This is a genomic window from Streptomyces sp. GMY02, from assembly GCF_019056675.1.
Taxonomy (GTDB): Bacteria; Actinomycetota; Actinomycetes; order Streptomycetales; family Streptomycetaceae; genus Streptomyces; species Streptomyces odonnellii.
Genome location: NZ_CP077658.1, coordinates 344,813 through 402,095 on the forward strand (window position 1 = coordinate 344,813; position 57,283 = coordinate 402,095).

47 protein-coding genes and 3 pseudogenes (2 of these 50 cut by a window edge) are annotated in these 57,283 nt (G+C 70.2%); 25 read left to right on the plus strand and 25 right to left on the minus strand.

The window, feature by feature from the left end:
• Positions 1 to 179, plus strand: the final stretch of a protein-coding gene (locus KQY30_RS01475; protein ID WP_217305184.1) for a DUF1349 domain-containing protein. It extends 418 nt beyond the left edge of the window; 179 of the gene's 597 nt are visible here — the last part of the coding sequence; its start codon lies off the left edge, out of view; its stop codon occupies positions 177 to 179.
• Positions 180 to 279: 100 nt separating this feature from the next.
• Here KQY30_RS01475 and KQY30_RS01480 read toward each other — a convergent pair whose 3' ends face one another.
• Positions 280 to 3,816 (minus strand): phosphodiester glycosidase family protein, encoded by a 3,537-nt coding sequence (locus KQY30_RS01480; protein ID WP_254406868.1) that lies wholly within the window; start codon positions 3,814 to 3,816, stop codon positions 280 to 282.
• A 237-nt stretch (positions 3,817 to 4,053) separates the two neighbouring features.
• A complete protein-coding gene (locus KQY30_RS01485) occupies positions 4,054 to 5,784 on the minus strand; it encodes a SpoIIE family protein phosphatase (RefSeq protein WP_217305186.1) in 1,731 nt (576 codons plus the stop codon).
• A gap of 145 nt (positions 5,785 to 5,929) precedes the next feature.
• Between KQY30_RS01485 and KQY30_RS01490 the strand changes: the two genes are divergently transcribed.
• A complete protein-coding gene (locus tag KQY30_RS01490) occupies positions 5,930 to 7,714 on the plus strand; it encodes an ABC transporter ATP-binding protein (protein ID WP_217305187.1) in 1,785 nt (594 codons plus the stop codon).
• A 7-nt stretch (positions 7,715 to 7,721) separates the two neighbouring features.
• Here the strand turns inward: KQY30_RS01490 and KQY30_RS01495 are convergent, their stop codons facing one another.
• Positions 7,722 to 8,216, minus strand: coding sequence for an Lrp/AsnC family transcriptional regulator (locus tag KQY30_RS01495; protein WP_217305188.1), 495 nt, complete (start codon positions 8,214 to 8,216; stop codon positions 7,722 to 7,724).
• Between the two features lie 94 nt (positions 8,217 to 8,310).
• On the opposite strand from KQY30_RS01495, the gene KQY30_RS01500 reads away from it, so the two are divergent.
• Together KQY30_RS01500 and KQY30_RS01505 are read left to right on the plus strand one after the other, a co-directional pair.
• Complete coding sequence (locus KQY30_RS01500) at positions 8,311 to 8,775, plus strand: DUF2000 domain-containing protein (RefSeq protein WP_217305189.1); 465 nt, start codon at positions 8,311 to 8,313, stop codon at positions 8,773 to 8,775.
• Positions 8,776 to 8,927: 152 nt separating this feature from the next.
• On the plus strand, positions 8,928 to 9,329 hold the full coding sequence (locus tag KQY30_RS01505) for a chaplin (RefSeq protein WP_217305190.1): 402 nt from the start codon (positions 8,928 to 8,930) through the stop codon (positions 9,327 to 9,329).
• Positions 9,330 to 9,490: 161 nt separating this feature from the next.
• On the opposite strand, the pseudogene KQY30_RS01510 reads toward KQY30_RS01505, so the two are convergent.
• The 8 genes and pseudogenes from KQY30_RS01510 to KQY30_RS01545 all read right to left on the minus strand — a co-directional run bounded on the left by KQY30_RS01510 (position 9,491) and on the right by KQY30_RS01545 (position 18,576).
• A pseudogene (locus KQY30_RS01510) lies at positions 9,491 to 10,353 on the minus strand (tyrosinase family protein).
• 19 nt (positions 10,354 to 10,372) lie between these two features.
• On the minus strand, positions 10,373 to 10,870 hold the full coding sequence (locus tag KQY30_RS01515) for a tyrosinase cofactor (RefSeq protein ID WP_217305191.1): 498 nt from the start codon (positions 10,868 to 10,870) through the stop codon (positions 10,373 to 10,375).
• A gap of 185 nt (positions 10,871 to 11,055) precedes the next feature.
• Positions 11,056 to 12,123 carry a glycoside hydrolase family 19 protein gene (locus KQY30_RS01520; protein ID WP_254406869.1) on the minus strand — a complete coding sequence of 356 codons (1,068 nt, stop codon included), beginning with the start codon at positions 12,121 to 12,123 and terminating at the stop codon, positions 11,056 to 11,058.
• A 172-nt stretch (positions 12,124 to 12,295) separates the two neighbouring features.
• Entirely contained in the window at positions 12,296 to 13,720 is a 1,425-nt protein-coding gene (locus KQY30_RS01525; protein WP_217305192.1) for an L-fucose/L-arabinose isomerase family protein, read from the minus strand.
• Between the two features lie 50 nt (positions 13,721 to 13,770).
• Positions 13,771 to 14,856, minus strand: coding sequence for a rhamnose ABC transporter substrate-binding protein (gene rhaS / locus KQY30_RS01530; protein WP_217305193.1), 1,086 nt, complete (start codon positions 14,854 to 14,856; stop codon positions 13,771 to 13,773).
• A 69-nt stretch (positions 14,857 to 14,925) separates the two neighbouring features.
• Positions 14,926 to 16,020 (minus strand): ABC transporter permease, encoded by a 1,095-nt coding sequence (locus KQY30_RS01535; protein ID WP_217305194.1) that lies wholly within the window; start codon positions 16,018 to 16,020, stop codon positions 14,926 to 14,928.
• The gene (locus tag KQY30_RS01540; protein WP_217305195.1) at positions 16,004 to 17,056 is read right to left on the minus strand and encodes an ABC transporter permease; all 1,053 of its coding nucleotides are present in this window, start codon (positions 17,054 to 17,056) and stop codon (positions 16,004 to 16,006) included. Before KQY30_RS01540 ends, KQY30_RS01535 begins: the two co-directional genes overlap by 17 nt.
• A complete protein-coding gene (locus KQY30_RS01545; protein WP_217305196.1) occupies positions 17,053 to 18,576 on the minus strand; it encodes a sugar ABC transporter ATP-binding protein in 1,524 nt (507 codons plus the stop codon). The genes KQY30_RS01540 and KQY30_RS01545 overlap by 4 nt, the downstream gene beginning before the upstream one ends.
• Before the next feature lie 299 nt (positions 18,577 to 18,875).
• Between KQY30_RS01545 and rhaI the strand changes: the two genes are divergently transcribed.
• The 4 genes from rhaI to KQY30_RS01565 all read left to right on the plus strand — a co-directional run bounded on the left by rhaI (position 18,876) and on the right by KQY30_RS01565 (position 24,876).
• Positions 18,876 to 20,045, plus strand: a complete 1,170-nt coding sequence (rhaI, locus tag KQY30_RS01550; protein WP_217305197.1) for an L-rhamnose isomerase — start codon at positions 18,876 to 18,878, stop codon at positions 20,043 to 20,045.
• A 78-nt stretch (positions 20,046 to 20,123) separates the two neighbouring features.
• Entirely contained in the window at positions 20,124 to 22,175 is a 2,052-nt protein-coding gene (locus tag KQY30_RS01555) for a bifunctional aldolase/short-chain dehydrogenase (RefSeq protein ID WP_217305198.1), read from the plus strand.
• 111 nt (positions 22,176 to 22,286) lie between these two features.
• Positions 22,287 to 23,822, plus strand: coding sequence for a rhamnulokinase family protein (locus KQY30_RS01560; protein ID WP_302185290.1), 1,536 nt, complete (start codon positions 22,287 to 22,289; stop codon positions 23,820 to 23,822).
• Between the two features lie 22 nt (positions 23,823 to 23,844).
• Positions 23,845 to 24,876 carry a LacI family DNA-binding transcriptional regulator gene (locus KQY30_RS01565; protein ID WP_217305200.1) on the plus strand — a complete coding sequence of 344 codons (1,032 nt, stop codon included), beginning with the start codon at positions 23,845 to 23,847 and terminating at the stop codon, positions 24,874 to 24,876.
• 180 nt (positions 24,877 to 25,056) lie between these two features.
• Here the strand turns inward: KQY30_RS01565 and KQY30_RS01570 are convergent, their stop codons facing one another.
• The gene (locus tag KQY30_RS01570; RefSeq protein ID WP_217305201.1) at positions 25,057 to 25,584 is read right to left on the minus strand and encodes a GNAT family N-acetyltransferase; all 528 of its coding nucleotides are present in this window, start codon (positions 25,582 to 25,584) and stop codon (positions 25,057 to 25,059) included.
• A gap of 239 nt (positions 25,585 to 25,823) precedes the next feature.
• On the opposite strand from KQY30_RS01570, the gene KQY30_RS01575 reads away from it, so the two are divergent.
• Both KQY30_RS01575 and KQY30_RS01580 read left to right on the plus strand, forming a co-directional pair.
• Positions 25,824 to 26,570, plus strand: coding sequence for a carbonic anhydrase (locus KQY30_RS01575; protein WP_217305202.1), 747 nt, complete (start codon positions 25,824 to 25,826; stop codon positions 26,568 to 26,570).
• Between the two features lie 143 nt (positions 26,571 to 26,713).
• The gene (locus KQY30_RS01580) at positions 26,714 to 27,691 is read left to right on the plus strand and encodes a fibronectin type III domain-containing protein (RefSeq protein WP_217305203.1); all 978 of its coding nucleotides are present in this window, start codon (positions 26,714 to 26,716) and stop codon (positions 27,689 to 27,691) included.
• Here KQY30_RS01580 and KQY30_RS01585 read toward each other — a convergent pair.
• The 3 genes from KQY30_RS01585 to KQY30_RS01595 form a co-directional block, all read right to left on the minus strand.
• Entirely contained in the window at positions 27,669 to 27,989 is a 321-nt protein-coding gene (locus KQY30_RS01585; RefSeq protein WP_254406870.1) for a helix-turn-helix domain-containing protein, read from the minus strand. The two genes, KQY30_RS01580 and KQY30_RS01585, sit on opposite strands and share 23 nt — an antisense overlap.
• Before the next feature lie 31 nt (positions 27,990 to 28,020).
• The gene (locus tag KQY30_RS01590) at positions 28,021 to 29,274 is read right to left on the minus strand and encodes a DUF6397 family protein (protein WP_217305205.1); all 1,254 of its coding nucleotides are present in this window, start codon (positions 29,272 to 29,274) and stop codon (positions 28,021 to 28,023) included.
• Positions 29,275 to 29,384: 110 nt separating this feature from the next.
• Positions 29,385 to 29,798: a roadblock/LC7 domain-containing protein gene (locus KQY30_RS01595; RefSeq protein WP_217305206.1), complete on the minus strand. Its 414-nt coding sequence runs from the start codon at positions 29,796 to 29,798 to the stop codon at positions 29,385 to 29,387.
• Between the two features lie 159 nt (positions 29,799 to 29,957).
• Between KQY30_RS01595 and KQY30_RS01600 the strand changes: the two genes are divergently transcribed.
• Entirely contained in the window at positions 29,958 to 30,386 is a 429-nt protein-coding gene (locus tag KQY30_RS01600) for a PPOX class F420-dependent oxidoreductase (protein ID WP_217305207.1), read from the plus strand.
• A gap of 206 nt (positions 30,387 to 30,592) precedes the next feature.
• On the opposite strand, the gene KQY30_RS01605 is transcribed toward KQY30_RS01600, so the two are convergent.
• The gene (locus KQY30_RS01605) at positions 30,593 to 31,291 is read right to left on the minus strand and encodes an SDR family oxidoreductase (RefSeq protein WP_217305208.1); all 699 of its coding nucleotides are present in this window, start codon (positions 31,289 to 31,291) and stop codon (positions 30,593 to 30,595) included.
• Positions 31,292 to 31,467: 176 nt separating this feature from the next.
• On the opposite strand from KQY30_RS01605, the gene KQY30_RS01610 reads away from it, so the two are divergent.
• On the plus strand, positions 31,468 to 32,085 hold the full coding sequence (locus KQY30_RS01610; RefSeq protein WP_254406871.1) for a CGNR zinc finger domain-containing protein: 618 nt from the start codon (positions 31,468 to 31,470) through the stop codon (positions 32,083 to 32,085).
• 49 nt (positions 32,086 to 32,134) lie between these two features.
• Here the strand turns inward: KQY30_RS01610 and KQY30_RS01615 are convergent, their stop codons facing one another.
• A complete protein-coding gene (locus tag KQY30_RS01615; protein WP_302185357.1) occupies positions 32,135 to 33,358 on the minus strand; it encodes an RNA polymerase sigma factor in 1,224 nt (407 codons plus the stop codon).
• A gap of 90 nt (positions 33,359 to 33,448) precedes the next feature.
• Positions 33,449 to 33,850: a YciI family protein gene (locus KQY30_RS01620; protein WP_217305210.1), complete on the minus strand. Its 402-nt coding sequence runs from the start codon at positions 33,848 to 33,850 to the stop codon at positions 33,449 to 33,451.
• A gap of 182 nt (positions 33,851 to 34,032) precedes the next feature.
• Between KQY30_RS01620 and KQY30_RS01625 the strand changes: the two genes are divergently transcribed.
• The 3 genes from KQY30_RS01625 to KQY30_RS01635 all read left to right on the plus strand — a co-directional run bounded on the left by KQY30_RS01625 (position 34,033) and on the right by KQY30_RS01635 (position 36,113).
• Entirely contained in the window at positions 34,033 to 34,632 is a 600-nt protein-coding gene (locus tag KQY30_RS01625; RefSeq protein ID WP_217305211.1) for a class I SAM-dependent methyltransferase, read from the plus strand.
• A 129-nt stretch (positions 34,633 to 34,761) separates the two neighbouring features.
• Complete coding sequence (locus KQY30_RS01630; RefSeq protein WP_254406873.1) at positions 34,762 to 35,079, plus strand: hypothetical protein; 318 nt, start codon at positions 34,762 to 34,764, stop codon at positions 35,077 to 35,079.
• A gap of 107 nt (positions 35,080 to 35,186) precedes the next feature.
• Positions 35,187 to 36,113, plus strand: coding sequence for a hypothetical protein (locus KQY30_RS01635; protein ID WP_217305212.1), 927 nt, complete (start codon positions 35,187 to 35,189; stop codon positions 36,111 to 36,113).
• Between the two features lie 148 nt (positions 36,114 to 36,261).
• Here KQY30_RS01635 and KQY30_RS01640 read toward each other — a convergent pair whose 3' ends face one another.
• Both KQY30_RS01640 and KQY30_RS01645 read right to left on the minus strand, forming a co-directional pair.
• On the minus strand, positions 36,262 to 36,444 hold the full coding sequence (locus tag KQY30_RS01640; RefSeq protein WP_217305213.1) for a hypothetical protein: 183 nt from the start codon (positions 36,442 to 36,444) through the stop codon (positions 36,262 to 36,264).
• A 65-nt stretch (positions 36,445 to 36,509) separates the two neighbouring features.
• Positions 36,510 to 37,589 (minus strand): acyl-CoA desaturase, encoded by a 1,080-nt coding sequence (locus tag KQY30_RS01645; protein ID WP_217305214.1) that lies wholly within the window; start codon positions 37,587 to 37,589, stop codon positions 36,510 to 36,512.
• Between the two features lie 297 nt (positions 37,590 to 37,886).
• Between KQY30_RS01645 and KQY30_RS01650 the strand changes: the two genes are divergently transcribed.
• The 7 genes and pseudogenes from KQY30_RS01650 (at position 37,887) to KQY30_RS01680 (ending at position 48,835) form a co-directional block, all read left to right on the plus strand.
• Positions 37,887 to 40,919, plus strand: coding sequence for a DEAD/DEAH box helicase (locus KQY30_RS01650; protein WP_217305215.1), 3,033 nt, complete (start codon positions 37,887 to 37,889; stop codon positions 40,917 to 40,919).
• Positions 40,916 to 42,349, plus strand: a complete 1,434-nt coding sequence (locus tag KQY30_RS01655; RefSeq protein ID WP_254406874.1) for an SWF or SNF family helicase — start codon at positions 40,916 to 40,918, stop codon at positions 42,347 to 42,349. Before KQY30_RS01650 ends, KQY30_RS01655 begins: the two co-directional genes overlap by 4 nt.
• A gap of 255 nt (positions 42,350 to 42,604) precedes the next feature.
• Positions 42,605 to 44,146 (plus strand): annotated as a pseudogene (locus KQY30_RS01660) (APC family permease); the annotation flags it as partial.
• A gap of 303 nt (positions 44,147 to 44,449) precedes the next feature.
• Positions 44,450 to 45,973, plus strand: coding sequence for an aldehyde dehydrogenase family protein (locus KQY30_RS01665; RefSeq protein WP_217310669.1), 1,524 nt, complete (start codon positions 44,450 to 44,452; stop codon positions 45,971 to 45,973).
• A gap of 1,205 nt (positions 45,974 to 47,178) precedes the next feature.
• A complete protein-coding gene (locus KQY30_RS01670) occupies positions 47,179 to 47,574 on the plus strand; it encodes a WD40 repeat domain-containing protein (RefSeq protein WP_217305216.1) in 396 nt (131 codons plus the stop codon).
• A gap of 263 nt (positions 47,575 to 47,837) precedes the next feature.
• Entirely contained in the window at positions 47,838 to 48,347 is a 510-nt protein-coding gene (locus KQY30_RS01675; RefSeq protein ID WP_217305217.1) for a hypothetical protein, read from the plus strand.
• Positions 48,335 to 48,835, plus strand: coding sequence for a transposase domain-containing protein (locus KQY30_RS01680; protein WP_217305218.1), 501 nt, complete (start codon positions 48,335 to 48,337; stop codon positions 48,833 to 48,835). The genes KQY30_RS01675 and KQY30_RS01680 overlap by 13 nt, the downstream gene beginning before the upstream one ends.
• Before the next feature lie 3 nt (positions 48,836 to 48,838).
• On the opposite strand, the gene KQY30_RS01685 is transcribed toward KQY30_RS01680, so the two are convergent.
• The 3 genes and pseudogenes from KQY30_RS01685 to KQY30_RS01695 form a co-directional block, all read right to left on the minus strand.
• On the minus strand, positions 48,839 to 49,498 hold the full coding sequence (locus tag KQY30_RS01685; RefSeq protein ID WP_217310670.1) for an NADPH-dependent F420 reductase: 660 nt from the start codon (positions 49,496 to 49,498) through the stop codon (positions 48,839 to 48,841).
• Positions 49,499 to 49,576: 78 nt separating this feature from the next.
• Complete coding sequence (locus tag KQY30_RS01690; RefSeq protein ID WP_217305219.1) at positions 49,577 to 50,515, minus strand: SDR family oxidoreductase; 939 nt, start codon at positions 50,513 to 50,515, stop codon at positions 49,577 to 49,579.
• Positions 50,516 to 50,607: 92 nt separating this feature from the next.
• Positions 50,608 to 51,241, minus strand: a pseudogene (locus tag KQY30_RS01695) (NADPH-dependent F420 reductase).
• Between the two features lie 268 nt (positions 51,242 to 51,509).
• Between KQY30_RS01695 and KQY30_RS01700 the strand changes: the two are divergent.
• A complete protein-coding gene (locus KQY30_RS01700) occupies positions 51,510 to 52,421 on the plus strand; it encodes a LysR family transcriptional regulator (RefSeq protein WP_217305220.1) in 912 nt (303 codons plus the stop codon).
• Positions 52,422 to 52,985: 564 nt separating this feature from the next.
• Here the strand turns inward: KQY30_RS01700 and KQY30_RS01705 are convergent.
• Complete coding sequence (locus KQY30_RS01705) at positions 52,986 to 53,597, minus strand: TetR/AcrR family transcriptional regulator (protein WP_217305221.1); 612 nt, start codon at positions 53,595 to 53,597, stop codon at positions 52,986 to 52,988.
• Between the two features lie 144 nt (positions 53,598 to 53,741).
• On the opposite strand from KQY30_RS01705, the gene KQY30_RS01710 reads away from it, so the two are divergent.
• Together KQY30_RS01710 and KQY30_RS01715 are read left to right on the plus strand one after the other, a co-directional pair.
• Positions 53,742 to 54,476 (plus strand): SDR family NAD(P)-dependent oxidoreductase, encoded by a 735-nt coding sequence (locus KQY30_RS01710; RefSeq protein WP_217305222.1) that lies wholly within the window; start codon positions 53,742 to 53,744, stop codon positions 54,474 to 54,476.
• A 32-nt stretch (positions 54,477 to 54,508) separates the two neighbouring features.
• On the plus strand, positions 54,509 to 55,132 hold the full coding sequence (locus tag KQY30_RS01715; RefSeq protein ID WP_217305223.1) for an NADPH-dependent F420 reductase: 624 nt from the start codon (positions 54,509 to 54,511) through the stop codon (positions 55,130 to 55,132).
• A 575-nt stretch (positions 55,133 to 55,707) separates the two neighbouring features.
• Here the strand turns inward: KQY30_RS01715 and KQY30_RS01720 are convergent.
• Positions 55,708 to 57,283: the 3' portion of a cyclic nucleotide-binding domain-containing thioredoxin-disulfide reductase gene (locus KQY30_RS01720; RefSeq protein ID WP_217305224.1), read on the minus strand. The gene runs 59 nt beyond the window's last position; 1,576 of the gene's 1,635 nt are visible here — the last part of the coding sequence; its start codon lies off the right edge, out of view — the gene reads right to left on this strand; its stop codon occupies positions 55,708 to 55,710.

A 57,283-nucleotide genomic window follows, 5' to 3' on the forward strand; every position in this document is an offset into this window, starting at 1 on the left:
TGCGCGAGGGCGACACCGTCACGGTGCACTACGGCGTCGACGGGAATCCGGAGACCATGCTGCGGCTCGCCTACTTCCCGCCGGAGACGGCCGCACAGGCGGGACCGATGTGTGCCTCTCCCGACGGGAAGGGTTTCACGGCCCGTTTCACCGCGCTGCGTCTCGACGACCTGTCCTGACGGGCCGGGCCCGGCGGCGGTACACACCCCGCAGGACACAGCGGTGGTCCGCGCCCCGTGCTGGCGCGGACCACCCTGGTCGCTCACAACGTTCAGAACATCAGGCCGCGGGAGTGACCTGGGCCGCTCCACCCGCCGAGGACGCGGCGACGCGGATCTCCGCCCGCCGCGTCACCCCGTTCACAGTCACCGCGAGTGTGACCGTGCCCGGCCGCAGCGCGGTCAGTGTGCCCGTCACCGGGTCGAAGACCGCCGTATGGCGCGGGCGTGCGCCGTCCCGGTCCCCGATCCGGAGATTCGGGGATCCGGTCCAGTCGGCGCTCAGCGGGAAGCCGACCGGGATCTGCCGGCTCCCCTGGGTGACGGCGGCCGTGACCCGCGCGCTGTGCCGGGGCGCCAGCACGGCCGGCGCGTCGAGCGTCAGCGCGTCCGTGTGCGCGCGTGTCTGTACGGAGACCCAGTCGGGCCCGCCCTGCCACGGCTTGAGCCGCGCCATCGCCTGCTCGCCGCGCGAGATCCGGTCGACGCCGACCAGCGACCAGCCGGTGAAGCCGCCCTCGGCCGCGGGGGCGGCGGGCGCCTTGCCCGAGTTGCCGTTGATCAGATACGGCACGCCGTCCACGTGCGAGGCGTGGAAGACCCCGACATGGCTGCCGATGAGGCCCGCGCCCTTGCCGGTCGTACGGCGGAACTCCGCGAGCCACTGTTCGATCAGGGCGGCCTCCTTGCGGTCGCTCAGCTCGCTGGCCTTCTGGACCGTCGGGTCGCGCGGCGGTACATGCTCGATCAGCATGACCGAGCGGATCCGGTCGTCCCGCGCCGCCGCGTCCAACCGCTCACGAACGGCTCTGATCTGGGCGAGCCCGCCGCCGCGCAGGGTCAGGCTCGACGTGTCGAGGGTGAGGAAGCGGGTGCCCTCGTGGTCGAAGGTCCGCTGGGCGGGGCCGAACTGGTCGGTGAAGTTCTTGATGGAGCCGCCCATCACCTCATGGTTGCCGGGCACGTAGTACCAGGGCACCGCGTCCCCCAGCTCCTCCGTCAGCACCGTACGGGCGAAGGCGAGATCCGCGGGTGAGCCCTCGTCGACGAGATCCCCGTTGATCACCACGAAGTCCGGCCGCGCGGCCCGGATCTCGCGCAGGGTACGGCGGGCCTGTGCCACCAACGGACTGTCCGGGGTCCGGGCGACGAACTGGGCGTCGGACATCACCGCGAACCGCCAGTCCCTGCCCTCCGTGTCCGCCGCCGAGTCGATCAACGGGTCGGCCGGGCGCGGCTGTTCGGGCAGATTCACGGTCGGCGGCACCTGCGCCGTCAGATCGTCGATCACGATCCCGCCCGTGTACAGCTTGGTGGCGGCGGTCTCGGCGAGATAGAAGCGGTACACACTCAGCGGTGTCGCCGCCCCGGCCGGCACCGCGAAGGTCACCTGCTGCCAGCCGGTCCAGGTGACATACGGTCCGCGCAGCAACTGGTCGGAGCCCGCCGCGTCCTTGAGGTGCAGGGTGGGCCAGGCGCCCTTGCCGTCGCCCTTGATCCAGAGCTTGAAGGACTGCGGCTGTCCCGGCACCGCGATCCGCGCCGGCGGACTGGCGTAGGCGGCGCGGGTGGCGGTGGACTGGGTGAAGTCGTACGAGAGGGTCAGCCCGGTGCCGGTGTGGCCGTCGGGCGTGGGCGAGACCGAGCCGCTCGCACGGGCCTGGCTGAAGGTCCAGGACGCGGCGTCGTCGAAGGCGGAGACCTGCTGCTCCTCCAGTCCGACAACTACGGCGAGTACGGCCGTGGTGCCGCCGGCCTGCGCGGTGATCCGGCCGGCTCCGGTGTCCCCGAGGGACTTCACGGTGAAGGAGCCCCGGCCGTCGTCGGTGACGCCGAACAGCGAGTGGTCGTACTCCAGCCGTACGTCCCGGGGTTCGATGGGCGCGCTGGTGCCCTGGGCGTCGAGGCCGACAAGACCGAAGGTTCCGGTCGCGTCCGCCCCGGCGAGTCCCACGCGCCGGGTGGTCGGCTGGATACGGTCGAGCGGGCCGAGCACGGTCAGTTCCGTACCGCCCGCCGCGTGTCCGCGCTCGGCGCGTACCTCGGTGGTGCCACTGGCGCGCGCCGTGAACACCCCCTGGCTGTCGACCCGGCCGACCGAGGACCGTACGGCCCGCCAGCGCGGTGTGCCGGCCGCGGGGCCGTACGTCTCGTCGTATCCGGCGGCGGTGAGGCGGCGGGTCAGTCCGGGGAAGACCCGCTCGGGGTGGCCGCCCCTGACCGGGTCGGTGGTCGGTGCCGCGCCCGCGGGGGTACGGGTCTCGACCCAGAAGCCGGTGAGCCGGCCGGTGCCGTCCGGCGCGGTGAGGGCGAGACCGTTGGGCACGGTGCGCTCGCTGCCGTCGGAGGGACTGTTCTCCACACGCAGGGCGTCGCTGCCGGGGGCGCGGGCGACCAGAGTGGAGGAGCCGCCGCCGTCGAGGTTGAGGGCGTTGTACGCCCCGGCGTCACGCATCATCAGGCCCAGCTCGGTGAGGGTGACTCCGCCGCTGTCGGCCTGCCGGCCGTCGACGGTGATCACCTGCATGGTGCTGCCGTCCTGGGAGAAGCCGACGGCGGTACGGGGGGCCGCGGTGTTGTTGCCCGCCCCCTCGTGGCTCCGTGCCACGCCGTCCACCACGAGCAGTTCCCTGCCGCCGACCGCGGTGCGCGGCACGGGGCCGCTGTCGGTGCGCGGCCGGAATTCCAGCGACACCGGGTCGCCGGGCCGCAGCGCGGCCAGCGCCACGGCGCCCGCCTCCCGGCCGACGAGGACGGTCGTACCCTCGGCGATCGGGCCCGTTCCCGGCGCGGCCGACACCGAGACGACCTTGCCGTCGCGGACGGCCGCCTCCGCGACGGGAGTGGCCCGGTCCACGGTGAGCCGGCGGTCGGCCTCACCCCAGCCCGCGGTGTACGCGCCGATACCGCCGACGGGCACATTGGCCGCGTTGTACGCCTCCAGCGCCCGCGGTCCCGAGGGAAGGGTGACGGTGCCGTCGAAGTAGAGCTTCAGGATCCGGCCCGCGCTGCCGGGTCCGATACCGACGGCCTGGTTGGCGCCGGTCGCCGGGGAGTGGACGGGCTGCCCGTTCGCGACACCGGGGCCCTGGGGCGCGCCCGTCTCGTTGATGTCGAAGAAGTCGGCGTTGATGGCGGCGACGGTGCGGCGGCCCGGTCCGGCGTCATGGGCCGCGGCGAGCTGGGAGACCGTACGGCGCTCGGAGACCTTGCCCGAGAAGAGGTAGTCCGCCTCGGCACCCGTGCCGTCGAGGTCGACGGAGAGCGCGTCGACCCGCAGCCACTTGTCGGATTCGAGCCGGTCGTACGAGGTGAGCCGGATGCCGGGGGCGATCGGGCGCGACGCGCGCGCGGTCTCGATGCCGTCGCCGTCGGCGATGGCTCTGGTGCTGCTGGCGGATCCGGCGCTCCCGGCGGACTGCGGAACGGCGGTGGCCGCGCTCGCGGGCGGCGGGGCGACCGGCCGCAGGATCTCGGCGGCGGTACGGGGACGGGGGTCGGGGACGGAATCGGCGAAGGACGGGGCTGCCGCCCCCGCCGTCAGAGCGGTGACCGCCGCGAACAGCACGGCGGACCGCCGGGCAAAGCCTGGGCCCACAACTTCTCCTGGAAGACGGTGGATGCGCGGTTGGTAAGCGCTGTCGGCCGCCAGCATTGCCGTGCACACACCAATGAACCAGGGGTCCGTGGGAACACAGGGGAGAACACGCGGTGACACGGTGAAGCGGAGGGGAGCACACCCGGAGGGGGCACACCGGTCTCCGAGGGACCGTCAGGATGGGCCGGGCGCACACCGGTTGTACAGAAGTGCCTGAAGTGCCTCAGTGGCGCCGGGTCACGCCCGGTGCGCCCCATCCGCGGAGCGGCGCCCGGTCACCGGGGAGCGCACGGGTCCCGCCGCGTCCCGGCGCAGCAGCAACAGCGCCATGTCGTCCTCGCCGCTCTCCTGCCCCAGCTCGTCGAACAGCAGGTCCGCCAGCTCCGTCGGATCCGCCGGGCCCGTCCGTACCTTCTCCTTCAGTACGTCGAGCCGCTCGCCCAGATCGGTTCCTGGCTGCTCCACCAGGCCGTCGGTGAAGAGCAGCAGGGTCTCGCCGGGCCCGAGCACGCCGGTGGTGAGGGGGTAGCCGATCTCGTCCGGCCGGGTGAACTCCGTGGAGAGCCCGAGCGGCAGCCCGCCCGCCGCCGGGATCCAGTGGCAGGTCCCGTCCGTGTGCCGCAGCAGCGGATCGAGATGCCCGGCTCGCACGATCCGCAGTGCCCCGCTCACCAGGTTCACCTCCGCGTACGTACAGGTCGCGAAGCGGTCGGTGCCCAGCTCGTGCAGCAGCGCCGAGGCCCGGGCCAGCGCGGTCGGCGGCGGATGCCCCTCGGCCGCGTACGCCCAGAGCGCCATGCGCAGTTGCCCCATGACCACCGCCGCGTCGGTGTCATGGCCCTGGACATCGCCGATGGTCAGCCCCACCCGGTCGCCCGGCAGCGGAAGCACGTCGTACCAGTCGCCGCCGACACTGCGGCCCATGCGCGCCGAGCGGTAGCGCACGGCGGTACGCGCGCCGGGCACCTCGGGGATACGGCGCGGAAGCATCGCCTGCTGGAGACCCTCGGCGAGGTCGTGCTCCTGTTCGTACAGCATGGCGCGCTGCAAGCTCTGCGCGATGCTGCTGCTGAGGGCGATCAGCAGATTGCGTTCGTCGTCGCTGAACTCGCCGTGCCGGGGGTAGAGCAGGCCGAGCGCGCCGATCGGCCGTGCCTGGGCGGTCAGCGGCAGATAGGCGGCGGAGCCGACCGACAGCCGTTCGATGTGCGGCCAGAGGAGGGGGTAGCCGGAGCGGAACTCCTCCCAGGAGGTGATGAAGATCGGCCGCTGGGTGCGGACCACGTCGCTCATCGGGAACCGCTCGTCGATCCGGGTGTAGCGCAACTCCGGGACGTACGCGCCGAGGCGCCCCTCGCAGACCAGCCGGATCCGGCCGCCCTCGATCACCCCGAGCATCACACTGACGGCCTTGAGCTGTCCGAGCGCCTGCTCGTCCTTCAGTACGGCGATGACATCGTCCATCGAGGAGGCGCGGGCGAGCAGATCGGTGGTCCGGCCCACCACTCCGGTCAGCCGGCGCCGCCCCTCGTCGACATCGCTTCTGAGGGCGGCCTCGGCCAGTTCCTCCTCGGCGCTCCGTACGATGCCGATGATCCGGCGGGGCCGCCCGGCCTCGTGCCTGATATGGGCCTGGGTGTGGGTCCAGCGGAGTGATCCGTCGGGATGACGGATGCGGAAGTACGCGCCGTAGGAGGGTGCGCCCTCCTTCAACGCCTGGGCGATCAGGGCCTTGAGCCGGGCCGCCTCGCCGTTCGGGACCAGATCGAGCAGGGTGCCGGGATCGCCGTCGAACTCCTCGGGGCGCAGGCCGAAGATCTCGAGCGCGGGCCCGTCGAGATGGACCAGCCCGCTGTCGAGATTCCAGTCGAAACCGCCCATGCGGTTCAGCGCGAGGCTCAGATCCGGATGGGCGGGCCAGTCGTCCGGCAGCGACACGGCAGCCGGAGGGTGACCCCGATCAGCCATGGAGCCACCATCTCATCGATCGGTCCGCCCCACGCGCCGAGAAGCCGCCCCGGAAAGCGCTTCCGGCGGTGGCCGGGTGGGAGGAGACTGCTTGTCTGCACACCGAGGGCTTATATGATCATCACGAAAGAGGACTCCGCTCTCCATGCAGAATCCCGAATCTCCCCGTTCGAGTCCGCTGGACCACCACTACTCGGGGGAGCACCCGCTCCGCACGCTCGCCTATCTCTTCCGTCCCGACCGCTACCGGCTGGTGCTGGCCGTCCTCGTCTTCGCCGTCAAGCACATCCCGGTCTGGCTGCTGCCACTGATCACGGCCAACATCATCGACGTGGTGGTGGACCACAGGCCCATCGCCCATCTCTGGTTCAACACGGGGGCCGTGGTGCTGGTCCTCGTCCTCAATTTCCCGCTGCATCTGCTGTACGCGCGCCTGATGAGCACCAGCATCCGCCGGATGGGCCGTGAGCTGCGCTCGGCCCTCTGCCGCCGGATGCAGCATCTCTCCATCGGCTACCACTCCCGGGTCAGCGCGGGCGTGCTCCAGACCAAGGTCGTACGGGATGTCGAGGCCGTGGAGACGATGACCCAGCAGAGCGCCGACATGGGGCTCGGCGCCATCATGACGCTGCTGGGCGGTCTCGCGGTGATCGGCTACCGCACCCCGGTCGTGCTGCCGGTGTTCCTGGTCGTCGTCCCGCTGGCGGCGCTGCTGGTACGCCGGCTCCGCTCCCGGATCCGCAGCAACAACGAGGAATTCCGGCTGGAGGTCGAGCGGCTCTCCTCCCGGGTCGGCGAGATGACCACCCTGATCCCGATCACCCGCGCCCACGGACTGGAGCGCGCGGCCCTGCACCGGGTCGACAACACACTGGAGCGGGTGGTCACCGCCGGATTCCGGCTCGATCTGCTCAACGGCCGCTTCGGATCGCTCTCCTGGATCCTGCTCAACACCATGGCGGTCGGCTGTCTCTCGGGCTCGGCGGCCGTCGCGTACTACGGCTGGATGGGGCTCACCGCGGGCGATGTCGTGATGATCAGCACCTTCTTCACCGCGCTGACGGCCTCGCTGACGACCTTGATGAATCTGACCCCGATCATCTCCAAGGGCCTGGAGTCGGTACGGTCGGTCGGCGAGGTCCTCCAGGCGCCCGATCTGGAGAGCAACGAGGGCAAGACGTCCGTCGACCGGGTCGAGGGACGGATCGACTTCCAGGGCACGGGCTTCCGCTATCCCGGCGCGACCGAGCACTCGGTGAGCGGCTTCGACCTGTCAGTGCGGCCCGGCGAGACCGTCGCGCTGGTGGGGGCGTCGGGCGCGGGCAAGTCCACGATCCTCAATCTGCTGATCGGTTTCATCAGGCCCACGGAGGGCCGGATCCTGCTCGACGGCTCGGACATGGCGTCCCTGGACCTGCGCACCTACCGGCGCTTCCTGTCCGTCGTACCGCAGGAGTCCATCCTGTTCGAGGGGACCATCCGGGAGAACGTCACCTACGGTCTGGAAGGCGGTGCGGACGAGAACGCGCTGCGGGAGGCGCTGCTCGCGGCCCACGCCATGGAGTTCGTGGAGCGGCTGCCCGACGGTCTCGACACGGTCGTGGGGCAGCGCGGCGCCCGGCTGTCGGGCGGCCAGAAGCAGCGGCTCGCGATCGCCCGGGCGCTGATCAGGGATCCACGGGTGCTGGTGCTGGACGAGGCGACCTCGGCGCTGGACAACCGGTCGGAGGGGCTGATCCAGGACGCGCTGTCCCATCTCGTCCGGGGCAGAACGGTGTTCGTCGTCGCACACCGGCTCTCCACCATCAGGAACGCCGACCGCATCATCGTGATGGAGCACGGCCGGATCGTCGAGGCGGGCAGCCATCACGAACTGCTGGCCCGGGGCGGCCCGTACGCCACCACCCTCCAGCCCCGCCGCTCCGGCTGAACCGGGGTCAGGGACGGGGGCGGGCCCGGCCGGGACGGTCGTCCCCGGCCGGGTCGATACGGCGGGCCCTGACATGTTCGTACGCGAGTGTCGTCTGTACGTCGGCGACCTCGCGGCGTTCGGTGAGGCGGTCGATGACAAAAGCGTAGACGCCGTCGACATCCGGAACGGCGACATGGAGCAGGAAGTCATGGGCGCCGGAGGTGACGAACAGACCGATCACCTCCGGCAGCCGTGCGGCCCATTCGCGGAACCCCTCGATGACCGGCCGGGCCGGGGGCCGGATACGGACCGAGATCAGAGCCTGTACGGGCCGTCCGATCGCCCCGAGATCGACCGCCGCGTGGTAGCCGGTGATGACACCGCGCTCGCGCAGCAGCCGTACCCGCTCCAGCGAGGTGGAGGGGGAGACCCCGGTCTTGGCTGCCAGCTCGCGGTTGGTCTGCCGTGCATCGTTCTGCAGCTCCCGCAGCAGAGCTTGATCGACCGCATCAAATTTCATCGGACACCTCGGAAGCCGTACCAAATACGGCGGGCAGAGACAGAGCCGGGACGTCTGCCTAGCGTATCGGCATATCCGCACACGAAGGAGCGTCATGTCCCTCCCCCGGCTGACCAGCGAGGACGTCACCACCGACCGGTCCACCCGGCAGGCACAGCTGAAATGGGTGATCGTCGTGGACGAGACCCTGCCGGCCGGCCGGGCGGCGAACGCCGCCGCCTGTATGGCCGCCGCGGTCGGCAAGGCACTGCCCCATCTCCTCGGCCCGGACGGCAAAGACGCCTCCGGCGCCGTCCATCCGGGGCTGCCCTGGGCGGGATGCACGGTGCTGGCCGCGGACGCGGAGACGCTGCGCGAGGTGCGGGCCAAGGCCGCCGCCAAGGACGAGATCCTGATCGTGGACATGCCCGAGTCGGCGCAGACCTCACGGGTGTACGACGAGTATCTCGACGCCCTGGCCGCCACCGGCGAGGACGGGCTGAACCCCTGCGGCATCAGTGTGGTCGGCCCTCGCAACCGGATCGACCGGCTGGTGGGCCGACTGGGACTGCTCCATTGAGCTGAACTGGGATTTCATACGGTATGCCACCAATAGGCAAGATTGGTCACCGAATGGCCGCTTGTCCGTTACCGAGCGTGAGTCACGGCGTTGAAGTGCGTGAAGGCCGCACATCGTGCGGCCGCACTCCACACGTCCAAGGAGAAAACTTGATGTCGCGTATCGCGAAGGCAACCGCTGTGCTCATCGGCACGGGCGCCATGCTGGCCGCTGGCGCCGGTGTGGCCACCGCCGACGCCGACGCCGAGGCGGCCGTTGTCGGCTCGCCCGGTGTCCTGTCCGGAAACGCAATCCAGGTGCCCGTGAGCATCCCGGTCAATGTCTGTGGCAACACCGTCGACCTGGTCGGAATCCTCAACCCGGCGTTCGGCAACCACTGCGCCAACGTCTCGATCGAGAAGAAGCACCACGGCAAGAAGCACCACGGCAAGATGCACGAAGAGAAGCACCACGGCAAGATGCACCACGAAGAGAAGCGCCACGAAGAGAAGCACCATGGCGGTGAGCACCACGGTGGTGAGCACCACGAGGAGCACGGTGGTTACGGCGGCTGACCACCGTCTGACACGGCGCGGCCCCCGAGACCGCGCCTAGGCCAGTGAGAGACGGCCTCCCGTGCCTCTGCGCGGGGGGCCGTCGCACTTCCCGGCGGCCAGGACGGCGAGGGCTGCGAGCACACCGGGCCGCGTCGGGGCCCGGGTTCACATCCCGGATCTCACGGCTCGTAGCGGTACAGACGGCTGTGGTCCAGCAGCTCGGACGGCCTGACGTCCCACGGCGGCATGGGCTCGTCCAGGCTGATGACCCGGCCGTGCTGCGGATCGTCCGGATGCAGCCTGTTCCTCGGTTGGTACACCGCCTTCGGATGCTGGCGCCGCCAGCGGTCCCAGAGCAGGTCGATGAACGAGTGATGGAGCCAGAAGACGGGGTCGTTGGGCGAGGAGGCGCCCAGCATGTGCCCGCCGACCCAGCGGTGCACCCTGTTGTGATTGCGCCAGCGCTCGGCCCCCTCGGACAGCCAGCCCTCCAGCCTGTTGCGGAAACCGGACGTGACGGTGGAGTTCCAGGGAGCCGTGTCGTACACCGGCTCGTTCATCGCCCAGGCCAGCTCGTCCCTGGTGGGCAGGGCGATCGGCGCGGACGGCCGGCCGAAGTTCCGGGTGAGGTACTCACGGTCCGTCACCCCGCTGTTGATCCTCCAGTGTCCGGACTCATAGGCGAAGGGACCGGTCATGACCTGCTGGTCGCGGCCGTGGCCGTTGCCGCCGAGGAAGTCGTCGGACCAGAGCGCGGCGTCGGGGCTGTTGTCGGCCGTCCAGTCCCAGTACGGGACGGTCACCGTCGGATCGACCCGCTGGAGAGCACGCTCGAACTCCAGCAGAAAGCGACGGTGCCAGGGGAAGAAGGACGGGGTCATATGGGCGGCGCGGAGTCCGTCCTGCCCGTCGGTGACATAGAACTCGATGTGCATCCGTACGAAGTCGTCGTACTCCCCCTCCGCTTCAGCTCCAGCACCGCGCCGACGAATCTCTGTCTCTCCTCGCCGGTCAGATTCCGCGAGTTCTTTCTGGTGTACACCGCGAAGGCCCTCCGGGAGTCAGGAATGGTGGATCGGTCCGGCGAACGAGAGCTGGGCGCCCGCCAGTTCGTCGACCGCCGCACGGGCCGCCGCGAGCGGGGTCGGGAAGGAGTCGTAGTGGTTGACGATGCTCATATAGCTGCCGTCCGCGCGGCGCATGAGCTGGAGGGGACGGCCGTCGATACGAACCTCGGGCGCGGTGGAAGCGGACTGCGCGCCGTGCGCGCCGGACACGCCGGGGGCCGTCGCCGTGGCCCCGATACGGATGTGCCGTCCACGGTAGATCTCCTCGACCGTCCCGGCGGCCGCTCCCTCGGATGCCTGGCCCGCACTGACGACGGGGGTGAGCGCGGCCGAGGTGCCCGCGACCATGCCGAGGGTGAACATCGCGCGCAGCAGCCCGCGCCGGCCTGTCGGGGCGCGGCCGGGCGCCGGGGGCTCTTCCGTACGGTCGGGCTCCGCCTCGGGACGCCGTACCTGCACGGATCTCGGCTCCGTCTGGGTTCCGCTCGGCATCGAAGGACCTCCGCTCGTCATGTCCGGGGCGATCGCCCGCCCGGGACAACGACGCGATGGACAAACGGTTATCCCGGTTACGGCAGGCGCACGCAGGCGGGTGCACGCGGGCGGTGCACGCACAAGGGCCGGTACGGCGACCCGGGGGTCTCCGTACCGGCCCTCGCGTCCGGCGGCAGAGTGGATCAGCAGCTCAGATTGGACCCAGGAGTGGTTCCGAGGATCTGCACGAAGCGCTGGTAGTTGTTGATCCGGCTCTGTACCTGACCGGGGTTGCCGCCATTGCATTCGAGGCTGCCGTTGATGCTCCGGATGGTCTCTCCGAAGCCCCGGCCGTTGACCATGGCGTTGTGCGGGGTCATGGTGCCCGGGCCGGTCTGGGTGTTCCAGTACCAGAGGCCGGTCTTCCAGGCGACGGCCGACTCGCGCTCGACGCGCCACGGGTCGGCGAGCAGGTTGATGCCCAGGGCGTCACCGGCGGCCTTGTAGTTGAAGTTCCAGCTCAACTGGATCGGACCACGGCCGTAGTACGCCGCCTGACCGGCCGGGCAGCCGTACGGCTGGCCGGCGTCGCAGTAGTGCGGGTAGTTCGCGGTGTTCTGTTCAACGATGTGGACCAGGCCGCCGGTCTCGTGGCTGACGTTGGCGAGGAAGGCAGCGGCCTCCTGGCGCTTGACCGTGTCGCTTCCGGTGTTGGCGAAGCCCGGGTAGGCGCTGAGCGCGGCGGTCAGGCCGCTGTACGTGTAGAAGGGATTCCGGCTCGGGAACATCTGGTTGAACTGGGACTCGCTGACCACGAAGCCGCCGGCCGGCGGCGGGTCGGTCGGCGGGGTGCCACCGCAGGTGTACGGCTCCCAGTACCAGGTGCTGATGACGGGGTCGTAGCCCGGGTTGTCGTGCTCGGCGATGTAGAACTTGCCGTCGGTGTACTTGACGATGTTTCCGGTGACGTACGCCCGGCCCGCGACCCAGGCCGGGTAGTCACACGCACCGGAGCCGCCGCCGGGGCTGGAGCCGTCACAGCTTCCCTGGTCGGCCCAGACATCGGTGGTGCCGGGGGTCTCCCCCTGGGTCCACCACTTCGCCGACCAGTTGTGACCGTTGTACGAAGCGGTGGTGCCGCCGGTGTACACGGTGGACGCGCTCCACCCCGCCGCGCAGGTGGCGGCGGAGGCGGTGGACGCGGGCAGGAAGACCGCGAGGGCGATGGCCGAAACCATCGCCGCGAACAGGGCAAGGACACGCTGTCTCAAACGACTCACTCCTTCGCGCGGGCAGCCGGAGGTCCGGCCGCTCGCCATGGGGGGTGAGGGAACCAAACCGGAATCGCGTGAACCTGTCAAGGTCTAGACCAAGTGGCGCAGCCGGCGGCCCGTCACATCCGGCCGATCCGGTCACGCACGACCGCGAGCCCCCCGGCCCGTATCAGCCCGGCACCTCCACCAGGTCCAGACCCGTCAGTCCGGCGAGCGCTCGCAGGTCGGGCAGGAGCCGGCCGGTGGCGAGCGCCCAGTGGTGGCCGACACCGCTGGCGCTCCAGTCGTCGGTCCACTCGCCGGGGTCGCGGCCGAAGTCGACCCTGGACGTGGTGTTGCCGATCTCCAGATGCGGCCCGGGGACCACCTCGCCCTCGGCGGCCACCAGCCGGTACCGGCCCTCGCGGCTCTGTCCCACCCCGACCAGGGTGACCGGGCCGTGCCGTACGTCGAACTCGACCGAGACACCCCAGCCGCGCTTGCCGTGGTAGACGCCGAGCCCGCGCAGCAGGGGTTTGCGCGCGCTGATGGCGAGATGTCCGGGACCGTCGTGGCCCATCTCGACCACGCCCGCGGTGAAGTCCAGTGCCTGGAGTTCGGTGAACGAGCCGCCCGCGCCGAGGCGGTCCGCGATCAGCATGGCGAGCGAGGTGCGCAGCTCGTACTCCCCGCAGGACGGAATGCCACGGGCGGTCAGCAGCGAGGAGCCGAGGATCATGCCCGCGCCGAGCCGTTCATGGATCTCGGCGTCGAGGCCCCGGTGGTAGTACGCGAGCGAGTCCAGGTCGAAGTCGGCGACGAGCCGGTCCAGTCCGGCGGAGACCCGCGCCGCCCAGCGCAGATCGTCCTCGGCGACGGAGTCGGCGAGTTCGAACACCTCCCGGGTCTCGTGGAGTTTCGCGGCGAGTTCACCGTCGTCGACCTGCTCGACCCGGACCCGCAGATCGTCGAATTCGAGGACCTCGACATGGCCGCCGAGACTCGCCGGGACCATGGTCAGGTCGGTGGAGACGTCGTACATGCCCGGATAGAGATGCCCCATCAGACCGTGCCTGCCGTTGCGCAGGACGGAGCGGACCCCGGCGGCGCGGATCCAGCGTCCGATACGCGCCCAGGCGCGCTCGTCCTCCAGATGTCCCGAGACGGAGCGGAAGGGGATGCCGACGCGTTCGAAGGCGTTGGCCATCTCCGGCAGCGGGCAGGCGCCGCAGTACGCCAGCCACTGGCCGGTGTCGAAGGAGGCGTGGTCCATGGACGGGGTGGGCTGGAGGTTGATCAGCAGGACCGGCGCGCCCGCGCGCTGTGCCACCGGGACGAGCATCGTCGCCGTCATATAGGTGGTGAGGAAGCCGACGATCAGATCGCAGCCGGCGGCGCGCAGCTTCTCGGCGGCCTCCGCTCCTTCCTGCGCGTCGGAGATGAAGCCCACGTCGACGACCTCGGCGTCGAACTCCCGCATCCGTTCGGTGACCCGGGCGGCGGAGCGTCTGAGCTGCGGAAGCAGTTCGGGGAACTGAGGCCAGTAGGCGCCGAGGCCGCCCGCGACCAGCCCGATCCTGGGCGTGCGGGCGACGGCTGGGATACGGACGGTCATGGCGGCTCCGTAGTGGTGCGGGGGCCTCCGGCCGGGTGCCGGGGCCCGGGTCAGAAGTCGAACTTGTCGATGTTGTTCTTGTCGAAGACGGTCGGCTCGCCGAGGATGACCTCGCCGTCCTTGCCGATGGTGTATTCGCCGAGTTTGCCCGCCTTGAACTTCTCGCCCTCGGCCCCGGTGATCTGGCCGGACGCCAGGGCGGCGGCCGCGTACGACCCGAGATAGCCCAGCTCCTCGGGGTTCCAGAGCGAGAACTGCTCGACGGTGCCGTCCTTGACGTATGCCCGCATCTGGTTCGGTGTGCCGAGCCCGTTGAGGACGACCTTGCCCTTGTACGAGGAGTCGCTGAGGTAGCGGGCGGCGGCCGCGATCCCGACGGTGGTGGGCGAGATGATGCCCTTGAGGTCGGGGTACGCCTGGAGCAGTCCCTGTGTCTGCTGGAAGGACTTCTGGTCCGCGTCGTCGCCGTACGCGACCTTGACCAGCTCCATGTTCCGGTACTTGGGAAGCTTCAGCTCGTCCTTCATGAACTCGATCCAGGTGTTCTGGTTCGTGGCGTTCTGGGTGGCCGAGAGTATGGCGAACTTCCCCCGGTGACCGAGCTGTTCGCCGAGGTGCTGAACGAGGCTGCGGCCGATCTCCTCGGAGCTGGCCTGGTTGATGAAGAGCTGGCGGCAGTCCTTGGCGGTGTCGGAGTCGTACGCGACGACCTTGATGTCCTTCTGCATGGCCTGCTTGAGCGGGCCGCACACCGCGTTCGGATCGTTGGCCGCGATCAGGATGGCGTCCTGGCGCTGCTGGATGAGGGTGTTGATGTACGAGACCTGTGAGGAGGCACTGGCGTCGGAGGGGCCGACCTCCTTGCCGGTACCGCCGTACTCGGCCGCGGCGGCGATCCCTGCCTCGTCCACGATCTTCTCGTACGGGTTGTTGATCTGCTTGGGCAGGAAAGCGAGTTCGAGCCCCTTCTTCAGAGGCGCGTCCGGGTCCGCCTCGGCGGTGGCGGCCGCCTTTCCGGTGTCCTTCTCCGTGCTGTTCTTGGTGGTGCCGGAGCAGGCGGTCAGTACGACAGCGAGGGTGCAGGCGAGGGCGGCGGTGGCCGCCGCACGGCGCCTGGCGGCGGTACGGATGGTCATGGCGGGCGGGACCTTTCGGGCGCAGGGGCGAAACTCGGGGCTCGGGGCTCGGGGGCTGAGGAGCCGGGCTCAGGGCCCGGTCGAAACACCGGCCGCGCGCCGATGGCGGCGCTCGGTCAGGGCCGTGACGATCCGTGGGGTGAGGACGGAGGCGACGAGCAGCAGGCCGGTCACGATGACCTGGACCTCGTTCGGCACGTCGTTCAGCGTGAGCAGGTTCTTGAGGACCCCGATCAGCAGCACACCGGCGACCGCGCCGAAGAGCGTGCCCTTGCCGCCGTCGAAGTCGACCCCGCCGAGCAGGACGGCGGCGATGACGAGCATCTCGAAGCCGAGGCCGTTGTCGGCGCGGGCGCTGCCGTACCGGAGGGTGAAGACGATCCCGGCGAAGGCCGAGAACACCCCGGTGAGCACGAAGAGGACCAGCTTGAACCGTCTGACCCTGATCCCGGCGAACCGGGCGGCCTCCTCCTGCGCGCCGATGGCGAACAGGGACCGTCCGAAGGCCGTGGAGTGCAGCAGTACGGCGGTGGCGGCGGCCAGGACCAGGAACAGGACGACGGGATAGGTCAGAAAGGTGCCGGGGACGGTCGTCGTGTCCACGGCCCAGTCGGCGTACACCTGGGGGAAGTCGGTGACGGCGTCACTGCCCAGGACGACGGAGGCGAGGCCGCGGTAGAGGGCGAGGGTGCCGATGGTGACGGCGAGCGAGGGCAGCCCGACACGGGTGACCAGCCAGCCGTTGAGGAGGCCGCCCGCGATTCCGGCCAGCAGCACCACGGGCACGATCAGTTCGAAGGCCCAGCCCGCGTTCCACAGCGCCCCGGTGAGCGCGCTGCCGAGGCCCAGCATGGACGCGACGGAGAGATCGACCTGACCGGCGACCACCAGCAGGGTCATGGGCAGGGCGATCAGGGCGACTTCGGCGATGTCGTTGAAGGCGAAGGCGAGATTCCCGCCGGAAGCGAAGCCGTCGGTGGTGAAGAGGCCCACGATGAAGACCGCCACGAGCAGCGCGCCGACCGCGGTGTCCCAGCGCGGCCCGACAGCCCTGAGGAACGCTCCGGCACTCGCCGGGCGCCCGTGTTCGGGCACCCTCGCCGACGGCCCGGCCCCGGGCGCCCCCGGCTGTGCGGTGGTCTCTGTCTCAGGCGCCGTTCCCATGGCGGGCGCTCCTCTTCCTCAGTGCGGCGGTCATACGCAGGGACACGACCCGGTCGACACCGATGGCCGCGAGAAGGAGCGCGCCGGTGATGGCGCCCTGCCAGAACGCGTCGACCTTCAGGGCGACCAGCGCGCTGCCGATGGTGGTGAGCAGCAGCGCGCCGAGTGCCGCGCCCCACACCGTTCCCGTACCGCCGGTGATGGCGACGCCGCCGACAACCACGGCGCTGACGACGGTGAGTTCCCAGCCGTGCGCGTTGTCGGCGACGACGGTGCCGAAGCGGGCGAGCCAGAGGGCGCCGGCGAATCCGGCCACCGCGCCGGAGAAGGCGTACGCGCCGAGGATCCTGCGGCGGATCGGTACGCCCGCCAGCCGCGCGGCCTCGGGGCTGGAGCCGATCGCGTACAGCTCGCGCCCCGAGCGGTAGGCGCGCAGGTAGTACGAGGTGACGGCGACCAGCGCCAGGGATATGAGCGGGAGGTACGGAATCCCGAGGACGCTGCCGCTGCTCAGGTCGAGGACCGGCCGCGGGATGTCGTTGGCGCTGATCTGCTCGCCCTGAGCCCACCAGTAGTCGAGACCCTGGATGATGTAGAGCATCCCGAGGGTGACCACGAGCGCCGGGACCCGGCCGAAGCTGACAAGTGCGCCGCTGGCCAGGCCGCATCCCGTACCGAGGGCGGTGCCCAGCAGCATCACGGTGAGCACGCCGTGGTCGGTTCCGGCGACGAAGGTGCCGCAGGCGAAGGCGGAGAGCCCCACGACGGAGCCGACCGAGAGATCGATGTTGCGGGTGACGACGACCACGGACTGGCCGACGGCGAGCAGGACCAGGATGGAGGCGTTGAGGAGGAGGTCCTTGACGCCCTGGTCGTCGAGGAAGCGCGGGTTGGAGATCCAGGTGCCGAGAACGAGCAGCGCCAGCGCTCCGGCGATGCTGATCTCCCTGGCCCGGAACACAATGTCGGCGAGCGAGCGGGCCGAGCGCCGCTCGTCGCGGCCCGTTCCGGCGGGCTGGTCCAGCAGGGTGGTCATGCCGCCGCCCTCTCGGCGCGCCCGGTCGCGGCGGCCATCACCGTCTCCTCGGTGGCCTCGGCGCGCGGGATCTCCGCGGCGAGCCGGCCTTCGTGCATGACGAGCACCCGGTCGGCCATGCCGAGGACCTCGGGCAGGTCGGAGGAGATCATGAGAACGGCGAGCCCTTCGGCGGCCAGGGCGGAGAGCAGCCGGTGCACCTCCGCCTTGGTGCCGACGTCGATGCCCCGGGTGGGTTCGTCGACGATCAGTACGGCCGGTTCCGTGGCCAGCCACTTGGCGAGGACGACCTTCTGCTGGTTGCCGCCGGAGAGCACTCCGACGGGGTCGGCGAGCCGGTTGTAGGTGAGCCGGAGGCGTACGGCCCAGTCGGCGGCCCTGCGGTGCTCCAGGGCGCGCCGTACCAGCCCCGCCCTGCCCAGTCGGCCCAGACCGGTCAGGCCGACATTGCGCTCGATGGACATCTCCATGACCAGTCCGCGCAGCCGCCGGTCCTCGGGGACCAGCGCCAGCCCGGCGTCCATGGCGGCGGTCGGTGAACCGGCGGGCAGGGCCCGGCCGTTGACCCGTACCTCGCCCGCGTCGGCCCGGTCGACTCCGAAGACGGCCTGCGCCACCTCGCTGCGGCCCGCGCCGACGAGCCCGGCGAGTGCGACGATCTCGCCCCGCCGCACCTCGAAGGAGATGTCCCGGAACACGCCTTCGCGGGTCAGCCTGCGCACCGACAGGGCGGTCTCCCCCAGTGCCGCCCGCTGCTTCGGGTACAGCTCGCCGAGTTCGCGGCCGACCATGCCGCGGACCAGGTCGTCCTCGGTGAGTCCGGCCAGTGGCCGGGAGGAGATCAAGCGGCCGTCGCGCAGCGTGGTGACGCGCCGGCACAGGTCGAATATCTCCGTGAGCCGGTGGGAGATGAAGAGGACGGCCGCGCCCTCGGCCAGCAGGGTCCTGACGACGGAGAAGAGCCGCGCGGTCTCGCTCCCGGTGAGCGCGGCGGTGGGCTCGTCCATGATGAGGACGCGCGCGTCGAAGGAGAGCGCCTTGGCGATCTCCACGATCTGCTGGTCCGCGATGGAGAGTCCGCGCGCCGGCCGGTCCGGGTCGAGCGCCACACCGAGCCGCCGCATCAGGGCCGCGGTGGTCTCCCGTACCGCCCGGTGGTCGATACGGCCCAGGGAGCGGCGGGGTTGACGGCCCATGAAGATGTTCTCCGCGATCGACAGATCGGGGAAGAGCGTCGGTTCCTGGTAGATGACGGCGATACCGGCGTCCCGGGCATCGGCGGGGCCGTGGAAGACGACCGGTCCGCCGTCGAGGAGCACCTCGCCGGAGTCGGGCCTGTGCACCCCGGCGAGGGTCTTGATGAGGGTGGACTTGCCGGCGCCGTTCTCCCCGGCGAGCGCGTGCGCCTCGCCGGGGAACAGGCTCAGGGAGACGTCCCGCAAGGCCCGTACGGCGCCGAAGGACTTGCTCACGTCCTTCAGGGCCAGGACCGGGGCGGGACCCGGGGAGGGCTGGTTCATGGCGGGCTCCTCGGCGGCGGCGGGCCGAGCGCCCGGCGCCGTGAAAGGTTTTCGCATCGTGAAAGGTTTCAATGAGGTTCCCCGGAAGCTAAACGGCCTTCGCGGGCCGCGTCAATGGCCCGTGCTCGACATTCGCGGGTGAATTCGACGGGGCACGGCTCGAACGGAAGATGGGGCCGCACGCAGGGTTGACACCTCTCGACGACTCCCATAACTTCACCGCGATGAAACGATTCACAGTGAATCGAGGCACCGACTCCGGCTCGCCCCGCGAGTCCGCACCACGGGAGCGCTGAGATATGACGGACAGATCCGCCGAGTCCGCGGTGAAGGCGGCGCTCGGATCACAGGCCGTCGAGACACCGTCCTGGGCGTTCGGAAATTCGGGCACCCGGTTCAAGGTGTTCGCCCAGCCCGGCGTGCCGCGTACCCCGCAGGAGAAACTCGCGGACGCCGCGCGGGTGCACGCGCACACGGGCGTCGCTCCCACGGTGGCGCTGCACATCCCCTGGGACCGCGTGGACGACTACGGCGCGCTCGCCGCCCACGCCCGGGATCTGGGGCTGCGCATCGGAGCCGTCAACTCGAATGTCTTCCAGGACGACGACTACAAGCTGGGCTCCGTCACGCACCCGGAGCCGGCCGTGCGCCGCAAGGCGCTGGACCATCTCCTGGAGTGCGTCGACATCATGGACGCCACCGGGTCGCGCGATCTGAAGCTGTGGTTCTCCGACGGCATCAACTACCCGGGTCAGGACGACATCTCGGCGCGCCAGGGACGGCTCGCGGAGGCCCTGGCGGCGGTGTACGAGCGGCTCGGCGACGACCAGCGGATGCTGCTGGAGTACAAGCTGTTCGAACCGGCCTTCTACGCCACGGACGTTCCCGACTGGGGCACCGCGTACGCGCACTGCCTGAAGCTGGGGCCGAAGGCGCAGGTGGTCGTGGACACCGGGCACCACGCGCCGGGCACCAATATCGAGTTCATCGTGGCGGTGCTGCTGCGCGAGGGAAAGCTCGGCGGATTCGACTTCAACTCCCGCTTCTACGCGGACGACGATCTGATGGCCGGGGCCGCGGACCCCTTCCAGCTCTTCCGGATCATGTACGAGGTGATCAGGGGCGGCGGGTTCACGGCGGACACCGCGTTCATGCTCGACCAGTGCCACAACATCGAGGAGAAGATCCCCGCAGTCATCCGGTCGGTGATGAATGTCCAGGAGGCCACGGCCAAGGCACTGCTGGTGGACGCGGAGGCACTGGACGCGGCCCAGCGGGGCGGCGACGTACTGGCGGCGAACGCGGTGCTGATGGACGCCTTCAACACCGATGTGCGGCCGCTGGTCGCGGAGGTACGGACCGGACTCGGCGCGGACGCCGACCCGGTGGCCGCGTACCACGCCTCCGGCTACGGCAAGCGGATCGCCGCCGAGCGGGTCGGCGGCGCCCCGGCCGGCTGGGGCGCCTGAGACCCGACTCGTAACCACCCGCGACGACCCGCGCCCGATCCGCTCGCACAGCCAGATCCGCTCGCACAGAGGGACATGATGACCGACCAGCCTCATCTCCATCCGGTGGCGGCCGAGCTGCTCGACCGCTCGCACCGGCTCGGTGCCGATCCGCGCACCACCAACTACGCCGGGGGCAACACCTCCGCGAAGGGATCCGCCACCGATCCCGTGACCGGCGACGATGTCGAGCTGATGTGGGTCAAGGGATCCGGCGGTGATCTGGGCACCCTGACCGCCGGCGGACTCGCCGTACTGCGCGTCGACCGGCTGCGCGCTCTGACCGCGGTCTACCCGGGGGTGGCGCGCGAGGACGAGATGGTGGCCGCCTTCGACTACTGCCTGCACGGCAAGGGCGGGGCGGCTCCCTCCATCGACACCGCGATGCACGGCCTGGTCGACTCCCCTCATGTGGACCATCTCCACCCCGACTCGGGGATCGCCCTGGCCTGCGCGGCCGACGGGGAGAAGCTGACGGCCGAGTGCTTCGGCGACACGGTGGTGTGGGTGCCCTGGCGGCGGCCCGGTTTCCAGCTCGGGCTGGACATCGCGGCGGTCAAGGAGGCGAACCCACGGGCGATCGGCTGTGTGCTCGGCGGCCATGGCATCACCGCCTGGGGCGCCACCTCGCAGGAGTGCGAGAGCAACTCGCTGCGGATCATCCGTACCGCCGAGGCGTTCCTGGCCGAGCGCGGCAGACCGGAGCCCTTCGGTCCGGTCCTGCCGGGGTACGAGCCGCTGCCCGAACGCGAGCGGCGGGCGAAGGCGGCCGCGCTGGCCCCGCTGATCCGCGGGCTGGTCTCCACCGACCGGCGCCAGGTCGGCCACTACACGGCCACGGAACCCGTCCTCGACTTCCTGTCCCGTACGGAACATCCACGGCTCGCGGCCCTGGGCACCTCCTGCCCCGACCACTTCCTGCGCACCAAGGTCCGCCCCCTGGTGCTCGATCTGCCCGCGGGTGCGCCACTGGAGCGGATGCGGGAGCGGCTGGGCGAGCTGCACTCCGCGTACCGCGAGGAGTACCGGGCGTACTACGAGCGGCACGCGGTGCCCGGATCGCCACCGATGCGCGGGGCGGATCCGGCGATCGTGCTGGTGCCCGGGGTGGGGATGTTCTCCTTCGGCAAGGACAAGCAGACCGCGCGGGTCGCCGGTGAGTTCTATGTGAACGCGGTCAATGTGATGCGGGGCGCCGAGGCGGTCTCCTCGTACACACCGATCGAGGAGTCCGAGAAGTTCCGTATCGAGTACTGGGAGCTGGAGGAGGCCAAGCTGCGCCGGATGCCCGCTCCGAAGCCGCTGGCGACACGAATCGCGCTGGTGACGGGGGCGGGCTCGGGCATCGGCCGGGCGATCGCCCGGCGGCTGGCAGCCGAGGGCGCGTGTGTTGTGGTCGCCGATCTCAACGGCGAGAGCGCGGTGGAGGTCGCGGAGGAACTGGGCGGCGCCGACCGGGCCGTGGCGGTCACCGTCGATGTGACGGACGAGGAGCAGATCGCGGCGGCGTTCGACGCGGCCGTCCTCGCCTTCGGCGGGGTGGATCTGATCGTCAACAACGCCGGTATCTCCATCTCCAAGCCGCTGCTGGAGACGACCGCGCGGGACTGGGACCTCCAGCACTCCATCATGGCCCGCGGCTCGTTCCTGGTCTCGCGGGAGGCGGTCCGGGTGATGACCGATCAGGGTTTCGGCGGCGACATCGTCTATGTCGCCTCAAAGAACGCGGTGTTCGCGGGTCCCAACAACATCGCGTACTCCGCCACCAAGGCCGACCAGGCACATCAGGTCCGGCTGCTCGCGGCCGAGCTGGGCGGGCTGTCGATCCGCGTCAACGGGGTCAACCCCGATGGGGTGGTGCGCGGTTCGGGGATCTTCGCGGGCGGCTGGGGGGCGCAGCGGGCGGCGGTGTACGGCGTGGAGGAGGCGAAGCTCGGCGAGTTCTACGCCCAGCGCACCCTGCTCAAGCGGGAGGTGCTGCCCGAGCATGTGGCGAACGCGGTGTTCGCGCTGACGGGCGGCGATCTGAGCCACACAACGGGGCTGCATGTGCCCGTGGACGCGGGGGTGGCGGCGGCGTTCCTGCGCTGAGTTCCCGTGCGGCGGGCGTCGCGGTCGGCTGTTCCGGCCGCCCGCACGTGCGGGCGTATGTCCGTCGAGTCACCCGTATCTCTGCCGAGTCACCGATCCACGAGGTCCGTCGTGTCCCCCACCGCACCGCTCCCCTTCGCCGCCGTCGATCTCGGCGCGTCCAGTGGCCGGGTCATGGTCAGCCATGTCTCCGGCGGCGGTGCGGGCACCCTGCGCCTCCAGGAGGTCCACCGGTTCCCCAACCGCCCGGTGCGGACCGACGGCACACTGCACTGGGACATCCTGTCGCTGTACGGAGGGGTGCTGGACGGGCTGCGGGCCGCGGGTACGGCGGCGGGGCGGGCTCCGGCGAGTGTCGGCATCGACACCTGGGCCGTCGACTACGGGCTGCTCGACGCGGACGGGGCGCTGCTCGGGAATCCGGTGCACTACCGCGACACGCGCACCGAGGGCCGGGCGGCGGCCGTGGAGGCGGTGCTGCCGCCGTCCGAGCTGTACGCGGCGACGGGCATCCAGTACCTGCCGTTCAACACCGTCTACCAGCTCCTGGCGGCACGGGACAGCGCGGTGTTCGGGGCGGCGCGGCGGCTGCTGCTGATCCCCGATCTCCTCACGTACTGGCTCACCGGCGAGGCCGGCACCGAACTCACCAACGCCTCCACCACCCAGCTCATCGATCCGCATACCCGGGGCTGGTCGCGGTACGTCGCCGACGCGCTGGACATCGATCTCGCCCTGTTCGCGCCACTGCGCGGACCGGGCGATCCGGCGGGCGAGCTGCTCCCCGGTGTACTGGCCGAAACCGGTCTGACGGGGCCCGTCCCGGTGACGGCGGTCGGCTCCCACGACACGGCGTCCGCCGTCGCGGCCGTCCCGGCTTCGGACGACCGGTTCGCGTATGTCGCCACCGGCACCTGGTCCCTGGCCGGGCTGGAACTGGACGCGCCTGTGCTGACCGAGGAGAGCAGGCGTGCCAACTTCACCAATGAACTGGGCGTCGACGGCACGGTCCGCTATCTGCGCAACATCATGGGGCTCTGGCTGCTCCAGGAGTGCCTGCGGAGCTGGGAGGCGGGCGGCACACCGCAGCCGCTGGACCGGCTGCTGCGCGAGGCCGCCGAGGTGCCGGGGCTGCGGTCGTACGTCGACGCGGACGACCCGGTGTTCCTCGCACCCGGGGACATGCCGCGGCGGATCGTGGACGCCTGCCGGCGTCTGGGCGTACGGGCACCGGAGGGGCCTGCCGAGATCACCCGCTGTGTGCTGGACTCGCTGGCGCTCGCGCACCGGCGGGCGGTCGAGGACGCCCAGCGGCTTTCGGGGCGGGCCGTGGACACCGTGCATGTGGTGGGTGGCGGCGCCCGCAACGCGCTTCTGTGCGCGCTGACGGCGGACGCCTGCGGGCTTCCCGTATTGGCGGGGCCGGCGGAGGCGGCGGCGCTCGGGAACGTACTCGTCCAGGCACGCGCGGCGGGTGCCGTCCGGGGCGGGCTCCCCGAGCTGCGGGCCCTGGTCCGCGCCAGGCTGGAGCCGCGCCGGTACGAGCCGAGCGGTGAGCGGGGGGCCTGGGACCGGGCCGCGGCGCGGATCGCGGGGCATACCCCACATATGATGGTCACACCGGTCAGAGGTCCCAAGGTGAAGTGATCAGGACGGACGGGCAGGACGAGTGGCGCAGACGGTCGGCATCAAGGACGTGGCCCGGCTGGCCGGGGTCTCGGTGGGCACCGTCTCGAATGTCCTGAACCGGCCGGAGAAGGTGTCGGAGCAGACCCTCGTCCGGGTGCGCGCGGTGATCGACCAGCTCGGCTTCGTACGGAGCGAGACGGCACGCCAGCTCCGGGTCGGCACCAGCCGCATTCTGGCGATCCTCGTTCTCGACATGGCGAATCCGTTCTTCGTCGCGGTCGCCAAGGGCGCCGAGCGCGCGGCGCGTGAGGCCGGGCTCGGGGTGATGCTCTGCAACAGCGCGGGCAGCGCGGCCGAGGAGGCGGAGTATCTGGCGCTCTTCGCCGAACAGCGGGTACGCGGAGTGCTGCTCACCCCGGCCGACACGTCCGGGCGCAATGTGCGGGAGTTCGCGCGGCAGGGCATTCCGTATGTCCATGTCGACCGGGCCGTGCCCGCCGCCGAGGGGTGCTCCGTATCGGTGGACGATGTGGCGGGCGGCGCCCTCGCGGTCCGGCATCTGCTGGCGGCGGGGCACCGCTCGGTGACCTATATCAGCGGCCCGATGTCCCTTCCCCAGTGCCGGGACCGCCGTACCGGCGCGCTGGCCGCGCTGCGTGAGGCGGGACTGCCCGAACAGGCTCTGCGACAGGTCGAGTCGGCGCGGCTGGATGTCGCCTCCGGCATTGACGCGGGGGCCCGGCTGCTGGGTCTCGCGGAGCGTCCCACCGCGGTGTTCTGCGCCAATGACCTGCTGGCGCTGGGGGTGCTCCAGGCCATGTACGGGGCCGGGGTGGACGTGCCCGGCGATATTTCGATCGTCGGCTACGACGACATCGAGTTCGCCGCGGCGGCCGTCGTACCGCTCACTTCCGTACGGCAGCCGGCCGACGCGATGGGGCGCGCGGCGGCGGAGATGCTGATGGAGGAGACGGGCCCGGGCGGCGAGCACCATACGCACCGCTCGGTCGTGCTCCAGCCGGAGCTGGTGGTACGGAGTTCAACGCGCCGTCTGAAGCGGCCGGTTCACTGACCGGCTCACCGGCCTGTCCACCGCCCCGACGATGCACCAGGGCCGGTATCGGCATCGGCATCGCGAGTGTCCGGGGCTCCGGGGCCTCCGGGGCTTCGGGGGCCTCCGAGGGCGGTGAAGATTCGCCCATCCGTGTGACCCGCCAGGCACTGGTGCCGCGACCCCGGCAACGTTCGCCCGTCAAGGAGCGGCGTAGCAGCGGACCTTGACGGTCTGTTCCGGACTCCAGCGTTGGTCGACCACGGCCAGCAGGCTCCAGCCGAGGCGCTCGTAGAGCGCGGCCGCGGCGGAGTCGGAGGCCACGACGTCCAGCACCGGGTGCAGTCCGCGTTCGCGGGCGGCCCGGGCCGCCTGGGACATCAGAAGCGCGCCGATCCCGTGGCCGCGCGCCGCCGGGGAGACGAACAGACGGCTGAGCACAGCGGTGTCGGCGACGGCCGTTCCCGCGCGGCTGCTCCACAGGGCCGGGGCCACATCGCCCGCACCGGCCGGGGAGAGCGCGAGATGGCCGACGATCCGTCCGTCCAACTCGGCGACCCAGGCCGCGAGCTGAGTCGGCCGCGCGAGCCAGTCGGCGGGGCATTCGGGCCAGTTCACCGGATAGCCGTCAACTTCGTGCACCTCGGCGAGCACCTCCAGGCAATCGCCGAGATCCCCCTCGTCACGACGCCGCACATCACACATGGGGATGTCATCGGCCGTCGGCATGGTCTGTCGATTCACCGAACCATGCAACCACAACCGGCCATGGGGTCCTTGCCACGCCGGGAGTGATCACTCACCCGGGCCGGCTCGTCGGGACGGTCAATGAAATGGCCGGACTGTGACGGGACTACGTCCCCATTTGCTGTCAATCGCCGGTGCTTGAGGTGCGGTTGATTCAAGAGAGGGTCAACAATGCGCCAAGACCGGCCAAGGGGCGAGTGTGCCCTGGATAGTCTCCGGCCGTGATATCGACCAGACATGCGAATAGACCTGCCGCACCCGACGGCACACCCCGCCGTACGCTGCTGCGCGCGGCCCTGGCCGGCGGCGCCGCCACCGCGGGCGTGGCCCTCACCGCGCCCTCCGCCGGCGCTGCGGCCAAGAGGCCCCAGCCCCGCCCCCGTCCGGCCACCCCGGACGAGGCCCTCCGTGAGCTCACCGAGGGCAACCGGCGCTGGCGCACCTTCCGGGAGCAGCATCCGCACGAGACGGAGACCTTCCGTCAGGCGCTCGTCTCGGGTCAGCACCCCTTCGCCCTCGTCCTGGGCTGCATCGACTCCCGGGTGCCCCCGGAGCTGGTCTTCGACCAGGGCCTCGGCGATCTGATGACCGTGCGCTCGGCCGGCGAGGTCCTCGACGAGGCCGTCCTCGGCAGCATCGCCTACGGCGTGCTGGAACTGGAGATCCCGCTGGTCCTCGTGCTCGGGCACCAGTCCTGCGGCGCCGTGGCCGCGGCTGTCGCCGCCGAGACCAGCGGTGAGGAACTCCCCGCCCACATACAGTACTTGGCCGACCAGATCCGCCCCGCGATCGACCACGCCCAGCAGGGCGACGCCCGTGTGGACGCGACCGTCACCGCCAATGTCGCCCGTGTCCACGGCCTGCTGTCCGCGGAGCCCGACCTCGCGGCCAAGGTGGCCGAGGGCAAGCTGGCCATCGTCGGCGCCCGCTATGAACTCACCACCCAGCTCGTCCACCGCACCGTCTGACGTCGTTTCTCTGTGAGCCGCGCCCTGACCGGGACCGGACAGCGCCCCGGTCAGGGAACGAATACACCCCTCCCCCTTGATGTGGTCGTGACACCTGTGTCATATATGTCTAGACCATTGCCCCCCGGGTGGAGGACACGGCCATGCGAAGGTTCATCAGTCTTGCCGCGCTCATGTCCGCCGTCGTACTCACCGCGGGCGCCTGCGGCTCGAACGACGAGGAGCAGAAGCCGCCTTCGGCACCCGCGGGGGTCACCGCCCAGGCGGGCAGCGCCACTTCGGTCCATGTGATGTGGAACCAGCCCTCGGAGAAGGCCGGGATCTCCGGCTTCGAGGTGTACCGGGGCAAGAGCAAGGTCAAGGACGTCCCGGTCGGCACGACCATGATCGATGTGACCGGGCTGAAGCCGTCGACCTCATACACCTTCTCCGTCCGGGCCAGGACCGACGACGGCACCTACTCGCCCCGCAGCGGCGAGATACCCGTCACCACACCCGCCGCGGTCGCGGAGGACAAGGTGGCGCCGGCGCAGCCCCAGAAGCTGGCGGGCAAGAGCGACGGAGCACGGGCGGCCCGGCTGAGCTGGGCCAAGGCCACCGGCGACGACCAGGGCATCACCTCCTACGACATCTATCAGGGCGGCTCCAAGATCCACAGCGTGAACGGCGACGAGACCTCGGCCCACATCACCCGGCTGCGGCCCGGGACCCGCTACAGCTTCACGGTCGCCGCACGCGACGCGGCCGACAACACCTCGCCCGCCAGCCGCGCCGTCGAGATCACCACCCCGCGCGGCCCCGGCGACGACCCCGACACCGCCCCGATCGACTTCCGCGCGGCGACGCACTCCGCCGACGGCGGTCACTATGTCGACCTGTCCTGGTTCGCGCCGAAGACCGGCACCGACGTCCCCTCGTACCAGATCTATGTCAACGGAACGTTCGCGACGACCCTGATCTGGGGCGGCGAGCCTCCTAAGGGCCGGGCCACCTACAGCGTGTTCGTGAGCAAGAAGGCCGACGAGACCTACCGGGTGAAGCTTCGCGCGAAGCTTCCCGACGGCAACTGGGGCAAGTTCTCCGAGGAGCGCTCCATCGTCACGGGTGCGACCCGGCGCTGACTCCCGAAGCGGCCGGTCCTATCTCGTCGAGATGCTCCTCCACCCAGGCACGCACCTGCCCGAGGGGTTCGGCGACACCTCTGCCAAGCGGAGTGAGCGCGTACTCGACATGGAGGGGAACGGCCGGATAGACGGTGCGGTCCACAAAGCCATGGTCCTCCAGTCTGCGCAGTGTGTTCGTCAGCACCTTGGGGCTGATGCCCTGAAGCCGTCGCTGGAGCGCGCCGAAGCGCTGCGGCCCGTCCTCCATCGCGCCGATGGCGAGCGCGGCCCACTTATTGGCCAGCAGATCGAGCACTTCACGGCAAGGACACTGCGCGGCGTAGACATCATGGCCGCCGGAGTGTTGACCCGTGGGGCAGCTTGTGGCCATTGTGTCTCCCGTCACGCGGTTCTGAGCTGCATGCTTCCCCGAAGATAGTAGCCGCCTTCGCGTGCCTGGACCGTCGCTCCCTTCTCATCCTCAGCCGGTTCAGCAGTCCCTTGCGGCCGTCCTGGCGCAGCGGGGACCCGGATGCTGTAACCGGCACCGGGGCCGCTCTGCCGTCGCACAGGTCGGACGGGTCACACGGATCGGACGCGTCGCACAGGTCGCTCGGGTCGGACAGGCCGTTCGGGCTCGACGGATCGGACGGGTTGCCATCGCCCGGATCCCCAGCGGGCGGGCCGTCAACTGGCTGTCTGTCAGGGCCAGGAACAGGTTCACCGGGGCGCGGGGCGGGTCCCGTACGCCGGGCCTCCTCCAGAAGCATGTCCAGGCTGCCGCGGTGCCATTGGATCTCGTCCGGATCGTCGGCCAGCAGCAGGCGCCGTACCGTCGCCTGCGCCGCCTCGGACGCCGGGTGGCCGGGGGCCAGATCGGGCCGCAGCCTGTTCAGACAGGCCCGTTCGTACGGGTCACGCACCAACTCGGCCAGATGCCCCGGATCGAGCACCGAGCCGACGACGGCCGCACGCTCCCAGGGGTCCGCGCTCTGGTGCAGCAGATGGCCGATGCGTCTCCCCCGCCAGTTCCGCGGGCGCCGGTCGTCCTCCGAGTCCGGGCCGTGGCGCAGCGCCAGTGGCAGCCGACCGGTGAGCAGGGCCGGTTCCCTGCCCGCGAACTCCTTCAGCTCATCGGCCAGATAGAGCCAGACGACAGCGCGATAGCGGTTCAAATAGAACGTCACCGGGGCGACGCATCCCGCGCGCGCCAGCCGGGTGAAGCGGCCCGGACTGACGGAGATCAGCTCCGCGCCCTCCGCCGTGCCCACGGTCCGAACCCGCTGTCGCAGCGTGTCCGGGAACCCCTGCGCCGCCCGCAGACGGTCGATCTCCTGCCGGGTGACCTGCCGACGTCCTGCGGCCGGTCCGGCGATGGCGCGGACATGGCCCAACTGCGTGGCCAGCTCGAACTCTCCGCGTCTCAGCTCCAGCTCCCGCGCCGCCCGCACAACCCCGACCGTGCGCGCCCGTTTCCCCGCGGCGCCGCCCTCGGGTCCGGCGTCGGCGCCGGCCGATCCGCGATCCGGATTCCGGTCCCGTTTCCGATCCTGGATCCACTGCTGGTCCCGGAAGTCGCTGTAGGTGTGGCTGACAGACATGGTGGTCCTCCCCCGTGAGTCGTAACTACTCTCGGTGACGACCGTAGCGCGTCGGCGGCATTTCTCGCGCGGCCTGTGGACAACTCAGCAGGCGCAGCGAAAAACCCAGTTCAGAGGCCGCTCAGACTGGTCTCGCCCGGGTACCTGACCGCGACTCCGAGGTGCTCGCCGACCCGGTTGACGAGCAGCGTCATCTCATACGCGACCTGCCCGACATCGGCCTCGGCCGCCGTCAGGACGCACAGGCAGCTCCCGTCCCCCGCCGCGGTGACGAACAGCAGCGCCTCGTCGAACTCGACCATGGTCTGCCGGGCCTGACCGGCCCTGAAATGGCGCCCGGACCCTCGGGCGAGGCTGTGCAGCCCCGACGAGACCGCCGCGAGATGCTCCGCGTCCTCACGCACCAGTCCCGTACTCGCCCCGGTCACCAGACCGTCGTTGGACAGGACCAGCGCGTGCTTTATGTGCTCGACCCGCTCCGTCAGGTCGTCCAGCAGCCAGTCAAGTCCCTTTTCGAGTGGCATTGTCGTTCCTCCCCGTTCAGATGTTCCCTGTGGCTGGCAACTCCCCGTAGCCTTCCGCACCCGCCGCTCCCGGGCAAGCGTTCCCCGGGCCCCCGGACCCCGGCGCACACCGGGGGCGTCGTATCGCGCGGGGCGCGTACCCGACGGAAAATTGCGGACATGGCGACTCAGATGAACAAGGACGAGTGGCGGACCTTTGTCTCCAAAGGGACACGCACCGGAAAGCTGTCCACCGTACGGGCCGACGGAAGCCCTCATATCGCGCCCGTCTGGTTCGTACTGGACGGGGAGGACCTTGTCTTCAATACCGGCAGGGAGACGGTGAAGGGACGCAATCTGCTCCGTGAGGGCAGGGCAGCGCTGTGTGTGGACGACGAACGCCCGCCGTTCGCCTTCGTGGTGATCCAGGGACGGGCCGAAATCGACGAGGATCCCGGGCAGTTGCGCGCATGGGCCACGCGCATCGCGGCACGCTATATGGGCGAGGATCGCGCGGAGGAGTACGGGGAGCGCAACGGTGTGCCCGGTGAGCTGTTGGTGCGCCTGAGGCCCGACAAGGTCTCGGCCTATGCGTCCGTGGCAGGCTGAAGGACGCCCCGGCACACTCCGAAAGGACCGAAAGGGCCGCAGGGCCGAGACAGCGAAGGACCGGAAGAACCAGAAGGAGAAAAACCAGAAGCAGTGGGTCCCGGCTCCGCCTGGAACAGAGTCAGGACCCACATCACCTCACCTTGCCGGCTTGATCGATCTGCCGGTCTGTCGGTCTGTCGGTTTACGGCCTGGCGGCTGCCGTCTCACCGGCCCGACATGCTCAGTCCCTCCACCGGACCCGTGAGCGCGGCCTTGAAGTGACGGCTGGCCTCATCCACGAGGACCTCGCTCTCGCCTTTCTCCAGCGCGGTCAGCACCTCGCGCGCCACGGTCCGGGGATCGGACTTGGGCACGTCCAGCGCCCGGATCATGTCGGTGTCGGCGTAACCGAGATGCACACCCAGCACCTGAGTGCCCTGGGGGCGCAGTTCCAGCCGGAGCGAGTTGGTGAGCGACCAGAAGGCCGCCTTCGTAGCACCGTAGGCACCGCTGCCGGCCGCCCAGGACAACGCCGAGTGGATGTCGACCAGCGCGCCGCCGCCCTGGGCCGCAAGGACCGGCGCGAAGGTCTGGGCGATCCGCAGCGCACCGTGGACATTGGTCTCGAAGAGGGCCCTGACCTGGTCCAGATCAGCCGTAAGAAGCGGGGCCAAGTCACCGATCCCCGCGTTGTTGAAGACGATCGAGACATCGCCCGCGGCGCGGCCCAGCTCGGCGACCGAATCGGCGTCGGTCACCTCCAGCGGCAGCGGAACCACCCTGGGGTCGGGATCGGCAACGGGCGTACGGGCCGTGGCGTACACCTTGGCCGCTCCCGCCTCCAGCAGTTCCTGGACGAAAGCGCGGCCCAGTCCACGCTGTCCACCGGTGACCAGGACGGTTGCTCCACTGACGGTGGTCATGGCATCTCCTCGGGGTGACGACTCACTGCGTTACGGACGCGCACACCGCGCACGTCATGAATGGCGACGACAGAAGCGTCATCGATTAGCCTCTGTCGCCCACCACAGTGCTCGCCTTCCACGACATAGTCAAGTACGCTTTGCCTATGTCTTGGGTAGCCAGTGGGCGATATCGCATGCGAGAGGCTCCCGATGGGCTCGCACTGGTGCAGGACCTGATCAACACGCGCGCCATCAGGCATTACGCGCCTGATCTCCTGGCCGGTCGCGAGTCCGCCGAGGAGTGGCTGACCGGTGCCGCCGGCGCCTGGGCCCGTATCCATGGACTCGACGTCCCGGACTGCTCGCTGTCGGAGGCGGATCCGGCCGCGCTTCGCGACCTCAGGACGACCTTCCAGGAGCTGATCGCCGGCACGGGAGGCGATACCGGAAGCGATGCGGGAGGTCACACCCCCACCTCCGGCTCTGGCTCCCGCTCCGGCAAGGCGCGTACGGCCGGTCGAGGCGCCTCCGTACGGCTCGCACCCGACGTCGAAGGGCGGGTACGGATGGTCCCCGTCGGCCGGGGACGCCAGTGGCTGGAGTCGGCGCTCTGGTCGGAGACGCTGCTCGCCCAGCGGAACGGGACCTGGCCCCGGCTGAAGATGTGCCGCAACACCGAGTGCGCTTCGGCCTTCTACGACACCTCGCGCAACAACAGCGGTGTCTGGCACGACGCCAAGGTCTGCGGCAACGCCGTCAATCTCCGCGCCTCACGGGAGCGCAAGAGGCTCCGCGAGAGCGGCGCCTCTTGATCGACAACAGCGGTCACCGTCCCTGGCCGAGCGACGGTCCCCGGCCCGCTCAGGAGTCTCCCGCCAGCCGCGCCGCCCGGATCGTCAGATAGTGCCGCTCCGGAAGGCTGGTCGTACGGTTCGCCGCCTCCCGGTAGTTCTCCATTGCCCCCTGCCGGTCGCCCGCCATCTCCAGCAGATGCGCACGCACCACGGCAAGTCGATGATTCCCCTTCAGCCGCCCGTCCGTGTCGAGCGACTCGACGATGTCGAGCCCGGCCTTCGCGCCGCGCACCATGGCCACCGTGACCGCCCGGTTGAGCGAGACCACCGGATTGGGGCCGAGCTGCTCCAGCACTCCGTACAGGGCGAGGATCTGCGGCCAGTCCGTGTCCTCGGCTGTCTCCGCCTCGTCGTGCACGGCGGCGATCGCCGCCTGGACCTGATACGGGCCGAGCGGCCCCTTGGGCAGGGTGGCCGTGATGAGCGCCGTGCCCTCCTCCATGGCCTTTGTGTCCCAGAGCCGCCGGTCCTGCTCCTCCAGCGGGACCAGCTCACCGGCCGGCCCCGTACGTGCCGCGCTCCTCGCATCGGTGAGCAGCATCAGCGCGAGCAGGCCCGCGACCTCGCTGTCGTCCGGGAGCATGTCGTACGCCGCCCTGGTCAGCCGGATCGCCTCCCGGGACAACTCAACCCGTTGCAGATCGGGCCCCTCGCCGGTGGCGTACCCCTCATTGAAGATCAAATAGAGGACATGCAGCACGGCGTCGCGCCGCCCCGCGCGGTCCTTCTCGTCCGGCATCACGAACGGGATCCCCGACGCCTTGATCCGCTGCTTGGCGCGGCTGATCCGCTGGCCCATGGTCGCCTCGGGCACCATGAAGGCGCGCGCGATCTCGGCCGTCGTCAGACCGCCCACACAGCGCAGAGTCAGCGCGATCGCCGCCGTGGCGGACAGCGCGGGATGGCAGCACAGGAAGAGCAGGATCAGTGAATCGTCGCTGGCGGCGGGGTCGTCGCTGTCCGCGGGCGGCGCCGTCCGCCGGTCGGCGGGCTCACGGGCGGCCACCAGATCCTCCCGGCGCCGGCGCGCCTGTTCACCCCGTACCTGCTCGGTCATACGGCGGCTCGCGACCTGGATCAGCCAGCCGCGCGGGTTGCCGGGCATGCCCTCGGCGGGCCACTGAACGGCCGCGGCCAGCAGCGCTTCCTGTACGGCGTCCTCGGCCGTGCCGAAGTCCCCGAACCTGCGGGTGAGCACGCCGACGACCTGCGGCGCCAGGGTGCGCAGCAGGTCCTCGACGGGCTTGCCCCCGTGATCGGCTCCCGGGTCGGCCGGGCGATCGGCGGCCCGGCCGGTGGCGGCGTTCGGATCAGTCAGTGCTCACAGCTCCTCCGGCGGTCCCGCCATCACCTGGCGGACCTCGATCGGCATGTTCAGCGGCTTGCCGGCGGGCCCGGGTGCCGCCGAGACATGCGCGGCCAGCTCGACCGCACGCTCCGCGCTGTCGCAGTCGACGATCCAGAACCCGGCCAGGAACTCCTTGGTCTCAGGGTAGGGACCCTCGGTGACAATGGGCGTCCCGCCGCTGCCCGCCCGTACGATCCTGGCCTGTTCGGTGCCCGCGAGGCCCTCCGCCGTCACCAGTTCGCCCGCCTTCGAGAGCTGCTCATTGGTGTCGTGCATGAAGGCGATGTGGGCCCGGATCTCCTCGGGCGACCACTCCGTGATCGGCGGGAAGTCCACGGTCTTCTCGCTGAACTGCATGAGCAGCATGTACTTCATGACCTTCTCCTCACTGTCGCGACTGTCGCGCCCCTGCGGGCGCTCTCACGGACAGGTCGAAGCACGCGCCGCGATTTCGACATCCCCGACGAGGACACGCGAAGATTTCTCAGAAAAAGTTATCGGCAATCCGGGCGGTCCGCGCGTCGCGGCTGGGACCGGTACTGCGCGATCATGTCTCCATGCCTCACGATCACACGCGGGTGCGGGAGTTCTTCGGCGCCAGGGCGGCCGACTGGGACACACGATTCCCGGACGACGGTCCCGCCTACGCCGCTGCCGTCGCGGATCTCGGGCTGCGCCCCGGTGACACCGTCCTGGACGCGGGGTGCGGGACGGGGCGCGCGCTGCCGCCGCTGCGCGAGGCCGTGGGTGCGCGGGGCACGGTGCTGGGCGTCGATCTGACACCGGAGATGCTGGAGCAGGCGGTACGGGCCGGCCGCCGGGCCAGTGGGACGCTGCTGCTCGCCGATGTGAGCCGGCTCCCGCTGCGCTCGCACGTGCTGGACGCGGTTTTCGGCGCGGGGCTGATCGCGCACCTTCCGCACCCGGGCGAGAATCTGCGCGAGCTGGCCAGGGTTGTCAGGCCGGGCGGCAAGCTGGCGCTGTTCCATCCCCTCGGCCGGGCCGCGCTGGCCGCCCGGCAAGGACGGCAGATCTCGGACGACGATCTGCGGGCCGAGCCACGTCTGCGGCTGCTGCTGGCGGGCGCTGGCTGGCGGCTGGAGTCGTACGCCGACGAGGACTCCCGTTTTCTGGCCGTGGCGGTACGGCAGGACTGACCCGGGTCCCGTCCTGTCCCGGTCGGGAGGTCTTCTGCCGAGGGCCTCGCGACCGTACGTTGGAGGGGCGGGCGCGGGCAAGCGTTCGGTGCGCGCCTCCGCCTCGTAGCGGCATGCCAGACAGCCGGTATGCCCGACAGCAGGGGGAAGGTGGACCCGGTGTTCAGCAAAGTGCGCAGAATCCTCGGCCAGGAACGCGCCACCGCCCCGGCCGCCCGGCCCCACCCTCGGCCGCACAATCTGTTCGAGGCCGCCGCCACCCATGTCGCGGCGTGCGCGGAGGACGACCAGCGGCGGGCCGACGAGGCGGCGGGCTGGGTCTCACCGGAGGCGCTCGCCTTCGGCATCAGTGAACTCGCCTGCCGGGCTGTGATCGCGTTGGCCCGGGAGCGCGACGAGTCACCGCAGGCCGTGGCCCGGACTCTGCTGGGACTCCCGGCCCTGTGACAAGCGGCTGCCCTCGGTGTGACCACCGGCTCGGTTCCGGACCCTCGACGTCCGCGTTACTCACTGGTTAGGGTGCGCCGACAACGGACCGTATGGGGAGGTGCGCCGTGGCCGGAACGGACGACTCCGTGGACGATGACCCGCTGTACGTACTGACCGCCGCGCTGCTCACACCCGCGCGGTTCCCCGCCGTACTCGGCGACGACTATCCGGAGGCCTGCGCCGCGCTGAGTCTTGAGCCCTACGACCGGGGATACGGGCTGGTCATGGGCCAGGACGGCGAAGGCGCCCGCTGGACGGTCGTGGTGGACGACGTCTCCCTGGTCGCCGTCGCGATCGCGTCCTGGGACTGCGGTATGGAGTACGACCTCTCTCCCGGGGAACGGACCGTGGTCTGCGCGCTGCCCGGCTGGCCGGTCGCCCTGTCCGTACACGCACCCGGCCTGCCCGCCCCGCACGACCCCGCGCCGGAGCCCGGCTCCGAGGAGGACGGCGACTGGCCGGTGCTCACACCTCCCGACATCGAAAGCTGGGGCCCGGCGCAGCGTCGCCTCGGCGCTGACGAGATCGCCCTGCAGTGGGCGTCATGGCGAGAACGGCTCGCCGGGACGCCCACCGCCGAGCCCAAGCCCCCGGACCGCATGGAGCTTCCCAAGCCCCCGGACGGTGCGAAACCTCCCAGTACTGGGGACAAAGCCGCTCGGAAGAGCGCGGCGCGCCCGGGCGACACAGCGAAGAACACCGGCGAGAAGCCCACGCCCGCCGGGCACCCGGGCATCCGGCGCGTGTTGCAGGAACTCCATGGCTATCTGGACAAGGCCCCGCCGCTCGGCCGTGTCCGCTCCAGCTTCGCCCCGGGCGACGCCCGGACACTCCGCGCCGACGGCCCCGGCTGGTCCTTTGTCGCCAGGACCGACGACATGGCATTCGTGCTGCTGGACGCGGAACCGGGCGAGGTCCTGCCGATCGGGCGCGGCACCGAACTCCCGGCGCTGCTCACGGCCCTCGACGACATGGCCGTACGCCCGACCTGACCCGCCCGGCCCAAAAAGCCCGCCACCGAGCCGGCGCCGCCCAACGAGACCGCCCGGCCCAAAAAGCCCGCCTGACGACCCGGTCCGACGAGGCGCCCCGCCCGACAAGACCGCCCGGCTCAACGAGCACGTACGGATCTTCGCCGGCTCAGCGGTCTATCTCCTTGCGGCTGATCCTGCGCAGCCTGCGGCGCTGCGACGGATCCAGCATCAGATATGCGGCCGTGGGCACTCCGAGCACCACCAGCAGCGAGAACCAGAATCCGATCATGGGCCACAGAAGAAGGCCTATGGCCACTCCCCCGATGACGATCTTCGTCTTTGTCGACATTCGACGCCTCCTTCGCGGCAGAGCCACTCTGCTCGGTGAACGCGCACCGGCGTCCGCCAGTTCCACTATGCGCTCGCGCGCAGCGGTTCGCCGACGTCGCGCATATGTCCGAGGGCCTGCCGGTACGACTCGATCAGCCCGGTCTCGGTGTACGGGACGCCCAACGCCCGGCAGTGCGCGCGCACCAGTGGCTGGGCGAGCCGCAGGTGCGGGCGGGGCATGCTCGGGAAGAGATGGTGCTCTATCTGGTAGTTCAGCCCGCCCAGGAACCAGTCGGTGAGCGCACCGCCGCGCACATTGCGCGAGGTGAGGACCTGCCGCCGCAGATGGCCCCAGTCCGCGCAGCTCTCGGGGTCGGGCATCTCCATCCCCTTGTGATTGGGCGCGAAGGCCATCCCGAGGTGGAGTCCGAGCAGCATCTGGTTGATCACCGCGAAGACGATCGCCTGCGCGAGGGTCATGGTGGTCAGCAGCAGCGTGAGATACGCGGCGACATGAGCCGCGAGCAGCAGGCCCTCCACCACTCGGCGCCGGGGCGCCATCGAGCCGTCCCCGCCGGAGAAGACGGCCCGGAAGCCGTACGCCTTGAGCGCGACGCCCTCCAGCGTGGTCAGCGGGAAGAACAGCCAGGCCTGATGCCGGGTGAGCCAGCGGCGCAGCCCCGAGCGCCCCACGGCCTGGTGCTGGGTGAAGACGAGGACGTCCGCGGCGACATCCGGGTCCTTGTCTATGTGGTTGGGATTGGCGTGGTGCCGGTTGTGCTTGTCGTTCCACCACTCCTGGCTCATTCCGAGCAGCAGATTGGCGTGGACGAGCTGCACCAGACGGCCCCGCCCCCGGTCGGCGGTGATCTGGGCGTGTCCCGCGTCATGGCCGATGAACGCCATGCGCGCGGATACGACAGCCAGCGGCGGCGCGAGGAGCAGCGTCCACCAGGACGGTTCGAGGAGCGCCATTCCGGCGACGATCGCGCCCAGGAAGAGGAAGTTGACGGTGATGCCCCGGGCGTACCAGGCGACCCGGCGCTCCAGGAGGCCCTGTTCCCTGACCGTCCGCAGCAGGGGCGCGAAGTCGCTGCCACCCGTGCGGCCCGGCGCGGCATCGGGTAGGGGCTCCGCGACGGTGGCGGTGACGGTGTGGGGCATGTGGGTCTCCGGTCTGTGGGCCGATGTCCAGCGGGGGAAAGGTCGCGCAACGCGCTGACCTTCTTGAAACGTACGGGTAGGGAGCGTCGGCGACCATGCGGCCACCACCCGGAAGGGACGGCGGCCACCACCCGGAAGGTATGGGGGTTACCCGGGGGCCGACGGTGGTGCTGGCTACACCCGGCCGGTCTTGGCGTGAGTCGCGTCACGGTGGCGCCGCTCCCGCGTGGCTTCGCGGTGGGGTACCCTCGGCGGCTCCGACCCGCAGTAGTCAAACTTGAGGAATGCGTCTTCGCTGTGCACAGGCTCCCCGCGGCAACGCTCTCCCGGATCTCCGAACTCGCCCGCTGCTCCACGGTCTTTCTCCCCGCGGACCCGGCCCGTACCGGCCGGACAGCCCACTGGCATCCCGACGGCGCGGAGCCACCGTCCGCGCTGGGCTCCGTGGAGGAGTTGGCCGTCGTCGACACCTGCGGCCACCCTCTCACGGTCAGAGCACTGCTGATGCCCGTCTCCGCCTCGCTGCCGCTGCTCACCAGGGCCCGTACGCACGCGGATGCCTCGCCGTCGACGGCGTTCTGGGGCGGGGCCGCCCTGCTCGCGTTGCACCTCGCGGCGCGTGGACGGCTGCTGCCGGGGCTCACCGGTACGGACCATGACGCCTGGCGGGCCGGACCGCTGGCCTCGGAGGATCTGGAGCGGATCCGTGCGCTGGCCGCCGCGATGCCGCCGTCCGCGCATGCCGTCCCGCTCCCCGCGGTACAGCCGGGGCCGCTGATGCTGCCCGCGCCCGAAGGGGTGTTGCGGAATTTCCTGGACGCGGTCGTCGACACGCTGCCCCGTACGCCCGCCGCCGAACTCGCCGCCGCGGGGCCCGCGTTCACCGCCCCGTCCCCGCGCCGTTTTCCCGAACTGCGCGGCTGGGCCGCCGATGTGGCCGCCGGGCATGACGCGGGCGTACGGCTGTCGCTGCGTGTCGAGTTGCCGGGCCTCGCGGACGCCGCGCCGCCAGGCCCCGGACTCCCGGACGGCGCAGTGGATTTCGCGGGGGATTTCGCGCTGCCCGCCTTCCGTGCCGTACTCCAGATGCACAGCGCCGCGGACCCCACGGTCGTCGCCGACGCCGCCACCGTGTGGTCGGGTGCGGGTACGGGTACGGCGCGTAAGGGTGCGGGCGCAGGTTCCGCCGGTATCGGTACGGCCTTCGGCCCGCGTGCCCGGATGGACGCGTTGCTCGCCCTGCGCCGCGCCGCCCGCGCCTGGCCGCCGCTGGCCCCGCTGCTCTCGGCCGCCGTACCGGATGCCATCGAACTCGCCGACGAGGACATCACCGATCTGCTGGGCGAGGCGTCCACCGCGCTGGCCACGACCGGCGTCCAGGTGCACTGGCCCAGGGAGTTGGCCCGTACCCTGACGGCCCGCGCCGTCATAGGCCCTTCCGATACCAACACCGACACCGACGCTCGTACCGACACCGACGCCGACGCCCGTGCCGGCACCGACACCGACGCCCGTGCCGGCGCCCAGGGCAAGGGCGAGCACCGGACCGGTGGCGACCTGCCCGCCTTCCTCTCGGCCGACGCCCTTCTCTCCTTCAACTGGCGCTTCGCACTGGGCGATCAGCGCCTCACCCCCGCCGAGCTGGACCGCCTCGCCGAAGCCAACCGCCCCGTGGTCCGGCTGCGCGGCCAGTGGGTGCTCATCGATCCTGCCGAGGCCCGGCGCGCCAGGGACAGCCGCGACCGCAAGATCACTCCGCTCGACGCGCTCGGCGCCGTGCTGACCGGTTCCACCGAGGTCGAAGGACGCCGGGTCGAGGTCGAGGCGTCCGGCTGGCTGGCCCGGCTGCGCGACCGGCTCGCCGATCCCGAGCGGACCGACGGGGCGGAACAGGAGATCGGCGCACCCGCCGGGCTCGACGCGACACTGCGCGACTACCAGCTCCGCGGCCTCAACTGGCTCCACCGGATGACCTCGCTCGGTCTCGGCGGCTGTCTCGCCGACGACATGGGCCTCGGCAAGACCATCACCCTCATCGCGCTCCATCTCCACCGGCAGACCGACGCCTCGGCCGCGGGTCCGACCCTGGTGGTCTGCCCCGCGTCGCTCATGGGCAACTGGCAGCGGGAGATCGAACGGTTCGCGCCCGGTACACCCGTACGCCGCTTCCATGGCGCCACCCGCGGTCTGGAGGGCCTGACGGACGGCAAGTTCGTCCTCACCACCTACGGCACGATGCGGCTCGACGCGGCCAGGCTCGGCGGCACCGACTGGGGCATGGTCGTCGCGGACGAGGCACAGCACATCAAGAATCCGTACTCCGCCACCGCCAAGGCGCTGCGGACGATCGGCGCGCGGGCCAGGGTCGCGCTCTCCGGCACCCCGGTGGAGAACAACCTCTCCGAACTGTGGGCGATCCTCGACTGGACGACCCCCGGGCTCCTCGGCCGCCTCGGCACCTTCCGCACCCAGTACGCGCGGTCCGTCGAGAGCGGCGACGACCCGGCGGCGGCCGAGCGGCTCGCCGCGCTGGTCCGCCCGTTCCTGCTGCGCCGCCGCAAGTCCGATCCGGGCATCGCGCCGGAGCTGCCACCCAAGACGGAGACCGACCGGGCCGTCTCCCTCACCGCGGAGCAGGCGGGCCTGTACGAGGCGCTGGTACGGGAGACCCTCGCGGCGATCGGCGCGGCGGACGGGATGGAACGCCGCGGGCTGATCGTCAAACTGCTGACCGGTCTCAAGCAGATCTGCAACCATCCGGCGCAGTTCCTCAAGGAGGAGCAGCCGCGCATCGCGAACCGCTCCGGCAAGCTGGAGCTGCTGGACGAACTCCTCGGCACGATCCTCGCGGAGGGCTCGAGCGTGCTGGTCTTCACCCAGTACGTGCGGATGGCGCGGCTCCTCGAACAGCATCTCGCGGCGCGCGGAGTGCCGACGCAGTTTCTGCACGGAGGTACGCCGGTCGCCGAGCGCGAGGCGATGGTGGACCGGTTCCAGAACGGTGAAGTGCCGGTCTTCCTGCTGTCGTTGAAGGCGGCGGGCACCGGGCTCAATCTCACGCGGGCCGAGCATGTCGTCCACTTCGACCGCTGGTGGAACCCCGCGGTCGAAGCGCAGGCGACGGACCGCGCGTACCGCATCGGGCAGCACCGGCCCGTACAGGTGCACCGGATGATCGCCGAGGGCACGGTCGAGGACCGGATCGCCGGGATGCTCGCCCGTAAGAAGGAGCTGGCCGACGCGGTGCTGGGCTCCGGCGAGGCCGCACTGACCGAACTGACCGACGCCGAGCTGGCGGATCTGGTGGAGCTGCGAGGGGGCGCGCGATGAGCGGTACGGACGGCAGGAACGGCCGGGGCGGCAGGGGCGGTCGGGATGACGGGAATGGCTGGGACGACGGGGACAGCCAGGGCAGTGGGGACGGCAGGAATGGCTGGGACGGTGGGGACAGCCGGGGCAGTGGGGACAGCCGGGGCGACATCGAACGGACCTTCGCTGCGCCCGCGCCCGTGCGGGGCCGCGGTTTCGCACACACATGGTGGGGCCGGGCCTGGCTGAAGGCGCTGGAGGAGACCGCGCTCGACGGCGAGCCGCTGACGAAGGGGCGCAGGCAGGCCCGCGCGGGCGCCGTCGGCGCGGTGTCCGTACGGCCGGGACGGATCACCGCGGTCGTCCAGGACCGGGACGGCAGCGCCTACCGCAGCGATGTGCTGTGGCAGCCGCTGAGCGAGGACGAGTGGGACCGCTTCCTGGACATGGCGGTGGACCGGGCGGGCCATATCGCGGCGCTGCTGGACCGGGAGATGCCGCCGCACCTGGTCGAGGACGCGGCGGCGGCCGGAGTCGAACTGCTTCCCGGAATCGGTGACTTGGAGCCCGAGTGCGGCTGTGAGGCATGGGACCACTGCGCGCATTCGGCGGCGCTCTGCTACCAGATGGCGCGGCTGCTGGACCAGGATCCGTTCGTCCTGCTGCTGATGCGGGGCAGGGGCGAGCGCCGGCTGCTGGACGAACTCCAGGTGCGCAGTGTGGCGCGGGCGTCCCGGACCGCCGGTGCGGACGGGGAGGCGGCGGACGCCGAGGCACCGGCTCCCGAGGCCTCGGGGGTGCCCGCGGAGGCGGCCTTCGCGGTACGGGACAGCCTGCCGCCGCTGCCCGCTCCCCCGCCGCTACCCGGGGAGCCGGGGCAGGCCCCGGCCCTCGACACCGACACGGATCCGGCGGGCGGGGCGGACGCGGACGCGCTGGAGTTCCTGGCGGCCGACGCGGCGGCGCGGGCGCTGCGGATGCTGTCCGAGGCACTGGCACCGGGGCATGAACATCAGCCATTGGAGACCGAGTTGACGGTACATCAGGATGCTGTCCGGCTCGCGGCAGCCACCTCCGACACCCGGCTCCTCGCCCGCCTCGCCTCCAACACCGGCCGGGAGCGCGCCGAGCTGGACCGCGCCGTACAGGCCTGGCGGTACGGCGGCGCGGCGGGCCTCGCCGTACTGGAGGAGGAGTGGACCCCGGAACCCGAGGCCCTCACACGGGCGGAAGCCGCTCTCCACTCGGCCTGGGAGGACGACGACCGCCCTCGTCTGCTGCCCCTGGGCGGTGCGCGCTGGTCCCTCGCCGACACACCGGCCCAACTGCGCTACGCCCCCGACGGCCGCTGGTGGCCCTACCGCGAGACGCCTGACGGCCACTGGACCCCGGCGGGCCCACCGGACCAGGACCCTGCGGCGGCCCTGGCGGAGGTGTCGGCCGAGGGATGACGGCTAAGGGGTGACGATCGAGGGGTGACGGCGGCGGTACCGCCCGCGCGCCGGCCGGGTCTGGCCGACGGAGGCTCTTGTCGGGCGGCGTGGGTGCGGTGACGATGAGCGGATCCGGCCGGTCGCGTGCCCCGCCCGCTCCGCTCGCGGTGCGGACCCGCCCCGTGCTCATTACTGTCGGTACCGGAGAACTACGGTACGTGTCCGAGCCGGGCCGGACCGCGTCGTGTGCTGTCCGGAACCGGAGGAGCCGTCATGCCTGAGCTGTCGCTCGGACAGCAGAGCAGGGACCACAGGGGCAACCAGGACAACAGGGAAACCAGGGACGCCGGCAATGCCGGAGACTCCAGGGATGCCGGGGGCGCCAGGGATGCGGGGGACTCCAGCGATGCCAGGGGCAACGAGGAGGCGGCCAAGTCCTCTGGCGTCACACCTGAGTTGACCCGTACCCTCTGTCTCTTTCTCCTCTTCCCCCTCGGTGTCGCCTTCGCCGGGTCCGGCCACTGGTGGGCCTGGCCGCTGGTGTTTCTCGGTCAGCTCATGGTGGCGCTGTGCTTCTGCGAGCTGGCCGCCCGCCATCCCGCCGCCGGTTCGGTCCACCACTGGTCCACGGCGCTCGGCGGATCGCGCACCGGCCGGCTCGGCGGCTGGGCCGCGCTCGCGGCAGCCGTGTTCGCGCTCACCGCGGCGGCTCTCGCGTATCAGATCGCGTTGCCGCCGATCTCGGACTTCTTCCAGTTCGTCGGGAACGGTACGGGGCGTAACGACGCGGCGGAGAACGCCGTACTGCTGGGCTCGGTCCTGATCCTCTTCACCACGCTCGTCCATGCCTTCGGGACGGGGCTGATGTCCCGGATCAGTTCCGCCGGAGTGGTGGTCGAACTGGTTGCCGCCCTCACCCTGGTCGGGCTGCTGGCCGCGTACCTCACCCATGGGCCGGGGGCGACCACCCGGACGGAAGGGTTCGACGTCGGCCAGTCGCTCGGGCATGCGGGTGCGCTGCTGACGGCCGCGCTCGCTGCCGCGTATCTGCTGTACGGATCCGGTACGGCGTCCGCGTCCGACGAGGAGCCGCACGGCTCGGGCCCCTCCCCCAGCGTAAGGGGCGCGATTCTCCGGCCGCTCGTGGCCGTCTTCCTGGCCGGCGGGCTCGTACTCCTTTACGCGCTGCTGTCCGTGCCCGAGCTGCGTTCCATGAGGCTGTCCGAGGGCGGCCTCCGCTTTGTCGTGCTCTCTCCCCTCGGTCCGGACATCGGCGAGATCGTGCTGTGGTGCGTGATCATCGCCGTCACGCTCTGCGCGCTGGCTGTGCACGCGGCCGCGATCCGGCTGACGGTCGCACTGGCCCGTGAGAACGCCCTTCCCTCGTCCGCGCGTCTCGCCCGGATCAGCCCGCGCTCCGGGACTCCGGTGACCGCGGCGGCCGTCACCGGTCTGCTCGCCGTCGTGATCCTCGCGGTCAATGCCCAGCAGCCCCGGATCTTCCCGGTGCTGAGCAGCATCGCGGTCATCGTGATCCAGCTCGCCTGTCTGCTGGTCACAGTCCCCCTGCTGGTCCGGCGGCTGCGCGGCACCTGGCGGCCGGCCGAGGGGCGGTCCTCGGGCGATCAGACCGGCGGGCGGTCCCGGGGTGATCAGACCGAGGGGCGGTCCCCGGGCGATGAGGCCTTCTCGCTCGGCCGGTTCGGGCTGCCCGTCAATCTGCTGGCGGTGCTGTGGGGGCTCGGCATGACGGTCAATCTCGCCTGGCCGCGCTCCGAGGTGTACGACGCGGTGCCGCCGTTCCACTGGTATCTGCGCTGGGGCGGGGTCCTGTTCGTCGCCGTCGTCGTCACCGGCGTCTGTACGTACTACTGGCTCGTCCGGCGCGAGCACGCCAACGAGCCCACGGCTGCCGCCCCGACCGCAGGCGGCACACTGCCCGCCGCCGACGGACCACCTGGCGCCGGCGCACCGCCCACCGCCGGGGCGCCCGCCGTACCACACCCCACGTCCGAACTGCCGCGACCGCAGCAACCCGTTCGCACCGTACCCGTTCCCACTGTCGAATCCGCGGCGTCCGACAGCGGGCGGCGCGACAACAACCGGGAGGCCACAGACATGACCTGTTACGCAGCGCCGGGCAGCGAGGGCGCGATCGTCTCGTACGCACCGCGCTACGACCACTGGATCGGCGGGGAGTACGTCCCGCCGGCGCGCGGCCAGTACTTCGAGAACCCGAGCCCGGTCAACGGCCGCGCCTTCACCGAGATGGCCCGCGGTACGGCCGACGACGTCGAGCGCGCGCTGGACGCGGCGCACGGCGCGGCGCCGGGCTGGGCGCGGACCCCGGTGTCGGAGCGCGCCAACGTGCTCAACCGGATCGCGCACCGGATGGAGGAGCATCTGGAGGAGCTGGCGGTCGCGGAGAGCTGGGAGAACGGCAAGCCGGTTCGGGAGACCCTCGCCGCCGACATCCCGCTGGCGATCGACCACTTCAGGTATTTCGCGGGTGCGCTGCGAGCCCAGGAGGGCTCGCTCAGCCAGCTCGACGAGGACACCGTCGCGTACCACTTCCACGAGCCGCTCGGAGTGGTGGCGCAGATCATCCCGTGGAACTTCCCGATCCTGATGGCGACCTGGAAGCTGGCGCCAGCGCTGGCCGCAGGGAACACCGTCGTACTGAAGCCGGCCGAACAGACCCCTGCCTCGGTCCACTTGTGGATGGGTCTGATCGCGGATCTGCTGCCGCCGGGTGTCGTCAATATCGTGAACGGTTTCGGCACCGAGGCGGGCAAGCCGCTGGCGTCGAGCCCGCGTGTGGCCAAGATCGCGTTCACCGGCGAGACCGCGACGGGGCGGCTGATCATGCAGTACGCCTCGGAGAATCTGAAGCCGGTCACCCTGGAACTGGGCGGGAAGAGCCCGAATCTCTTCTTCGACGACGTCTGGGCCGCGGACGACGACTTCCGCGACAAGGCACTCGAAGGCTTCACCATGTTCGCGCTCAACCAGGGCGAGGTGTGCACCTGTCCGTCACGGGCGCTGATCCAGGACGGGCACTACAGCGAATTCCTGGAGGCGGGCGTGGCCCGCACCGAGGCGATCGTGGCGGGCAACCCGCTGGATACGGAGACGATGATCGGCGCCCAGGTCTCCAACGGCCAACTGGAGAAGATCCTTTCGTATCTGGACATCGGGCAGCAGGAGGGCGCGAAGACCCTGACGGGCGGTGAGCGGATCGAGTACGACGGCGAACTGGCCGGCGGCTACTACGTCCAGCCCACCATCTTCCAGGGCAACAACCGGATGCGGATCTTCCAGGAGGAGATCTTCGGCCCGGTGCTCGCGGTGACCTCGTTCAGCGACTTCGACGACGCGGTCAAAACGGCGAACGACACCTCGTACGGCCTCGGCGCGGGCGTCTGGACCCGCGACATGAACACCGCCTACCGCGCGGGCCGCGCAATCCAGGCCGGCCGCGTCTGGACCAACTGCTACCACACCTACCCGGCCCACGCGGCCTTCGGCGGCTACAAGCAGTCGGGCATCGGCCGAGAGACACACCGGATGATGCTGGACCACTACCAGCAGACGAAGAATCTCCTGGTGTCGTACTCGCCGAAGAAGCTGGGCTTCTTCTAGACACAGAAAAAGGGCGCCTGACCAGGGCAGATGCCCGGCAGGCGCCCTTCTCGGCGCAACTCTAAGCAGCGAGTCGAAACACGCCCTTACTCCCGATATCTCCCACCCGTATCCCAGCTCTGACCAGCAGTTCCGGGGCATTTCCGGGCCAGGGTCCTGCTAAGGCGCTCTCCGCATCGTCATCGTCCGTGGCCTCCTCCCATCGCCGCATGGAGTCCTCGATCAGGGTGTTGGCGTGATTCCGCGCTTCAGCCAGGAACTTGGCGTAGTAGCGGAAGAGGACCTGGATGCTCTGTCCAGCCCGGCGCGCACACTCCGCAGGGTCGACGGCGGAGGCCAACCAGAACGAGATGCCGACGTGACGCAGGTCGTAGGGACGCTTCGCCAGGTCAAGGGCGTGCTCGTCAAGCGTAAGAACAGCCTCACGCGCTCGCCTCCAGGCCGCACGCTCGCCACCGGCAGCGCAGGACCGATGACGCGGTACGGCTGTGGGACGTGACCTCACCCGGCCACACGACCCTTCACCGCCCCAAAAACAGCCAAATACAAGCCCTCGCATTCAGTCCCGACGGACACGAACTGGTCGCCAGCAGCGAAGACAGAAACCAGGCCACCCATACGAACACCACAAGGATCTGGAACCTGGCAACCGGCAGGACACACGCCTACTCCACCCGGCACACCGGCATTCGCACCTCGCTCGCCATCAGCCCGGACGCACGCACCATAGCCGCCGTCAGGCCCACCTCATCCACAACGGGCAACTCGGTTCGCTTGTCGGACCTGAACGGCGCCCGCAGACGAAACGCCCCCCTCTCCGACAACGAACTCGGCGTAGGCAACTTGGTGTTCAACCCCAACGGGAACACCGTGGCCTTCGTCCTCACTCAAGGCATGGTCGGCTTGTGGAACACCACCACCAACAGCCTCGCACGCCTCGTCACCGGCCGCACCAACCCAACCCAGTCCGTGGGCTCACTGGCCTTCAGCCCCGACGCACAGACCCTCGCCGTAGACACGTCCCCGTCCACCATCCAGCTCTGGAACACCCGCACTGGCACCCTCACGACCACACTGAACGCCGAGCAGGAAACCCCGACCGAGGAGGACAGCCCCTTCGGGTGGGAGCAGACACTGGCTTTCAGCCCGGACGGCACAACGCTGGCCAGCGCCGATTTCACCGAGGCCGACGGTGCGACACACCTTTGGAACACCACCACCGGCCGTCGGACTCTCAGCATCAGCAGCCCCGGGTATCCTCACTCGCCTTCAGCCCGGACGGCCGCACCCTCGCCACCTCCGGCGACAACACCAGCCCCGTGCGGCTGTGGGATACCGCCACCGGCTTTCCGCAAGCCACCTACGACGGCCACACCTCAGGCGTGCTGGCTCTCACCTTCAGCCCCGACGGACACACCCTCGCCACCGGCGGCCGCGACGGCACAATCCGTCTGTGGAAGACAGGCCAGACCAGCCCCGCCCACACCATCCAGAAAATCTGCCAGGCAGTCCGCCGCGACCTCACACCCGAAGAACAAGCGGCGCACCTGCCAGGCCGATCGCCACGCCCCATCTGTTCGGCCGACACCGATGCCGGGTGACGATGAGCGCGGCCAGGGCGTTGACGACGTACATGTCCGCGTCGACGGACGGGAAGGCGACCTCGCTGTAGCCCCGCTCACCGGGGTGGGACCCTCCACCTGCGGCCGCAGAGTTCTCAGCCGGTTCGAGGATGGCGACACACTCCACGTGGTGCGTCATCGAAAAGATGTCGGCCTGAGCGGGTCTCAGAAAAGACCAGGTCAGAGCCCATTTCTCGGCTCGCTGTCCCGCATGCGGGCGCCCCGAGCGTCATACGAGCGTCATGACCAATAATCCGCCCCTCCCCTTCGGGGCGGAACCGGCCGACACGACCAGCTCCGCCTGCACGAGCCCGCCTGCGCTTACCCCGGACACCTGCTCGCACATCATGACCCAGCGCCACTTCCCCGGTCGCCATAATGAAGCCATACCCTCCAGCCCACAGCACCCCGCACCCGCGCCGAGGGACCTCTCGGGAGCGGACGCCGAGGACCTCGCGCTGTACCGGGAAACGTTCCGACGGCGCCTGCCGGAGTCGCTGGACGAGTTGCGAAGCCCCACTCAGGGGGTCGTCGAGTTGCCGCTGTACATGGCCTGGTCAGGGATGACCTTGTACTACATGGCCAAGCCTCACCAGCGCATGGGCCTGTATCGCACCGTCCTGCACGACGACCTGCCCCACTACCTCAACCAGGATCTACTCCTCCAGATGTGGCCGGTGCTGCGCACCCCCGTCGGCCGCACCGTGCGCACCGTGTGGGAAAACACGTTCCCCCAGTCTTGCGCGCGCTGACCGAAAAACTGCGGCACCTGCCGGGCCTGTGCGCCCAGCGTCTGCCCACGAGTTCGGCACTGACACGGGCCCGGCAGCGGCCGGGTGACAAACCACTGCAGGCGCTGTTCGAGCGGCGGTGCGGCACGCTGGCCGCCACCGCCACGGCCACCGCGTTCGCCTTCGGACTGCGGCTGGTGGCCTGGGACGGCACCGCGCTGGACGTCCCCGACACCCCGGCAAAGGCCGCCCGGTTCGAGTTCACAGGCAAAGGCGGCGTCAACCAGAGCGGACACCCGCAGGTCTGCCTGATGGCGCGGGTGCGGCACGCATGCCCTGATCGATGCGGCCTTCGACTCCGTGGCGTCGAACCTGACTCCGCGCGACGAGACGCAGGGACAATTCCTTCGCTGGATTCAACGCCTTTGCATGCGAAGTATGCCCCCGCCCAATATCCTCCGGGCGGGGGCATGGCACGGCCGGACCACATCACGGTCCGCGATAATTGACGGTTAGCGCGTTGCGGTGGCCAGTGCCGCGCGGATGGCGTCCTTGCCGACCGGCTGGCCCTTCTCGTTCGCGTACGGCCCGTACGGTGTTCCCCACACCGGCGTGCCCGTCGCCTGCCGCCAGCTGTCGGCCAGCGTTCCCACGTCCACCACGCTGTAGCCGATGGAGTCGATGAATTCGGTCACCGCCGCCTTCGCCGGTGCGGAGTCCCCGGCGATCGGCAGGTAGGAGCGGTCGGCCGCCCCTGCCGGGCGGGCGAGTGACAGCAGGTGCTTGAAGAAGATGTTGTTGAACGCCTTTACGAGCAGGGCGTCGGGGACGTACCGCAGAAGCAGCTCGCTTGAGGTGAGGGACTTGCTGTCGAGCTCGGGGACGTGCCCGTCACGCTCGGGGCCGTAGTTGCAGGTGTCGATGACCGTCTTCCCGGCCAGTGGCGCGTCGGGCAGGTGGGGGAAGGCGCTGACCGGCACCGTGACCACGACAATGCCACCGGCCGCCGCGGCCTCTTCGCTCGTCGCTGCGGACGCCCGCGGCCCCAGTTCCTCGGCCGTGTCCACGAGCGTTTCGGGACCGCGCGAGTTGCTGAGCACCACCTGGTGCCCGGCCCCGACAGCGAGTCGCGCGAGGGTCCTGCCGATGCTTCCGCTTCCGATAAATCCCACAGTCGTCATAATGTCAACGTCCTTCAGAAGAGCCGAACTTGCCGGTTGCCGGGCTCGTTACAATCCGGGTTCCTGCCGTCAGCTGGCGGGGAAGTAATGGCCGTTGTCCAGATTGGCGAGCAGGCCGGGCTGGGCGGGTTCCCAGCCGAGGGTCCGGCGGGTGATGAGGTTGGACGCCGGGTAGCTCTGCGTGACGATATTCGTGAGGAACCCGAAGTACCCCGGCGTCATCAGGGCATCGTTGGGAACGCTCACGGCAGGCAGACCCAGGCGGCTGGCGATGGCTTCGGCGATCTCGCGGAACGGGATGGCCCCGTCCCCGACCGCGTGCCAGTATCGGCCGGCCGGCCCCTTCTCCAGCGCCAGGCGGAACAAGGGGGCGGCATCGCGGATGTGCACGGCGTTCCACAGGTTCGCGCCGTCGCCGTGGTAGCCGACGAACCCCTTTTCCTTCGCGAGCGCGATCAGCGTGGGGAGGAAGCCGACACGATCGGTCGTGCTGTGCGCGATGTTGGCGATCCGCACGACCGAAGACCGCACCCCCTGCTCGGCGAGGTCGACTACGGCCCTTTCCACGACGTTGCGGATCCGCAGGGTGCCTTTGTGCTCCTCGCCGGCGGGGAGAGCCGGGTCCTCCTCGGTGGCCGGCCGGCCCAGGTGCTGCCCGGGTGAGCCAATGCTCCCCGCCGTGACCAGGGGCTTTCCGGTTCCCGCCAGTGCCTCGCCGTACGCGAGCATGATCGGGAGCTCCGCAGCGGCCACGGCGTCCATCCCGCCGGAGGGCAGCAGATCCTGCCTGTGCGCGACGTGGATGACGCCATCGGAGCCCGAGGCTGCCTCCTTGAGCCCGTCGAGATCCTGAAGGTCGCCGCGACGCACCTTCGCGCCGAACGCGGACAAGACCGCCGCGGAAGCGTCCGACCGGGCCAGGCCGGTGACCTCGTGCCCGGCGGCGATGAGCTCGGGGATGATGTACGAACCGGAATGGCCGGTCCCCCCGGCGACGAATACGCGCATCTGACTGTCCTTGTGAGGGTAGGTGCAGGGTCTTCCCGTGCCGTAAGTGAACTGGCGTGACGCGGCACGAGAGATAGTGGTAGGGGGTTTGCTCAGCCGATAAGTGTGATGCCGAGGGAGAAATTGGTGTGCTTGACGGAGTGGTTCATGAGGCCCAGCTCCAGCAGGCCGACGTTCTCCAGTGCCCGCGCCATGAACAGTGCCCCGGTGTCCCAGGGGCGCAGCCCCAGGCTCTCGACGAACGCCGACACGCGTGCCTTCGCCTGCGCGTCGTCGCCGGCGATGAACACGTCCAGAGGGCGGTCCTCAGCCGGGCCGGCCGCCAGAACGTGGGAGAACACAGTGTTGAACGCCTTGACGACATGCGCGTCGTCGGGAGCGGCCTTGGCGATCTCCTGCGCGCCGGAACTGCCGTCGGGGACGGCGAAGCCCTGCAGGTCAGGGGCTACGGGGTTGGTGATGTCAACGATGATCTTGCCGCGCAGTGCGTCCCCGTACTCCCTCACCACCGTTGCGGCGCCGGCGTACGGCACGGCGAGGACAACGATGTCCCCCGGCGGGAACCGTGCCGCCCGTCCCGACCGTGGCACCACCGAGCGCAGCGGCCAATTCCTTGGCCTTGGTCTGGTCGCGGCCGATGATCTCAACGGCGTTACCGCCGCCGAGCGCCCGGCCGGCCAGGGCGCGGGCCACGTTTCCCAGGCCGATAATGCTGATGCTGCTCATGGAGTTCCTGCTTTCTGGAGCTGGATAGGACGCGATGCCCACCCCGTCGTTGTTAACGGTTGTGTCGTCGACGCCGTCGAATGGCGCGATGGGGGCGTTCCATTCCTGATGTGCTCATTCTGGGCTTGGGCCAACCGATATCGAATTCTTGTGCCGAATTCGCTCGGACCATTAGGTGCTTATTCAGGTTGCCATTGACCTGAGTGGGCGTCCAAGACTTCTTTCAACCGTGGTGATACCCTGGAGGCATCACCAGCTGGGAGGTGCCATGGATCTGGACCTGCGCAAACTGCGCTACTTCGTCGCCGTGGCCGACCAGTTGCACTTCGGCCGCGCCGCCGATGAGCTTCACATCGCACAGCCGGTGCTCAGCCGGCAGATCCGTGCGCTCGAGCAGGATCTCGGCGCCTCGCTGTTCACCAGGGATCGCCACGGCGTAGAGCTGACAGATGCGGGCCGGCAACTGCTGGCCGACGCCGGTCCGCTGCTCGCCTCAACCCACGCGGTCCGCCGCCGGGTGTCCGCGGCCGCCGGCGGCAGGCGGCGGCTGATGGTCGGTTTCCGGGCCGGCGTTGCAGTCACCCCGGCGGCCCGTGCGTTCGAGGACCGGCACCCGGACGTGGTCGTGGACGTGCAGCGGATCGAAGGGGACGACCAGGCCGCGATGCTGCTCGACGGCCGCATCGACGTCGGCTACGTGCGGCTGCCCATCGACGAGGCCGGCCTGCGCGTCACCCCGCTGTACACCGAGCCGCGGGTAGCGGTACTGCCCGCCGGACACCGGCTTGCCGGCAGGGAGCAGGTCACCGAGGCCGACCTGGCCGGCGAACCGCTGGTCTGGCACGGTGACCCGAACACGCAGCCCACCAAGCACCCGCTCCCCAATGCCGGGTACCCGGTGCGCGGGGTGGACGAGACGCTCGCGCACGTCGCGGCCGGACGGGGCATCTCCTTCCTGGCCCGTTCGGCGTCCGTGTTCTACTCGCATCCGGACGTCGTCTATGTGCCCATCCCGGATCTGGCTCCCGACCAGGTGTGCCTCGCGGTGGCGGCATCTCACACCTCGCCGGTAGTAGATGACTTCGTCACTGCGGCTCAGTCGACGGCCGAGATTACGGCAGAATGCGGGAACTACGAGATGTGGCAGCTTGGTGGCGATGTCGCCTCACGGCACGCTTGAGCAGTTCGGCTGACCCCCGTTCATCATGCGCTGGGAAGTGACGTGGCCTGGTGCTGTTGCGGCCGACCTCCTAGCCGGTTCCGTTCTTCGGCCAGCAGTTGTCTGAGGGCCCCGAAGCACCTGAGACCGACTGGAAGTACGTGCTGCGGACGCGGCTCACGTCGGCTGATCGCCCTGTCGTCGGAGCGGAGCCGTTCACCAACAGTCTGCCGTTCGTAGCGTCGAGAGTCGGTCCCTGGGATCCAGAACCCGACGGTGGGTTCCAGCCGGACGTGTTGGCTGCCCGCCTGTTGGCCTTCGTTTCGGGCTGGCGTGGACCAGGTGGGGGCCGCTCACTGATGATCAGCGTGAATGGCTCAGCTGGCTCGGTCCAGAAGTCAACGCAGTCCTGCCCCGCGAGGAGAGCGCCGCGGTGGAGTGGATGAAGGGGGTGGCAGTCTCCGGCTCGTAGAGGTTCTGAAGCCTTCGGGGGGTGCCGGTCTCCCCAGCGGCTTCTGGCGTCGCGTACCAGCGGGTGCAGCCACGCGACCGGCAGCGTGTCCAGCCCGGCCGTGGAGTGCCAAGTCAGCTTGGCACTTCCTCGCGTCGCCGGTCGTCGTCGGCTGTGGCGGGGATGGCGTTGTCGATGAGGACGGCGGCGATGGCGGCGGCGGTGGGAAAGGCGTCCGCGTTGAGGACCCGGGTGCGGGCCGCGGCGCCGTCGATGAGCAGCGCGAGCTGCTCGCCGAGCTGTTCGGGGTCGGCGGCGCCGGCTTCGCGGGCGGTGTCGGCGAGCCGCGCGGCGACGGCTTTCTTGTACTCGCGTGCGTACTGGGACGCGGGGTGCTGGGGGTCGTGGAGTTCGACGGCGGCGCCGATGTAGGGGCACAGGGGGGTGGTGGGGGGGATGTCGAAGGCGGCGAGGAGCCGTTCGCGGGGCGTGAGGTCGGTGCGGTCGAACACGCCGGACAGAACGGAGGGGTCGAACCGGCGCAGGTACTCGGCGACGAGTTCGTCCTTGCCGGTGAAGTGCTGATAGGCCGTGCGCTTGGACACCTGGGCCGCCGCGCAGAGCTGGTCCATGCCGGTGCGGTTGATGCCCTGCTCGCGGAACAGCTGCTGGGACGCGCTGAGGATGCGTTCGCGGGCGCCCCGGCCGCGGCGGCGGCCCGTGGGGCCCTTCTCCAACTCCGTCATGGCTTCATCCTACCGCAGCTAGGTAACGACCGGTGTACATAGTTGCGCCCCGGCCGGGCGCCCCGTACCGTAAGCACACAGGGCGGTGTACATAACTCCGCCGCCCCAGGCATACACGGGCACCACCGACTCAAGGGAACGACCATGGGAAAGCTCGACGGCAAGGTCGCGGTCATCACCGGCGGCACCACCGGCATGGCGCTGGCCGGCGCGAAGCTGTTCGTCGACGAGGGAGCGCACGTCTTCATCACCGGCCGCCGCCAGGACGCCCTGGACGAGGCCGTGAAGCAGATCGGCCGCAACGTCACCGGCGTCCAGGGCGACGCCGCCGACCTGGACGACCTGGACCGCCTCTACGACACCGTCAAGCGGGAGAAGGGCAGCATCGACGTGCTGTGGGCCAGCGCCGGCGGGGGCGAGCCCGCCCCGCTCGGCGAGATCACCGAAGCCCAGTTCGACACCTGGTTCGGGCTCAACGCCCGCGGCACCCTGTTCACCGTCCAGAAGGCCCTCCCGCTCTTCAACGACGGCGGCTCCATCCTCATGACCGGCTCCAACGCCTCCCTCGGCGCCTTCCCCGGCTGGAGCGTCTACGCCGGCAGCAAGGCCGTCCAGCAGGCATGGGCCCGCATCTGGCTCAACGAACTCAAGGACCGCCGCATCCGCGTCAACGTCCTGACCCCCGGCCAGGTCGCCACCGCCAAGCAGGAAGAACTCTTCGACGAGGCCACCAAGCGCCAGTTCGAGTCCCTCATCCCCCGCGGCCAGATGGGCCGCCCCGACGAAATCGCCACCGCCGCCCTCTTCCTCGCCTCCGACGACTCCAGCTACGTCAACGGCATGGAACTCGTCGCCGACGGCGGCACCACCGCCCTCTGAACCGCACAACCACAACCAGGGCAGGACATCTCATGAGCAACATCAGCATCATCGGCACCGGGAACATGGCCCGCACCATCGGCACGCGGGCGATAGCGGGCGGCAACACCGTCGAGGTCATGGGCCGCGATCAGTCCAAGGCCGCCGGCCTGGCCAAGGCTCTCGGCGGCGGCGCCACCACGGGAGAATGGGGCACCGCCCCGGCCGGGGACATCGTCATCGTGGCCCTGCTGTACGACGGTGTCGTGCCGGCCGTCACCCAGTACGGAGACGCTCTCGCGGGCAAGGTCATCGTCGACATCAGCAACCCCTTCAACTCCACGTTCGACGGGCTGGCCCACCGCGAGGAGACCTCGATCGCCCAGGAAGCCGCCAAGGCCGCCCCGGCCGGCGCCAGCGTGGTGAAGGCGTTCAACACCGTCTTCCGCCACGTCCTGGAGAAGGGCCGGCCCGACGTCTTCCTCGCCAGCGACAACGCGCAGGCCAAGGCACGTGTGGAGGCGTTCATCGAGAGCCTCGGGCTGCGCCCGCTGGACGCCGGCGGCCTGAAAATGGCGCACTGGCTGGAAGGAGCGGGCCTGTTCACGGTGGGCCTCGCCAACCACGGGGTGGGAAACGTGGACTTCTCCCTCAGCATCACCGAACTTCCCGCCTGAGCAAACAGTTGACGGATCACCGAAAGAACTCGCCAAGTGAGCCCGCGGCAAGTCGGCGGGGTAGCGCTCCTGCACGTCCTTCTCGAAGGCGAAGACCACTTTCATCAGGTCGATAACCGCTTCGTCCAGCCGTGCTTCGGCCGCATCGAGCCCCCAGTCCGCCAGGCAGCCGTCGGTGAACTGGGAAAAAGTGCCACCACGGCAACCGGCCGCACGCCTGCCAGGGTCAACGGTGATCGGGAGCAGCAGTGGCCAGGAACTTCCGTGGGAGCGCGGACGTGAGGACACGCTGAACGTCATCAGAAACACGTCACACAAAGCTGGGGCAGGATAAATACCAAGTCAGAGGCCATTCTTCAGCTCCTCGGGCGAGTCGTCAGGACCTCAGAGCGTCAAATGAGCGTCACGGCCGACGTACGCTGCTCCGTCGACGAGGGCCATCTGTGTCCACGAGTTCTTCGCTTCCGGCGACCGGGCGGCAGTGGCTCCAGGCGCCCGTACAAGGTGCCCGTCCAGTTGCCGACCCGGCCCTTCGGTATCGACGGAGGTGAAACCACCGGCGGCCGAGGGGCGTGTCAGTCGTCGGCGAGTGCCTCGTGGACGGAGGAGACTGCGCCGGCGCCATCGCCGACGGCGGTGGCCACTCTTTTCGTCGAGCCCGCACGGAGGTCGCCGACTACGAAGACCCGGGGTGCGCTTGTCTGGAACGGCAGGGCCGTACCGAACGGTTGGGCAGGCAGGCGGCTGTCCGTGAGGACGAAGCCGTTGTGGTCCTTGGCCACGCCGGCCAGCCAGCCCGACACCGGGTCGGCGCCGATGAAGCAGAACAGCGCGCGGCAGGCCAGCCGGTCCCGCCGCCCATCGGACCTCTCGGCAACGATCGACGTGAGGGTGTCATCGCCGCCCAGTTCGCGGATCGTGCTGCCGGTGTGGACCTGGATCCGTGCATGCGCTCGGATCCGGTCGGTCAGGTACGACGACATCCGGGCTCCGAGATCGGCGCCGCGGACGATCAGATCCACCGTCGCACCACGGGCGGCGAGGGACAGGGCCGCTTGCCCGGCCGAGTTGGCGCCGCCGACGACCGTCACCGGCTGGTCTTCATGGCCTCGGACGTCCAGCTCGGTGGCGGCGTACCGGACGCAACCGGACCTCTCGAAAGTCGTCCATTGCGGCAGGTCGAGGTGGCGGTAGTGCGCCCCGGTCGCGGCGATCACCGCGCGGCACCGAATGCGTGCGCCGTCCTCCAGCAGGACGGCCGGCCGTCGCTCCTCGGAGAGGTCCAGGCCGGCCACGGCGCAGGGCGCGTGGATCCGTACACCGAACTTGAGCGCCTGGACCATCGCCAGACGGGTCAGGCTTTCGCCGCTGACTCCGTGCGGGAAGCCCAGATAGTTCTCGATGCGGGCGCTCTTGGCGGCCTGGCCGCCGAGCCCGGCGCGGTCCAGCAGTACCGTGACGAGGCCCTCGGACGCCCCGTACACGGCGGCCGCCAGACCCGCCGGGCCGGCGCCCACCACGACGAGATCGACCGGACGCCCGTCGGCTCGATAGGTGAGACCGAGCACCTCGGCAATGGCTCTGGGCGTCGCGAGCCGCAGCAGCGAACCGTTGACCATCGCGGCCGGGAGGTCGTCCTCGCCGAGCCCCGCCAGTCTCATCAGCGAGCGTCCGGGGTTCGAGGCCGCGTCGAGCCAGGAATGCGGCAGGAGCATCTGCGCCACGTAGGTGCGTAGTTCCAGCGTCTCCGCGGCGTACGACCGGCCGACGAGCTCCAGGGCGTTGCCTGCCGCCCCGCGGATCACCTCACGCCGCTCCCTGAACGCCTCGATCAGGGTGTCGGCGATGTCGACCTGCTCAGCGAGGGCCCGGCGCAGCATCGCCGCCCGGATCCGGACGACTGTCCCGGCGGACACCACCCGGGCGGTCAGGTAGACGTGCTGACCGGTCAGCAGGTTGAGCTCGCCGAGGAAGTCTCCGGGGCCGCCCCGGTAGATCAGCCGCTCCGGCTCGATCGCCGTCGCGTCCCGGACGATGTCCACGGTCGCCGACCGGAGCAGGAAGAAGTCGTAGGTGTCGTCGCCGGATGTGTACAGGTCCCGGCCGGGCTCGGCGTGCTCCACCTCGCCGTACTCGGCGAGCCGGCGGAAT

What these genes read in the sequence shown, in the direction of transcription:
- KQY30_RS01690 (WP_217305219.1), bottom strand. Translation starts at nt 50,515, where the DNA reads ATGCGCGTATTCGTCGCCGGGGGGACCGGCCATTCCGGTTCGTACATC.
- rhaI (WP_217305197.1), top strand. Translation starts at nt 18,876, where the DNA reads ATGACGGACAGATCCGCCGAGTCCGCGGTGAAGGCGGCGCTCGGATCA.
- KQY30_RS01645 (WP_217305214.1), bottom strand. Translation starts at nt 37,589, where the DNA reads ATGCCCCACACCGTCACCGCCACCGTCGCGGAGCCCCTACCCGATGCC.
- KQY30_RS01485 (WP_217305186.1), bottom strand. Translation starts at nt 5,784, where the DNA reads ATGGCTGATCGGGGTCACCCTCCGGCTGCCGTGTCGCTGCCGGACGAC.
- KQY30_RS01705 (WP_217305221.1), bottom strand. Translation starts at nt 53,597, where the DNA reads ATGACGGAGTTGGAGAAGGGCCCCACGGGCCGCCGCCGCGGCCGGGGC.
- KQY30_RS01715 (WP_217305223.1), top strand. Translation starts at nt 54,509, where the DNA reads ATGAGCAACATCAGCATCATCGGCACCGGGAACATGGCCCGCACCATC.
- KQY30_RS01500 (WP_217305189.1), top strand. Translation starts at nt 8,311, where the DNA reads ATGTCCCTCCCCCGGCTGACCAGCGAGGACGTCACCACCGACCGGTCC.
- KQY30_RS01630 (WP_254406873.1), top strand. Translation starts at nt 34,762, where the DNA reads ATGCCCGACAGCAGGGGGAAGGTGGACCCGGTGTTCAGCAAAGTGCGC.
- KQY30_RS01665 (WP_217310669.1), top strand. Translation starts at nt 44,450, where the DNA reads ATGACCTGTTACGCAGCGCCGGGCAGCGAGGGCGCGATCGTCTCGTAC.
- KQY30_RS01700 (WP_217305220.1), top strand. Translation starts at nt 51,510, where the DNA reads ATGGATCTGGACCTGCGCAAACTGCGCTACTTCGTCGCCGTGGCCGAC.
- KQY30_RS01595 (WP_217305206.1), bottom strand. Translation starts at nt 29,798, where the DNA reads ATGCCACTCGAAAAGGGACTTGACTGGCTGCTGGACGACCTGACGGAG.
- KQY30_RS01605 (WP_217305208.1), bottom strand. Translation starts at nt 31,291, where the DNA reads ATGACCACCGTCAGTGGAGCAACCGTCCTGGTCACCGGTGGACAGCGT.
- KQY30_RS01525 (WP_217305192.1), bottom strand. Translation starts at nt 13,720, where the DNA reads ATGACCGTCCGTATCCCAGCCGTCGCCCGCACGCCCAGGATCGGGCTG.
- KQY30_RS01540 (WP_217305195.1), bottom strand. Translation starts at nt 17,056, where the DNA reads ATGACCACCCTGCTGGACCAGCCCGCCGGAACGGGCCGCGACGAGCGG.
- KQY30_RS01640 (WP_217305213.1), bottom strand. Translation starts at nt 36,444, where the DNA reads ATGTCGACAAAGACGAAGATCGTCATCGGGGGAGTGGCCATAGGCCTT.
- KQY30_RS01590 (WP_217305205.1), bottom strand. Translation starts at nt 29,274, where the DNA reads ATGTCTGTCAGCCACACCTACAGCGACTTCCGGGACCAGCAGTGGATC.
- KQY30_RS01620 (WP_217305210.1), bottom strand. Translation starts at nt 33,850, where the DNA reads ATGAAGTACATGCTGCTCATGCAGTTCAGCGAGAAGACCGTGGACTTC.
- KQY30_RS01625 (WP_217305211.1), top strand. Translation starts at nt 34,033, where the DNA reads ATGCCTCACGATCACACGCGGGTGCGGGAGTTCTTCGGCGCCAGGGCG.
- KQY30_RS01515 (WP_217305191.1), bottom strand. Translation starts at nt 10,870, where the DNA reads ATGCCGAGCGGAACCCAGACGGAGCCGAGATCCGTGCAGGTACGGCGT.
- rhaS (WP_217305193.1), bottom strand. Translation starts at nt 14,856, where the DNA reads ATGACCATCCGTACCGCCGCCAGGCGCCGTGCGGCGGCCACCGCCGCC.
- KQY30_RS01545 (WP_217305196.1), bottom strand. Translation starts at nt 18,576, where the DNA reads ATGAACCAGCCCTCCCCGGGTCCCGCCCCGGTCCTGGCCCTGAAGGAC.
- KQY30_RS01600 (WP_217305207.1), top strand. Translation starts at nt 29,958, where the DNA reads ATGGCGACTCAGATGAACAAGGACGAGTGGCGGACCTTTGTCTCCAAA.
- KQY30_RS01495 (WP_217305188.1), bottom strand. Translation starts at nt 8,216, where the DNA reads ATGAAATTTGATGCGGTCGATCAAGCTCTGCTGCGGGAGCTGCAGAAC.
- KQY30_RS01505 (WP_217305190.1), top strand. Translation starts at nt 8,928, where the DNA reads ATGTCGCGTATCGCGAAGGCAACCGCTGTGCTCATCGGCACGGGCGCC.
- KQY30_RS01710 (WP_217305222.1), top strand. Translation starts at nt 53,742, where the DNA reads ATGGGAAAGCTCGACGGCAAGGTCGCGGTCATCACCGGCGGCACCACC.
- KQY30_RS01570 (WP_217305201.1), bottom strand. Translation starts at nt 25,584, where the DNA reads ATGCCGACGGCCGATGACATCCCCATGTGTGATGTGCGGCGTCGTGAC.
- KQY30_RS01490 (WP_217305187.1), top strand. Translation starts at nt 5,930, where the DNA reads ATGCAGAATCCCGAATCTCCCCGTTCGAGTCCGCTGGACCACCACTAC.
- KQY30_RS01535 (WP_217305194.1), bottom strand. Translation starts at nt 16,020, where the DNA reads ATGGGAACGGCGCCTGAGACAGAGACCACCGCACAGCCGGGGGCGCCC.
- KQY30_RS01580 (WP_217305203.1), top strand. Translation starts at nt 26,714, where the DNA reads ATGCGAAGGTTCATCAGTCTTGCCGCGCTCATGTCCGCCGTCGTACTC.
- KQY30_RS01610 (WP_254406871.1), top strand. Translation starts at nt 31,468, where the DNA reads ATGCGAGAGGCTCCCGATGGGCTCGCACTGGTGCAGGACCTGATCAAC.
- KQY30_RS01655 (WP_254406874.1), top strand. Translation starts at nt 40,916, where the DNA reads ATGAGCGGTACGGACGGCAGGAACGGCCGGGGCGGCAGGGGCGGTCGG.
- KQY30_RS01675 (WP_217305217.1), top strand. Translation starts at nt 47,838, where the DNA reads ATGACCAATAATCCGCCCCTCCCCTTCGGGGCGGAACCGGCCGACACG.
- KQY30_RS01555 (WP_217305198.1), top strand. Translation starts at nt 20,124, where the DNA reads ATGACCGACCAGCCTCATCTCCATCCGGTGGCGGCCGAGCTGCTCGAC.